At 44.6% G+C, this 57,671-nt stretch carries 56 protein-coding genes (2 of these 56 running past the window's edge); 27 read left to right on the top strand and 29 right to left on the bottom strand.

Annotated features, from left to right (window positions below):
- The 3 genes in view from R7F64_RS02985 to R7F64_RS02975 are tightly spaced (at most 11 nt apart) and all read right to left on the bottom strand, a layout consistent with a single transcriptional unit that may run on beyond the window.
- Positions 1–680, bottom strand: partial view of a COX15/CtaA family protein gene (locus R7F64_RS02985; protein WP_033906821.1) — the 5' portion only. Its footprint begins 340 nt before the window's first position; the window shows 680 of its 1,020 coding nt (coding positions 1–680); the start codon lies at positions 678–680; its stop codon lies off the left edge, out of view.
- Between the two features lie 11 nt (positions 681–691).
- Entirely contained in the window at positions 692–1,228 is a 537-nt protein-coding gene (locus tag R7F64_RS02980; protein ID WP_017635864.1) for a hypothetical protein, read from the bottom strand.
- Entirely contained in the window at positions 1,218–2,009 is a 792-nt protein-coding gene (locus R7F64_RS02975; RefSeq protein ID WP_198556856.1) for an SURF1 family protein, read from the bottom strand. The genes R7F64_RS02980 and R7F64_RS02975 overlap by 11 nt, the downstream gene beginning before the upstream one ends.
- Here R7F64_RS02975 and R7F64_RS02970 point away from each other — a divergent pair.
- Complete coding sequence (locus tag R7F64_RS02970; protein WP_005375504.1) at positions 2,008–2,244, top strand: DUF2909 domain-containing protein; 237 nt, start codon at positions 2,008–2,010, stop codon at positions 2,242–2,244. The two genes, R7F64_RS02975 and R7F64_RS02970, sit on opposite strands and share 2 nt — an antisense overlap.
- Positions 2,245–2,268: 24 nt before the next feature.
- On the opposite strand, the gene R7F64_RS02965 is transcribed toward R7F64_RS02970, so the two are convergent.
- Genes R7F64_RS02965 through coxB form a run of 4 tightly spaced genes read right to left on the bottom strand, consistent with a single transcriptional unit; the run spans position 2,269 to position 6,556 of the window.
- Positions 2,269–3,153, bottom strand: a complete 885-nt coding sequence (locus tag R7F64_RS02965) for a cytochrome c oxidase subunit 3 (protein WP_318071441.1) — start codon at positions 3,151–3,153, stop codon at positions 2,269–2,271.
- 51 nt (positions 3,154–3,204) lie between these two features.
- Positions 3,205–3,744 (bottom strand): cytochrome c oxidase assembly protein, encoded by a 540-nt coding sequence (locus R7F64_RS02960; RefSeq protein WP_005385211.1) that lies wholly within the window; start codon positions 3,742–3,744, stop codon positions 3,205–3,207.
- A 20-nt stretch (positions 3,745–3,764) separates the two neighbouring features.
- Positions 3,765–5,396, bottom strand: coding sequence for a cytochrome c oxidase subunit I (ctaD, locus tag R7F64_RS02955; RefSeq protein ID WP_005375510.1), 1,632 nt, complete (start codon positions 5,394–5,396; stop codon positions 3,765–3,767).
- Entirely contained in the window at positions 5,393–6,556 is a 1,164-nt protein-coding gene (gene coxB / locus R7F64_RS02950; RefSeq protein WP_017821602.1) for a cytochrome c oxidase subunit II, read from the bottom strand. The genes ctaD and coxB overlap by 4 nt, the downstream gene beginning before the upstream one ends.
- Before the next feature lie 330 nt (positions 6,557–6,886).
- Here coxB and R7F64_RS02945 point away from each other — a divergent pair, with 330 nt between their 5' ends.
- Positions 6,887–8,581, top strand: coding sequence for a phospho-sugar mutase (locus tag R7F64_RS02945; protein WP_025768465.1), 1,695 nt, complete (start codon positions 6,887–6,889; stop codon positions 8,579–8,581).
- 98 nt (positions 8,582–8,679) lie between these two features.
- Here R7F64_RS02945 and R7F64_RS02940 read toward each other — a convergent pair whose 3' ends face one another.
- Both R7F64_RS02940 and R7F64_RS02935 read right to left on the bottom strand, forming a co-directional pair.
- Positions 8,680–9,102, bottom strand: coding sequence for a GNAT family N-acetyltransferase (locus tag R7F64_RS02940; RefSeq protein ID WP_053303770.1), 423 nt, complete (start codon positions 9,100–9,102; stop codon positions 8,680–8,682).
- A 79-nt stretch (positions 9,103–9,181) separates the two neighbouring features.
- Positions 9,182–9,814: a LysE family translocator gene (locus tag R7F64_RS02935; protein WP_005375522.1), complete on the bottom strand. Its 633-nt coding sequence runs from the start codon at positions 9,812–9,814 to the stop codon at positions 9,182–9,184.
- 229 nt (positions 9,815–10,043) lie between these two features.
- On the opposite strand from R7F64_RS02935, the gene R7F64_RS02930 reads away from it, so the two are divergent.
- From R7F64_RS02930 to R7F64_RS02920, 3 genes are all read left to right on the top strand, one after another.
- Positions 10,044–10,871, top strand: coding sequence for an AraC family transcriptional regulator (locus tag R7F64_RS02930; protein WP_005385198.1), 828 nt, complete (start codon positions 10,044–10,046; stop codon positions 10,869–10,871).
- A gap of 79 nt (positions 10,872–10,950) precedes the next feature.
- Positions 10,951–11,661 (top strand): AzlC family ABC transporter permease, encoded by a 711-nt coding sequence (locus R7F64_RS02925; RefSeq protein ID WP_025768466.1) that lies wholly within the window; start codon positions 10,951–10,953, stop codon positions 11,659–11,661.
- Positions 11,661–11,972: an AzlD domain-containing protein gene (locus tag R7F64_RS02920; protein ID WP_005385193.1), complete on the top strand. Its 312-nt coding sequence runs from the start codon at positions 11,661–11,663 to the stop codon at positions 11,970–11,972. Before R7F64_RS02925 ends, R7F64_RS02920 begins: the two co-directional genes overlap by 1 nt.
- Here R7F64_RS02920 and R7F64_RS02915 read toward each other — a convergent pair.
- Together R7F64_RS02915 and R7F64_RS02910 are read right to left on the bottom strand one after the other, a co-directional pair.
- Positions 11,969–12,583: a fumarylacetoacetate hydrolase family protein gene (locus R7F64_RS02915; RefSeq protein ID WP_017635857.1), complete on the bottom strand. Its 615-nt coding sequence runs from the start codon at positions 12,581–12,583 to the stop codon at positions 11,969–11,971. The two genes, R7F64_RS02920 and R7F64_RS02915, sit on opposite strands and share 4 nt — an antisense overlap.
- A 221-nt stretch (positions 12,584–12,804) precedes the next feature.
- Positions 12,805–13,863, bottom strand: a complete 1,059-nt coding sequence (locus R7F64_RS02910) for a porin (protein ID WP_025768467.1) — start codon at positions 13,861–13,863, stop codon at positions 12,805–12,807.
- 609 nt (positions 13,864–14,472) lie between these two features.
- Here R7F64_RS02910 and R7F64_RS02905 point away from each other — a divergent pair.
- The 3 genes from R7F64_RS02905 (at position 14,473) to R7F64_RS02895 (ending at position 17,424) form a co-directional block, all read left to right on the top strand.
- Complete coding sequence (locus R7F64_RS02905; protein ID WP_005375535.1) at positions 14,473–15,444, top strand: porin; 972 nt, start codon at positions 14,473–14,475, stop codon at positions 15,442–15,444.
- Between the two features lie 464 nt (positions 15,445–15,908).
- Entirely contained in the window at positions 15,909–16,766 is an 858-nt protein-coding gene (locus tag R7F64_RS02900; RefSeq protein WP_005375542.1) for a DMT family transporter, read from the top strand.
- Positions 16,767–16,809: 43 nt separating this feature from the next.
- On the top strand, positions 16,810–17,424 hold the full coding sequence (locus tag R7F64_RS02895; protein ID WP_005375543.1) for a glutaredoxin domain-containing protein: 615 nt from the start codon (positions 16,810–16,812) through the stop codon (positions 17,422–17,424).
- A 127-nt stretch (positions 17,425–17,551) separates the two neighbouring features.
- Here R7F64_RS02895 and R7F64_RS02890 read toward each other — a convergent pair whose 3' ends face one another.
- From R7F64_RS02890 to R7F64_RS02880, 3 genes are all read right to left on the bottom strand, one after another.
- Positions 17,552–17,686 (bottom strand): hypothetical protein, encoded by a 135-nt coding sequence (locus R7F64_RS02890; protein WP_017635854.1) that lies wholly within the window; start codon positions 17,684–17,686, stop codon positions 17,552–17,554.
- A 133-nt stretch (positions 17,687–17,819) separates the two neighbouring features.
- Positions 17,820–18,167, bottom strand: coding sequence for a hypothetical protein (locus R7F64_RS02885; protein ID WP_005375501.1), 348 nt, complete (start codon positions 18,165–18,167; stop codon positions 17,820–17,822).
- A gap of 176 nt (positions 18,168–18,343) precedes the next feature.
- On the bottom strand, positions 18,344–19,537 hold the full coding sequence (locus R7F64_RS02880; RefSeq protein ID WP_318071440.1) for a multidrug effflux MFS transporter: 1,194 nt from the start codon (positions 19,535–19,537) through the stop codon (positions 18,344–18,346).
- A 105-nt stretch (positions 19,538–19,642) separates the two neighbouring features.
- Here R7F64_RS02880 and R7F64_RS02875 point away from each other — a divergent pair, with 105 nt between their 5' ends.
- Together R7F64_RS02875 and R7F64_RS02870 are read left to right on the top strand one after the other, a co-directional pair.
- Positions 19,643–20,530: a LysR family transcriptional regulator gene (locus tag R7F64_RS02875; RefSeq protein WP_025768470.1), complete on the top strand. Its 888-nt coding sequence runs from the start codon at positions 19,643–19,645 to the stop codon at positions 20,528–20,530.
- 183 nt (positions 20,531–20,713) lie between these two features.
- Positions 20,714–22,534 (top strand): putative bifunctional diguanylate cyclase/phosphodiesterase, encoded by a 1,821-nt coding sequence (locus R7F64_RS02870; RefSeq protein ID WP_318071439.1) that lies wholly within the window; start codon positions 20,714–20,716, stop codon positions 22,532–22,534.
- 106 nt (positions 22,535–22,640) lie between these two features.
- Here R7F64_RS02870 and R7F64_RS02865 read toward each other — a convergent pair whose 3' ends face one another.
- Together R7F64_RS02865 and R7F64_RS02860 are read right to left on the bottom strand one after the other, a co-directional pair.
- The gene (locus R7F64_RS02865) at positions 22,641–23,924 is read right to left on the bottom strand and encodes a peptidoglycan DD-metalloendopeptidase family protein (RefSeq protein WP_025768471.1); all 1,284 of its coding nucleotides are present in this window, start codon (positions 23,922–23,924) and stop codon (positions 22,641–22,643) included.
- A gap of 124 nt (positions 23,925–24,048) precedes the next feature.
- On the bottom strand, positions 24,049–24,678 hold the full coding sequence (locus tag R7F64_RS02860) for a hypothetical protein (protein ID WP_005375490.1): 630 nt from the start codon (positions 24,676–24,678) through the stop codon (positions 24,049–24,051).
- 200 nt (positions 24,679–24,878) lie between these two features.
- On the opposite strand from R7F64_RS02860, the gene R7F64_RS02855 reads away from it, so the two are divergent.
- From R7F64_RS02855 to R7F64_RS02840, 4 genes are all read left to right on the top strand, one after another.
- Complete coding sequence (locus R7F64_RS02855; protein ID WP_025768472.1) at positions 24,879–25,280, top strand: GFA family protein; 402 nt, start codon at positions 24,879–24,881, stop codon at positions 25,278–25,280.
- 153 nt (positions 25,281–25,433) lie between these two features.
- Positions 25,434–26,105, top strand: coding sequence for a YoaK family protein (locus tag R7F64_RS02850; RefSeq protein ID WP_005375484.1), 672 nt, complete (start codon positions 25,434–25,436; stop codon positions 26,103–26,105).
- Positions 26,106–26,560: 455 nt separating this feature from the next.
- Positions 26,561–27,925 carry a YjiH family protein gene (locus tag R7F64_RS02845; RefSeq protein ID WP_318071438.1) on the top strand — a complete coding sequence of 455 codons (1,365 nt, stop codon included), beginning with the start codon at positions 26,561–26,563 and terminating at the stop codon, positions 27,923–27,925.
- 436 nt (positions 27,926–28,361) lie between these two features.
- Positions 28,362–30,233, top strand: coding sequence for a methyl-accepting chemotaxis protein (locus R7F64_RS02840; RefSeq protein WP_017821611.1), 1,872 nt, complete (start codon positions 28,362–28,364; stop codon positions 30,231–30,233).
- Positions 30,234–30,377: 144 nt separating this feature from the next.
- Here R7F64_RS02840 and R7F64_RS02835 read toward each other — a convergent pair whose 3' ends face one another.
- The 3 genes from R7F64_RS02835 to R7F64_RS02825 all read right to left on the bottom strand — a co-directional run bounded on the left by R7F64_RS02835 (position 30,378) and on the right by R7F64_RS02825 (position 33,144).
- Positions 30,378–30,719 (bottom strand): hypothetical protein, encoded by a 342-nt coding sequence (locus tag R7F64_RS02835; protein ID WP_080276968.1) that lies wholly within the window; start codon positions 30,717–30,719, stop codon positions 30,378–30,380.
- A 232-nt stretch (positions 30,720–30,951) separates the two neighbouring features.
- A complete protein-coding gene (locus R7F64_RS02830) occupies positions 30,952–32,109 on the bottom strand; it encodes an amino acid permease (RefSeq protein WP_005375474.1) in 1,158 nt (385 codons plus the stop codon).
- A 723-nt stretch (positions 32,110–32,832) separates the two neighbouring features.
- Entirely contained in the window at positions 32,833–33,144 is a 312-nt protein-coding gene (locus R7F64_RS02825; RefSeq protein WP_005375472.1) for a hypothetical protein, read from the bottom strand.
- A gap of 141 nt (positions 33,145–33,285) precedes the next feature.
- Between R7F64_RS02825 and R7F64_RS02820 the strand changes: the two genes are divergently transcribed.
- Complete coding sequence (locus R7F64_RS02820; protein ID WP_031780945.1) at positions 33,286–33,618, top strand: helix-turn-helix transcriptional regulator; 333 nt, start codon at positions 33,286–33,288, stop codon at positions 33,616–33,618.
- A gap of 111 nt (positions 33,619–33,729) precedes the next feature.
- Here R7F64_RS02820 and R7F64_RS02815 read toward each other — a convergent pair whose 3' ends face one another.
- The 3 genes from R7F64_RS02815 to R7F64_RS02805 form a co-directional block, all read right to left on the bottom strand.
- Positions 33,730–34,110, bottom strand: coding sequence for a hypothetical protein (locus tag R7F64_RS02815; RefSeq protein WP_151515419.1), 381 nt, complete (start codon positions 34,108–34,110; stop codon positions 33,730–33,732).
- Positions 34,111–34,277: 167 nt separating this feature from the next.
- On the bottom strand, positions 34,278–34,664 hold the full coding sequence (locus tag R7F64_RS02810) for a GlcG/HbpS family heme-binding protein (protein WP_130545856.1): 387 nt from the start codon (positions 34,662–34,664) through the stop codon (positions 34,278–34,280).
- 9 nt (positions 34,665–34,673) lie between these two features.
- Entirely contained in the window at positions 34,674–35,642 is a 969-nt protein-coding gene (locus R7F64_RS02805; protein WP_213873913.1) for an aldo/keto reductase, read from the bottom strand.
- Positions 35,643–35,796: 154 nt separating this feature from the next.
- On the opposite strand from R7F64_RS02805, the gene R7F64_RS02800 reads away from it, so the two are divergent.
- Complete coding sequence (locus R7F64_RS02800; protein WP_136976484.1) at positions 35,797–36,672, top strand: LysR family transcriptional regulator; 876 nt, start codon at positions 35,797–35,799, stop codon at positions 36,670–36,672.
- A 9-nt stretch (positions 36,673–36,681) separates the two neighbouring features.
- Here the strand turns inward: R7F64_RS02800 and R7F64_RS02795 are convergent, their stop codons facing one another.
- A complete protein-coding gene (locus tag R7F64_RS02795) occupies positions 36,682–38,439 on the bottom strand; it encodes an SgrR family transcriptional regulator (protein ID WP_318071437.1) in 1,758 nt (585 codons plus the stop codon).
- 564 nt (positions 38,440–39,003) lie between these two features.
- Here R7F64_RS02795 and R7F64_RS02790 point away from each other — a divergent pair.
- On the top strand, positions 39,004–39,543 hold the full coding sequence (locus tag R7F64_RS02790) for a redoxin domain-containing protein (RefSeq protein WP_005375460.1): 540 nt from the start codon (positions 39,004–39,006) through the stop codon (positions 39,541–39,543).
- Between the two features lie 511 nt (positions 39,544–40,054).
- A complete protein-coding gene (locus R7F64_RS02785; RefSeq protein WP_005385150.1) occupies positions 40,055–40,738 on the top strand; it encodes a hypothetical protein in 684 nt (227 codons plus the stop codon).
- A 194-nt stretch (positions 40,739–40,932) separates the two neighbouring features.
- On the opposite strand, the gene R7F64_RS02780 is transcribed toward R7F64_RS02785, so the two are convergent.
- Positions 40,933–41,298 carry a winged helix-turn-helix transcriptional regulator gene (locus R7F64_RS02780; RefSeq protein WP_005375456.1) on the bottom strand — a complete coding sequence of 122 codons (366 nt, stop codon included), beginning with the start codon at positions 41,296–41,298 and terminating at the stop codon, positions 40,933–40,935.
- A gap of 167 nt (positions 41,299–41,465) precedes the next feature.
- Positions 41,466–42,050 (bottom strand): NAD(P)H-dependent oxidoreductase, encoded by a 585-nt coding sequence (locus R7F64_RS02775; RefSeq protein WP_017635228.1) that lies wholly within the window; start codon positions 42,048–42,050, stop codon positions 41,466–41,468.
- Between the two features lie 270 nt (positions 42,051–42,320).
- Between R7F64_RS02775 and R7F64_RS02770 the strand changes: the two genes are divergently transcribed.
- Both R7F64_RS02770 and arsB read left to right on the top strand, forming a co-directional pair.
- A complete protein-coding gene (locus R7F64_RS02770; protein ID WP_005375451.1) occupies positions 42,321–42,662 on the top strand; it encodes an ArsR/SmtB family transcription factor in 342 nt (113 codons plus the stop codon).
- Positions 42,663–42,747: 85 nt separating this feature from the next.
- On the top strand, positions 42,748–43,803 hold the full coding sequence (gene arsB / locus R7F64_RS02765) for an ACR3 family arsenite efflux transporter (RefSeq protein WP_318071436.1): 1,056 nt from the start codon (positions 42,748–42,750) through the stop codon (positions 43,801–43,803).
- Between the two features lie 36 nt (positions 43,804–43,839).
- Here arsB and R7F64_RS02760 read toward each other — a convergent pair whose 3' ends face one another.
- Positions 43,840–44,619: an AraC family transcriptional regulator gene (locus R7F64_RS02760; RefSeq protein WP_005385142.1), complete on the bottom strand. Its 780-nt coding sequence runs from the start codon at positions 44,617–44,619 to the stop codon at positions 43,840–43,842.
- 19 nt (positions 44,620–44,638) lie between these two features.
- Positions 44,639–45,172, bottom strand: coding sequence for a YbhB/YbcL family Raf kinase inhibitor-like protein (locus tag R7F64_RS02755; protein WP_017635230.1), 534 nt, complete (start codon positions 45,170–45,172; stop codon positions 44,639–44,641).
- Positions 45,173–45,359: 187 nt separating this feature from the next.
- On the opposite strand from R7F64_RS02755, the gene R7F64_RS02750 reads away from it, so the two are divergent.
- The 4 genes from R7F64_RS02750 (at position 45,360) to R7F64_RS02735 (ending at position 49,336) form a co-directional block, all read left to right on the top strand.
- Complete coding sequence (locus tag R7F64_RS02750; protein WP_318071435.1) at positions 45,360–46,151, top strand: PhzF family phenazine biosynthesis protein; 792 nt, start codon at positions 45,360–45,362, stop codon at positions 46,149–46,151.
- 206 nt (positions 46,152–46,357) lie between these two features.
- The gene (locus R7F64_RS02745; protein ID WP_373920837.1) at positions 46,358–47,308 is read left to right on the top strand and encodes an HlyD family secretion protein; all 951 of its coding nucleotides are present in this window, start codon (positions 46,358–46,360) and stop codon (positions 47,306–47,308) included.
- A 4-nt stretch (positions 47,309–47,312) separates the two neighbouring features.
- Positions 47,313–48,239 (top strand): ABC transporter ATP-binding protein, encoded by a 927-nt coding sequence (locus R7F64_RS02740; protein WP_206952730.1) that lies wholly within the window; start codon positions 47,313–47,315, stop codon positions 48,237–48,239.
- A complete protein-coding gene (locus R7F64_RS02735; protein WP_053303790.1) occupies positions 48,239–49,336 on the top strand; it encodes an ABC transporter permease in 1,098 nt (365 codons plus the stop codon). The genes R7F64_RS02740 and R7F64_RS02735 overlap by 1 nt, the downstream gene beginning before the upstream one ends.
- Positions 49,337–49,445: 109 nt before the next feature.
- On the opposite strand, the gene R7F64_RS02730 is transcribed toward R7F64_RS02735, so the two are convergent.
- The gene (locus R7F64_RS02730) at positions 49,446–49,817 is read right to left on the bottom strand and encodes a hypothetical protein (protein ID WP_017635234.1); all 372 of its coding nucleotides are present in this window, start codon (positions 49,815–49,817) and stop codon (positions 49,446–49,448) included.
- Between the two features lie 398 nt (positions 49,818–50,215).
- On the bottom strand, positions 50,216–54,454 hold the full coding sequence (fdhF, locus tag R7F64_RS02725) for a formate dehydrogenase subunit alpha (protein WP_318071434.1): 4,239 nt from the start codon (positions 54,452–54,454) through the stop codon (positions 50,216–50,218).
- Between the two features lie 315 nt (positions 54,455–54,769).
- Between fdhF and R7F64_RS02720 the strand changes: the two genes are divergently transcribed.
- The 3 genes from R7F64_RS02720 to R7F64_RS02710 form a co-directional block, all read left to right on the top strand.
- Entirely contained in the window at positions 54,770–55,192 is a 423-nt protein-coding gene (locus R7F64_RS02720) for a hypothetical protein (RefSeq protein ID WP_258457174.1), read from the top strand.
- Positions 55,193–55,327: 135 nt separating this feature from the next.
- Positions 55,328–56,719 carry a TolC family protein gene (locus R7F64_RS02715; protein WP_318071433.1) on the top strand — a complete coding sequence of 464 codons (1,392 nt, stop codon included), beginning with the start codon at positions 55,328–55,330 and terminating at the stop codon, positions 56,717–56,719.
- 146 nt (positions 56,720–56,865) lie between these two features.
- On the top strand, positions 56,866–57,671 hold the start of the coding sequence (locus tag R7F64_RS02710; protein WP_318071432.1) for an efflux RND transporter periplasmic adaptor subunit. Its footprint extends 913 nt past the window's final position; only the first 806 of its 1,719 coding nucleotides appear in the window; the start codon lies at positions 56,866–56,868; its stop codon lies beyond the right edge, outside the window.

Genomic DNA, 57,671 nt, shown 5'->3' with positions numbered 1-57,671 from the left:
TAATTCTCGAATCCAGTTTGCCAGAAAGAAAACGCTTCTTTCCATGAGAGATGGCTCATCCAGTCTCCCTCACAAATCGGCAGTGTGGTACACATCAGCGCAGCATAATTTGACGAAGTCCATCCTCCAAGGAGCACTTGCACCAAAACAACCAGGAAAACCAACAATGAAAAGCCTCTCAGAGAGCTAGAAGATGGAGAGAAATAGAGATTGTTTTGCGCTTTTAATTGGCAGTAAAAAATCGCCTGTAACGCCAATAAAACAAAACCACCGAGCAAGTGAAGCATCACGATGACGGGCATTAATTTAAGAGTAACTGTCCACATTCCCAAAAGTGCCTGCCCAATCACCAATACGCTGAGCAACATCGGAATGGTTGAATTTACACGCTCAGACCTTATTGATATCGCTGCCATCGCAAAAATGACTAAACCTAACGTTCCTGCAAAATAGCGATGAATCATCTCAAGCCATGCTTTCTCATGCTCTACTGCCCGCTCGGGGAAGTTCAGGTTAGCACGTATGACGTCTTCTTCTTGATGCGGCACAGAAAAGTGCCCATAACAACCAGGCCAATCCGGGCAACCTAACCCTGCATCTGAAAGGCGAGTATATGCCCCTAACATGATCACCACGAGAGTTAGCAGCAAACTGAATCTAACCAACTGAATTAATTTCATATGCACTTCCTCTAACCGACTCGTGACAGTTTTAAGAGCTTGCGTAAGTCCGCCAACATACCTTTATTCAATAGGACTAAGTCCTCATTTGGTTTCGGCGAGTAAGACATCACCAGTTGCCCAAGAGGATCAACGATCAACATTTGCCCAGGTTTCACTTTTGCGGTAACCAATTCATTCATTTGCATCGCTAACATCGATACTTCCATGGGATCTGAATGCTCAGTCTGCCAAACGACTGGCACTACTCGCTCTTGATACTTACCTAAAGCAACATGACTTTGCTGAAGCAGGTAAAGCTGCTGTTTACACTGTTCAGTGCATTCGTTAGGCAATACATAAGCGAGTTGCCAACCATGGTCTTTGAGAGGTGACTCTTGACCAAGCTGCTCTAACGTCGTGTATGGTTCGACTAACTCGCCTCTATTGGTCACTCCGCTTTGATACCACCCTTGTGTGAGAATGACTTTTGCAATGACAGCGGGAAGCGCGAACGTACAAACCAGCGCAATCAACATTAGTCGTCCTTTGGTTACTTTAGATGTCATGCTTCACCTCCATGTGACGCAACTTTTTTTGCCAACGAACAAAAACAATTAAAGTCAGTATTAAGAAAACACCTGCCATCGAAAACCATTGAATCGAATAGCCAAAATGTTTGGCACTATTGAGTGGTAATGGATTCCAAGGAAAGTCATAGGGCCAACGAGTTAAATTGTCTGGCTGCAAGACTGCGGGCATAAGTTCAATATTCAGTAGCTGATTCAATTGCGCGATGTTTAGGTTTTGCACGCGAATAACATCGCCAACTTCCGGCATTAACTCTGAGCTCAGTGGATTAGTAGATTTTCGGTACAGGCGTCCTGTGATGAAAGTCGAATTATCGAGTTTGGTGACCGTTGGTAACATTGAGCGTTCTGCTCTTCCCTCGACAAAACCAAGCTCCAATAACGCATAGGTACTAGGCTCATCGCTCGTCAATACAATCTGAAATGCTAAATATCCCACACTGCCTTGATGCGTTTGATTGTCTAACAAAATTACGGGAAACGCCTGAGGAACAACATTAACTTCCACTTTTTTCCCGAGGATACTTTCCTCTCGCCAGTCGTTGTCTTCAAGAACGACGCTTAGTGCTTGGTACGCACTATCCGCACGCGCGAGAATGGCTTGTTCCAATGCTTGTTTTTCTTGCCCTCTCTCAAACTGCCAAAAACCCAGTTTGACCAAAAGAGAAAACACAACCACAGTTAAACCAACTGCAACCCAAAACCGTTTCGATAGCCATAATTGTCTTGATAACAACAATGATGAAACCGGAGGTGCCATGTCCACCGTATTTCTATTCAAACTGACGCTTGTCCTTTTGCTGCTTTTCATTATCTTCAACCTCGCAAAAGCGCTTATCGAAATGGTTCGTGAAGACCCAGATAATCCTGAAAAAAGAGACAAACCCATGAGTCATTACTTAGGCCGTCGAGTCATGTTCTCCGCTTTGGTGGTCGTCCTTTTGCTTATTGCGCTCAGCTCGGGTTGGCTAGCACCAAACCCTCGCCCTTATTAGTCGAACCAAGAGTTCACACTGCGCCTAAAGTACGTAAACAAACACAAACAGACATAACCAAACCACATCCACGAAATGCCAATACCAGCTGCCCGCTTGAAAGGCAAAATGGTTCTTTGGCGAAAAGTGATCTTTAGCGATTCTGAACAGCAGCACGATCAAGAAGATAGTCCCAAGACAAACGTGTAAACCGTGGAACCCCGTCAACATGAAGAACGTGTTACCGTAAATACCGGACTGCAACGTGAGCCCTATGTCTTGATAAGCATGAACATACTCAACCGCTTGGTAATATAGGAAAAAGCCAGCAAGTACGATGGTTATCTCTAACCAAACAATCAGTGCCGTTCTTTTGTCTTGTTCAAGGCTTATATGCGCCATATGTAGCGTAGTAGACGACAATAGCAGCAAGATAGTATTGGTAAGGGGTATGCCCTGCCACGGCATAGCTTGTGTTGTTTCTCCCCCCGGTGTCAGTGTGAGTGGCCACATCGCTTCGAAGGTTGGCCACAGGACTTCGTTGGTCATGAAGTTATTATCTGCCCCACCTAACCAAGGCACAGAAATCATTCTGGCGTAAAACAAGGCACCAAAAAAGGCACCAAAAAACATCACTTCAGAAAAGATAAACCAGCTCATTCCTTGGCGAAAAGAACGAGTAATTTGCGAGCTGTATTTTCCACTCAGTGATTCAGTAATCACATTACTAAACCAACCAGCCAACATGTAAAGCAAGAACAAGAAGCCCACCGCTAGCACAATGCCACCAATGGTTCCCACTGCACCGTCACTTTGTGTCCCCTGGACGGTCATGCCCGCGCCAACAGCAACCAAAAACAGAGCAAATGCACCGATGATCGGCCAGCTACTTTGAGCGGGAACATAATATGTTCCTGGCTTGTTACTCATAATTTCTCTCCTTACTGACCAACCTTGGTCTGTATCTCTCTCCCTGAGTGGCTAAGAGCCTGTAGGAGGGGGAAGTTTATAGAGTGTGTAAGACAGCGTTAACGTGTGTATAGACTCCGGCAAGTCCGGTTCGATATAAAAAATCAACGGCATTTGAGCTTGCTGTTTACCATCCAGAGGCTGCTGGTTAAAACAAAAACACTCAATCTTATTGAAGTAAGCAGCTCCAGTCCCGGGAGAAACAGAAGGAACGGCTTGCCCCACCAACTTCTGCCCGCTTTCATTAAATGCAAGGTATTCGGTTTGCACGACTTCACCTGGGTGAACATCCATCGAAATCACTTTGGGTCTAAACTCCCAAGGCATATCTGGGCTTACATGCGCCATAAACTCCACGCGAACAGTTCGGCTCATGTCCGGTTGCATACCTGTCGGTTGAATGGCGGCTACTTCACTTGTCTTTCCATTGATTCCCAGTGCGTCGCACATCACGTCATAAAGTGGGACTAGTGCATAGCCGAAGCCAAACATTAACAGGGTCGCCAAAAGCAACTTCACTGTGAGCTTCTTGTTTGATGGATTCGGTTTCATGTCACTCACCCCACTCTTTGCTAGTCAATCTTAGGCGGTGTAGTAAACGTATGATGTGGCGCAGGGCTTGGCACTGTCCACTCTAAGCCTTCCGCACGTTCCCACGGTTTTGCAGAAGCCTTCTCCCCGCCACGAATACACTTGATCACCAACCATAAGAAGATCAGTTGTGACAACCCAAATGCAAACCCACCAATTGATACTATTTGATTAACATCAGCAAACTGAATGGCGTAATCCGGTATGCGCCTTGGCATGCCTGCTAAGCCTAGGAAGTGCATTGGGAAAAACAGGACATTGACGGAAATAATTGAGCACCAGAAATGCCATAAACTCAGCTTGTGGTCGTACATATTGCCCGTCCACTTAGGTAGCCAGTAGTATGCCGCTGCCATGATCGAGAATACCGCACCAGATACCAACACATAATGGAAATGGGCAACCACGAAGTAAGTGTCATGATATTGGAAATCCGCCGGCACAATCGCCAACATCAGTCCCGAGAAGCCGCCAATAGTAAAAAGCACAATAAAGGCAATGGCAAACAACATTGGCGTTTCAAATGTCAGCGCTCCACGCCACATGGTGGCAACCCAGTTAAAGACTTTAACTCCCGTTGGTACCGCAATCAGCATAGTGCAATACATAAAGAAGAGCTCAGCAAAAACTGGCATCCCCGTGGTAAACATGTGGTGCGCCCACACAAGGAAAGATAACAATGCAATGCTGCACGTCGCGTAAACCATCGAATGATAACCAAACAGCTTCTTACCACTGAAAGCAGGCAGAATGGCGGAGATGATTCCAAACGACGGTAAAATCATGATGTACACTTCTGGGTGACCAAAGAACCAAAAGATGTGTTGGAACATTACCGGGTCACCACCACCAGCTGCGTCAAAGAAGCTAGTCCCGAAATATTTGTCAGTAAGAACCATGGTCACCGCACCCGCTAATACCGGCATAACCGCGATTAGCAAGAAAGCGGTAATTAACCAAGTCCAAACAAACATTGGTAACTTGAACCAAGTCATTCCCGGAGCTCGCATATTTACGATCGTCACGATAACGTTGATCGCGCCCATAATGGAGCTGATACCCATGATATGCACAGAGAATACAAACAGCGCAGTGCTATCTGGGCCATAAGTCGTGGACAGCGGAGCATAAAACGTCCAACCAAAATCAGGACCGCCGCCAGGTAAAAACAACGAGCTCAACAAGATGAGAAATGCAAAAGGTAAGATCCAAAAGCTCAAGTTGTTCATGCGCGGCAGCGCCATATCTGGAGCGCCGATCATCATCGGGATCATCCAGTTAGCAAGCCCCGTAAATGCTGGCATCACCGCACCAAATACCATCACTAAACCGTGTACCGTGGTCATTTGATTAAAAAACTGCGGATCGACTAGCTGTAGCCCTGGCTGGAACAGTTCGGCACGAATGATCATAGCCATCGCACCACCTGTTAGAAACATCGCAAAGCTAAACCAAAGGTAGAGGGTGCCTATGTCTTTATGGCTTGTAGAATACAACCAACGAGTGATGCCCTGGGGTGCATGATGCTCGTGACCATCATCAATCGCAATGGTACTGTTCGCACTGGCTTCTGCTGGCGCAGACTTCACTGCCTTATCTATTGGCTTACTCATATTTCCTCCTTAGCACTGCCTTGTGCTTTAAAGGCATTCACATCGGATGCTTGCACTGTATCGCCAGTATCGTTGCCCCATGCATTTCGTTGATATGTGATAACCGCGCCAATTTCTTTGTCACTTAACTGATTAGAAAAAGCCTGCATTGCGGTGCCCGGGCGACCGTTGACAATAATATCTATGTGCTCTGTAACATCTCCGGTTGCAATAGGACTGCCTTTAATCGCGGGAAATGCACCCGGAATCCCCTCACCATTTGCCTGATGACACACAGCGCAACGCGCCGTGTATATCGATTCGCCTTGCGACATCAATTCATCCATAGATAAGTCTTGAGAGAGCGCTTCTTGTGCCGCCGCTTTTTGAAGTGCGAGTTCTTGCTTCTTACTCGCTAGCCATTCATCGAACTTCTCTTCTTCCATCGCATGCACCACCACCGGCATAAATCCGTGTGCACGACCACATAGCTCCGCACATTGGCCGCGATATACGCCTGGCTCATCAATTCTTGTCCATGCTTCATTAATAAAACCTGGAATGGTGTCTTTCTTGACGGCAAAGTCCGGTACCCACCAAGAGTGAATGACATCATCAGAAGTCATCAAAAAACGCACTTTGCGATTCACAGGCAACACCAAAGGGTTGTCTACTTCCAGTAAGTAATGTGCGCCTTTAGCTTCGATTCCATCAATTTGTTTTTGGCTGGTGGCAAGCAAACTAAAAAACTCAACATCTTCGCCAAAATAGCTGTAATGCCATTTCCATTGCGAGCCTGTGATCTTGACCGTGATATCCGATTGGCTTGTGTCTTCCATTGCTACTAGAGTTTTTGTTGCGGGAATCGCCATAGCGACAAGAATGATGATGGGTATGACCGTCCAAATAATTTCCACTTTTGTACTTTCATGGAAATGTGCGGCAACTGCTCCTTTTGACTTGCGATGACGGAAGATGGAATAGAACATCACACCAAAAACAATCAAAGCAATTACACAGCAGATATAGAAAATCAGCATATGTAATTCATACACTTGCCCACTTATCTCTGTGACCCCTTTTGTCATGTTGTAGTCATTTTCCTTTGACCAACCAAAAGAGGAAAATGTGATTAAAATCACATTCAGTGATAAGGCTAGAGTAGTCGTTAATCTTTTCAAAAGATCTCTCCTCTGCTCAGCCGCTACGCCTACGCGAGCTTCCTTGCGTCCCGATGCAAATATCGAACAACTTTACGAAAAATCACAAAAACTACGATTTCGACACGGTTTGTTATATTTATGTTAAAAGGCTAGTTATAGTTCCAAGGTTCTTCAAGAAATTAAATATGATTAAATTTTGTTCGGATAAGAAAAATTAATTCGGTTTATCGATTGCCCTCTTTGAAATGTAATTGAGAACCATTTACATTGATTTAAAAGAAAACATTGAGATACTTACCAAACGAAGTGTCCAAGAAAGTAGGCTCCCCCTACTAAGGAATGACTGATATGACAGCACTAATTACGCAATGGCTAGAACGAGACCCTGATCCTAAGACTCGTGAAGAGCTACAACACCTCGTCGATACGAACAATGAACAAGAACTTACTGATCGCTTTGGCTCACGCCTTGCCTTTGGTACTGCAGGCTTACGTGGCAAAGTGGGCGCAGGTCCAAACCGAATGAACCGCTTGGTGATTCAAGAGACCGCCACTGGTTTAGGGAACTATTTGCTTGAGCAAGTCAAAGATGCCGCGAGTCGTGGTGTCGTTATTGGCTACGACGGTCGTCCCGATTCAAAACAATTCGCGCATGATACCGCATCCGTACTGACGGCCCTTGGTATCAAGGTTTACCTAACGTATGACGTTGCAGCAACCCCAATTGTCGCGTTTGGTGTCCGTACATTGAATGCGGCGGCCGCTGTTGTTGTTACTGCCAGTCACAATCCACCAGAATACAATGGCTTTAAAGTATATTGGGAGAATGGCGCACAGATTATTCCTCCGCACGACTCTGGAATCGCAGCGAAAATTGATGACGCAACAACGAAGCCATTACCTTTAATGTCTCTCGATGATGCAAAACAGCACGGTTTGTTAGTTTGGTTGGAAGACGACTACTACCAAACTTACCGTAAGACAATGAACGAAAACGCGCTGCTTACTCCTGACAACAATACCGATATATCTATTGCTTACACCGCAATGCATGGCGTTGGCGCGAATATGGCGGAAACGCTACTTGCCGACGCAGGCTTCCAAAAAGTGGCAAGTGTTAAGGAACAGCGCGAACCTGATGGAAGCTTCCCAACCGTCAACTTCCCAAACCCTGAAGAAGCCGGTGCAATGGATATGGTGATGGCATTAGGTAAGTCCGTAGATGCCGATATCGCTTGCGCGAACGATCCAGATGCAGACCGTTTTGCCGTGGCAGTTAAACGCCCAGATGGCGAGTATCAAATGCTAACAGGTGATCAGGTGGGCTCACTGTTTGGCGATTACTTGTTGGAACAGCAACCTAACGCTTTGGTTGGCAACACCATCGTATCCTCAAGAATGCTGAGCAGCATCGCTAAGGCGCATGGCGCACAATACTATCAAACATTAACTGGCTTTAAATGGCTTACTAACGTTGCCATGGAACAAGAGACAGAAACCAACCCATTCTTGTTTGCTTATGAGGAAGCGCTCGGTTATACCGTGGGTAACAAGGTGTGGGATAAAGATGGTTTATCTGCAATCGTCGCGTTTTCACAGCTAACAGGCAAGCTTAAAGCGCAAGGCAAAACACTGTGGGATAAACTGGAAGAGCTGTACCGCGAGCACGGTTTCTACTTCAACGCACAACGCAGCATCGCTCTCGACCCGAACTCTCCACCAATCGGCGACAAACTCCGAGCAAATCCACCAACAGAGATTGCTGGTAAAAAAGTTGCAGTAACCGAAGATCTTAAAACATCGGTTCGCATGTTTGACGACGGCTCTGAAGAATCCATTGACTTACCAGCAAGTGACGTATTGATTTATCACCTAGAAGATCAATCTCGCGTGATTGTTCGTCCTTCTGGTACTGAGCCAAAACTAAAATGTTACTACGAAGTCATCAACCTCTTCCCTGCGGATATGAGCTATGAACAAGCACAGCAAGCAGCAGAAGCGAAGATGAACGAACTTATCGACGCGCACCAGCAAAGTTTGTAAGTCAAAGAGAAACATAGATATTTGATACAACAAGAGGCGCAAATTCGCGCCTCTTTTTTGATTTTAACTAGAACAAGTCAAGCTAACCCGTGCTTTCCCTAGCCTGCAATTTCCTTTTGTAGAAAGTACTTGTGGATGCCCTCTACAGGATAGCCTGAGTACTGCCCCACTTTCTCAAAACCTAATTTGAGATAGAACTCAAGAGCTTGAAAGCTGTAGGTATCCAAATAAACATGGGTAACCCCGTGAGGCTTTACTCTTTGTTCTAGCATCGACATTAATTGGCTACCGAGACCAGAGGTTCGACTTTCAGCGTCTACCCACAAAAACTCAACAAATACCGTATTTTTAAACATTTCGCCAGTCAAGCCACCCATGATCTTGCCATTCTCATCTTTTGCGAAACAGCCTACAGCATGCACTTCCCCTTCAGGTAAATGCAGTCGGTTATAAGATCGAATACCTTCACGAACAAAATCAAGGTCTGTTTGATCTGGATTTAAACAAAATTCAAGCTTCATATACCCTCTCCCTAGGAAACACCAATATCCTAAAACAAAAAGCCAGCAATTGCTGGCTTTCTGATGGAATATGATAACTTTACAAGGCGAAACTACTCAGCATCCACAACGCCAGAATAACAAACACTAACCCCATTAGTTTATGTTGATACGTGCGGAATTTTTCGTTCTCGAGCAGCCCTTTGCCCAATGTGCCTGCTAACCCAACAAGTAATAAATTGAATGACAAGCCAAGAACGTTCAACAATAACCCTAGCGCTAGCATCTGCTCACCGGAAGATGCCGTGATATTGCTTGAGACAAACTGAGGCAAAAACATCACAAAAAAGACCAAGGCTTTAGGGTTAAGCAAATTACTCATCAAAGCACGCTGATAATAAGTTGATGCCATTTTGTTTTGACCATCAAGCTCTGGAGCCGAAGATGCCTCAGCTCGTAAGCAGTCCCAACCCATTTTTAACAAGTAAGCGCCACCTAATAGATGAAGGACTTTAAGGGCTATTGGGCTCATGGCAATCAGGGTAGATACGCCCATCGCAGCAAGCAAAGTAAGAATAACACCAGACGTCGCATTGCCTAAGCTAGCAAAAAGACCGACCTTCTTACCGTAACTCATACTTGAGCTCGCTATCAGCAACATATCAGGCCCTGGTAAGAGCAATAAGGCGACAACTGCGGTGAGATAAACAGGAAGTACAGATAAATCAATCATGATGGAACCGCTTTTCTACAACAAGGCGGCGAATGTTATACCAACAAAATGACATCATCCAGCCCAAAATAGCCAAGATAAATCAAAAAATAAAAATCATAGTTTGCTCAGCCGAAAAATAGCAATCAATTCGCCTGTTTATCAAAATCGAATAGCAATTTTGTACAAAAATAAGCACGATGGATCCGTTACACTTCTAAAATGATTTTCTTGAGCAGACCGGATAAAGATGAAAGAAAAGAATAAGGAAATCGCTACCTTCAAGATAGCTCAAGAGCTCGGAGGTTTAGAGCTTCTCGATGCAAAGTATGAGAAGCAGAATTTTTCACGCCATAGCCACGAAGGTTACACTATTGGTGTCATCGAAAAAGGTGCACAACAATTTTTTAGGACGGGCGGGAATCATATCGCGCCACAGGATAGCATCATCCTTGTTAATGCAGATGAAGTACACAACGGGCATTCAGCCTCGGAAGGCGGCTGGGAATACAAAGCAATGTACCCCGTACCTCAGCAGTTTCAAACTTTAGGACAAGAGCTTGGCTCACCAAACGTAGCTCTGCCCTATTTCCCTCAACCTGTGGTTTACGATCCTGAACTGGCTAGTCAGTTACGATTGGTATTTGAAACACTAGAAAAATCAGACAACCGTTTATTGAGAGAAACTTTAGTTTACGGCACGTTGATCAAGCTAGCCAGTAAACACAGCACTCATCGGGCACCACTGAAAGAATCAACCAGAGCTCAGCGACAAGTGCAGCTCGTCAGAGAATTTTTGGAAGACTTTCCACAAACGGACGTCTCACTAGAAGAACTCGCGAAGCTGTCTGGATTAAGCCCTTTTCATCTGCTGAGAGAATTTCAAAAGCAATTTGGCTTTCCGCCTCATGCCTATCAAATTCAGCAACGTTTACGTATGGCGAAGAAGCTACTAAAAATGGGACAAAAAATTTCAGACGTGGCACAAGAATGCGGCTTCCATGATCAGAGCCATCTGCATCGACACTTTAAAAAAGCCATGGGCGTCACTCCCGGCCAATACGTCCGTCACAGCTAAAGCAGCAATATTGTACAAGGCGTTATGCGACTACCGAGCTATCTTGGTAATCTGATTTAGGAATAAATAAGAAGAAACTATGGACCACACTTTGCCGTTAAAAAAAGAATCAAAAGCCACGCTATTTTGGCAAGGTACACTTGCGATGATGCCTCTGAGTATCGCAGTGCTCCCTTGGGGCTTACTCGCAGGCTCATTCGCAATTGATACTGGGCTTCACCCTTTGGAAGGACAAGCACTATCCGCCATTTTGTTCGCAGGTTCTGCACAGCTCGTCGCGATGGGAATGATTAAAACGGGAGCAGGTCTAGTGACCATGTTACTGACAACGTTTTTTATCACCTCTCGACACTTCCTCTACAGTGTATCGATGCGCAGTAAAATTTCACCGCTCCCTCTAAAATGGCGATTATCACTCGGCTTCTTACTTACTGACGAGCTGTTTGCGATTGTAGGCCACCATTCCGATAAACAATTTAATCGCTGGTATGCACTTGGGGCTGGTCTGAGTTTTTACCTGTTTTGGAATGTCGCGACATTGACGGGCATTATTGCGGGAAGTCTAATCCCTGAACTGAACGAAATGGGTTTGGAATTTGCTGTGGCCGCAACTTTTATCGCAATTGTAGTTCCGACTATTAAAAATGCAGCGGTGCTCGCGAGTGTTCTTGTGGCTTTGGTGAGCTCGGTTGCCCTAACCTATTATCAAATTGAGGGAAGTTTGATGATTTCAAGCATTTTAGCCATGCTTACTGGTTACTTTGTGGAACAAGTAAAGGAGAAACGCTAATGATCATGTTGGCTATTTTACTGATGACGGTACTTGTTTTCACCAGCCGCTACTTGTTTTTAGAACCCAAGCTACCATTGCGATTAGGGACGCGCACTCAAAAAGTACTCAATTACGCTAGCCCAGCAGTACTGACTGCGATCTGGGCACCTATCGTTTTCATTCCCGATGGGGAGCTCAGCGTCAATGTGCAAAACCCATTTTTACTGGCTGCCGTACTGGCTGCTTTAATCGCGTATTTTACTAAAAATGTTCTTTTAACGACGGTTATCAGTATGGTGGTATTTCTCGTTCTACGAATTTGGCTTTAATCCGCCAACCACTCAATCTCCAACAAGGTGACATCGCCACACTTTAATCGACCAAGGAAGATGTCACCTTCATGTACCTCACCAACGCCCTTTGGTGTACCAGTCATCACTACATCGCCATCTTGAAGTGTTGTGTAACTGGTTAATTCATCCAGGATAGTTAGCGGCGGGTAGAGCATTTGGTTAACGTGACCTTTTTGTACACGAACACAGTTAATTAAGAGCTCAAGGTTAAGATCGTTGATATCAATGTTATCCAAAGAGACAAACCGACTAAACACAGCAGAGCCATCAAATGCCTTAGCACGCTCCCACGGCAACCCCTGATTTTTAAGCGAGGATTGCAAACCACGCTTGGTCAGATCCAATCCCAAACCAACCGCTGAATAACGTCCATCCTTGATCAAAAAGCAGATTTCAGCCTCATAATGAAGGGGCTCTTGATGGAATGAACGCAGAGTTGTTGATACGGAAGTTGCGGGTTTATTAAATACCACCATTTGCTCAGGCATTGCATTATTAAGCTCATGAATATGTTCAACGTAATTTCGTCCAACACAAAGCACTTTACCCACTTCTACTTTCTTTTCTTCAACTTGAATAACACTCATCATTCTTCCCTGCAAAACAAAAATCCCATCATAATCTAACCTATTGACTTAACGACACTAAATAGCAACCTCTAGTGTAAAAAATAAGACATTCACCCCGTTTTGAGTTTTGTATCATCTAATTGAAACAGCAAAGTATTTGTAAAACAAATAGACAAAAAAGCCAGCACGAGGCTGGCTTTAGATCAATGAGCTTGAATAATAGTTCTCGCTAAACCCTATTATAGGTAGTAACGAGCACCTAACGCCCATTTGTCATCAGTTTCACGACCATTGTCGTCATTTAGGTCAAACTGGTAACCCGCGTAACCAACAAATTTAGGCGTGAAGTTGTATTCTGCTTGTAGTGCCATTTCTTCACGAGCAGTTTCTGTTTTAGAGCTCTTAAACTCTTTACCTTCCACCATCTCATAGTTAACACTCAAGTTTAGGCTGTTTGCTAGAGCGTATGCGATGATCGCTTCGTACGCATCACTTTCTTCTAAACGGTCGCCTTTTGCACTGAAGTTCATGTTTTCGTTTGAACCATAAACCGCAGCAAGGAATAGGCCTTGGCCGTACGCACCGTAAGATGCTGATACAACGTGTGATTCCGCCGTGTGCTTACCTGCATATGCAGGGTGCTGGAAATCGCCGCCATTGTAAGAGTAACCGATTTTAGCGCCCATGACTGAGTAAGAAAGCGCAGCTTGCACACGGTCATCGTATTTAGCACCGCCAGTTATAACTCCAGCATCGTTGCGCGTGTAATCATCGTTTGCACCCTGCCAACCAAGACCAAAGTTGATCACACCCGCTTCACCCAGCTCGATGGCTTTACGGTAAGAAAGCATTTTATCCGCACGGCCAGTGCCAAGGTTTCCATGATCGTCATAGATGAAGTCGTTGGCAAACGCGATTGGCATATCTGCAATACCTGCGACATCGTAGTAAGGTGACCATTGCGTACCACCTACTGCACGACCATAAACCTCATGCGTTATACCTAAGTAACCTAGACGAGTTTTAAACGACTCTTCACCACCGTCTAAGTAGTTTAGCGCCCATTCACCACGTGCGTCTGCGGTGAAGCCATTACCCAAATCCTGTGTCGCAGAGATATTGATACGAGGAGAGTTAGTACCCACATCCGTGTCACCTTGCTCTGATCCATTTAAATTAACAGAAACGTGGCCGCCCATCGAAAATGTTGTGCCATCGTTATTATATAGTTCCACTGCAACTGCTTGAGTACCGAAGGTTGCTGCCGCGATTGCCGCTGCTAATAATTTTTTATTCATTTCTAAATCCATTACTTATTAGTTGGTTAGTCAGTTTTAGACCCGGCTTTGGTTCACTTTCGTAAAAACGAAATGATGAACAAAGAGAGGAATACAAAGGCTATCCGAGGCATCGTTTCCACCAGATTAGTTTTACCTTTGTGTAACAACTGCCGATACTTTATTTGATTAGTTCCTGACAACCGAGTGAAAAGATCTCAGACAAAACCTAAAAAGCAATCGTTTACTTAGCCTTCAAAAAATCGAGAAATAAAAACCTTACAATAAGAAATGCTTTAGAGAGAGTTAGCTCACAAATAGCTGATGATTCGCTATTTTTAGGCCAAACTTCCCTGCCGAATTGAAATGTTTACTTACATTTAGGGTCAAGAAACAATTCAGGAACTTTTTGAAAAAAACACAGTCTTCAGCGGAGAGGAAAAAACCTCAAAAAAGATAAACCTTTCTTTTTATAAGTGGTATGAGAAGGGGCACTTATTCTCGCCAGCAATAAAAGTGCAATCAAATCATAACTTAACAGAAATCTATCTTTCATTTTCAGCCTTTACCTTAGCGTCATCAACACATCGGGCAAGAAAGCCCATCGATTACAACTAGGGTAATAAGAAAATGAAAAAGGCAGCACTAACTACTGCAATTCTTACAGCATTGGTATCAGCACCATCATTCGCAGCAACTGTATACAAAAACGACGGTACTGAATTAAAAGTTGGCGGCCGCGTTGAGTTTCGTGGTGACTTCATCGGTTCAGACGGTGCTGAAGTTGAAGGTTCTATGGAAGATAAAAGCCGTGCTCGTCTTAACCTAAAAGGTAAAACAGACATCGGCAACGGCCTTTCTGCTTTCGGTGTTTACGAAGCCGAACAAAAAACGGGCAAGAGTGAATTCAAAAACCGCTACATGTATGCAGGCGTCGACTCTGATATCGGTGCTTTCTCTGTAGGTCGTCAAGACATGGCTGCAGTCATCATCTCTGACATGACGGATATCACTGAATTCTCTGGTGTTCAGCAAGTTATTGATTCGTCTTCTGATAAGCAAGACAGCGTTTTCGCATACCGTGGTGCGTTTGATGCACTACAACTTCAAGCAACCTACCAAGCAAACTCTAGCGATAACGAAGATAAATACGGCATCTCTGGAATGTACTCACTACCAATGGGCCTCGACTTTGGTCTTGCATACTCTGGTGGCGATGTAGATAAAGATAACTCTGAAGATCAAATTCTAGGTGGTATCGCTTACTCGATGGACAACCTTTACCTAGCAGGTACTTATTCTCAAGGTTCCCTGACTGACTCTGAAGACTTTACGGCTTACGAGCTAGTCGCAAGCTACAAAGTAGCAAGCAAAGTGACACTTGCAGCTCTATACACAGCTCAAGAGAATGATCCAGACAACGGTTCAAAGTACGACACCGTTGAAGGTATCGAGCTTGTTGGTTACTACAAACTAAACAGCAACTTCCGTACTTACCTGTCTTACTACATCAACCAACTTGATGAAGCAAAAGATGCAACAACAGGTCTAGTAACAGAAGGCGAAGATACACTGCGCCTAGGCGTACGTTACGATTTCTAATTCACTCTTGTCCTAAGAGCGAGTCCACTTGGCCAGCACCTTTGCTGGCCATTTTTTATTTAACCCAACACAACTCGATAAGTTTTCACACTATCCAAGCATCGCTCAGCAATGAAAGACGAGCGTAACGACGCCTACTTCTGCCCTCTTTTAATGCGATTGATCACTAAGTTAGTGCATTTCATCTAATCGACAACATAGAAAAACCAAAAAACCATTTAAAATCAAATATATAAAAGTTGGCACGTGTTCTGCAATATTATTTATGCAAATGCATGGCAGCGTTTGTGCTTCTCGTTCTTTGTACCTGTTATAACAGGCACGTCCTTTGAATTGGTAATGTCGCCTCCCTCTGGGAGGCATTTTTTTATTGGCGCGAAAAACAATAGGACGTATGATCCCGCCACCTCTATCAAACTGGAATTTTTCAATTGAATCATCATCCTGTTCAAGGTGCGTCCTGGATGCTAACAGCTGGCTTGGCATTCGCCATAGTGAACAGCTTCGCCCAAATTGCTAGCATCAACTTTGGTGTCTCCTCCACCACATTTGCGTTATTCCAATATGCAATCGCCTTATTTGTTATTCTGCCCTACCTACGTACACTTGGGATTAGACGTTCTTTAAGAACCCAACACTTTGGCTGGCATGCATTCCGCATTTTTCTCTCTGTTATCGGGATTCAACTTTGGTTATGGGCTCTCGCTTACCCAGTTCCAATTTGGCAAGGTATTGCACTTCTCATGACCTCCCCGTTATTTGCCACAGTTGGTTCTGGCTTGTTACTCAAAGAGAAAGTAGGTACTGCACGCTGGCTCGCTACATTGACGGGGTTTGTTGGTGCCATGATCATTCTTGAGCCTTGGGCAGACTCATTTACATGGGCGACCCTGCTCCCTGTTGGCGCCGCATTTTTCTGGGCAGCGTATTCATTAATGGTTAAAAAAATGTCGGTAAACGATCCGCCTTCAACCATGGTCGTCTATTTATTACTGCTGATAACGCCATTTAATATCTTGTTAGCGATACCGACGTTTACTATGCCAGATACGTGGACGATATGGGGTGTGCTTTTAGCCGCAGGTGCACTTACAGCACTCGCTCAATGGGCTATCGTTAAAGCATATGCAGTAGCAGACGCCTCATTTGTGCAACCATTTGATCACGCCAAACTGCCTTTGAATGTTGTTGCTGGTTGGTTGGTGTTTGGTTGGGTGCCTCCTGGTCGTTTATGGTTAGGTGCTGCGATTATTATTGCATCTATTGCGTTTATTACGCATTGGGAAGCGAAAAAGACAAAGTTAGTTGAAAGAAAAATCTAATTTAAAAGTTCTATATTTTCAGGAAAGGAAATGAGGAACCCATATGAGTCAACCAATCAAAATTACACTGTATCGCTGGGCTGGTAGTTGGGGCCCATTCAAAGTCAATATTCCTTGTGGTGAATGTACATTAACCAAAGATATTTTAAAGGATACTTTTGAAAACGAACTAGCTGATGTGCCCGTTGAACTTGAAGTAAAAGATTGGTTATCGCACTGGTGGGAACCATTAAAAGCTGGTGCTTGGCATGCACCCATTCTTCTTGTCGAAGGGAAAGTTATCAGCCAAGGAGAAGCATTGAATCGGGGTGTGCTTGTACAGTCTGTTATTGCTGAGTGGGTAAAACGCGATGAGCTAAAAGGCAACATTGTTTATGGTAAAGCAACTTGCCCTTACTGTGTCAAAACCAAACAATTACTTGACGAGGCTGGCGTTCAGTATGAGTACCATGATGTAGTTAAAGACAGCGCCGCCTTATACCGCATGATTCCTGAAGTAAAAGCCATCATTGGCGAAAAAACACCGGTAACAGTGCCGCAAATCTGGTTAGATGGAAAATATATTGGAGGCGCTGACGATTTAGAAAAGTGGTTATCAGCAAAGGGGCTAGATAAAGTGCCTAACAATGTTGTGGAGATACCAAGCCAATCCGCGTAATTCTAGATTTAAATGTCATCAGTCTTTGAGTAGCGTTTTGCCAATGTTGTGCAATATGTTGGCTACTTACTAACAACAAAACAGAGAAAAGCAAAAAGCCCTGATTTTTCAATCAGGGCTTTTTAAATTATTTCGCCAGTTTTTTAATAACACGAGCAAAAACAGAAGCTTTTTTCTTCTTCGCTTTACCGTAAAGCGCTTTGTGCATCGCGTCTTTTGCAATCATCTGGCCAATATAAGCACCACCAAGTTCGTTACCCATGACCTTCTCCTGAATGTATTGACTTAACTATGTAGTAATTTTACACCACAATTAGATAAAAACAAGACTCCAGTCACATTTATTTTGTAATTAACTTTCAGTTTGGTTTTCGTGGATTTCTTGAAATGAGCGTCTATCGCTTAGGTTGTTGGTATGTTTTACCCGCTGCGACGTACGTATCTTTCTGTTTGATTTCAAAGAATGTTTCAAAGAACCACGCTGCAAACTTGATCAAGTGATCGCCTTCATTCATGACGTGCTCTACGTATTCTTGCTCTTCTCCGGACTCATCTTCTTGAGTGGTAATATGGTAAATACGTTTCTCACCATCAACTTCTGCAAGGCCAAACTGACCCGTTAGGGATTGCGCCGCTTGTGCAACTTCTTCTTCCTCACACGCCTTCAAGATTTCAAGTGCCTTTGGCATGCTTTCTTGCTGAGTAATTTCTTTTACCAGTGTTTCAAATTCGTTTTGTTGCATTCTTTCACCTAACGATTAGAGATCGGATAGCCATTGGGCAGAAATGTATTCCAAGCTTGAGAGAAGTATCAAGGTTCGCCCTCTTCCTTTCAAACCAAGTCATTCAGTATACACAACAGGCCAGACTTAATTTAGCTGCGCATTTTAGAAAGCCGACCTTCTGGTTGCAAGTATATTCAGATGGAAGTTTCTGCTTGAACCGTCCCTTCTGGCACTTTACGAAATTGGCTTAGTACAAGAACAAAGCAAGAAAGTAACGCAATAAACAAATAAAACACCCCAAGCTGCTGCTGATTCGTAACCCATGAGTCTACTAAGTACCCACCAAACAAACCTGCTAAACACATTTGAATAGAACCAGATAGCGCAGAAACCGAGCCTGCCTGTTGCTTATGTGGTGAAAGTAGCAAACTGATCGATACCGGGAATGACATTCCTTGAGCAAAACTTAAACACGTGAATGCCGTCAGCAATGAAAATACACTGAAGGGGGTAACCAACAACATGAAGCCAGCAACAGCAACAATCGCGAAACTCATCAGCAAGATTTGCTGAGCTTTGTAACGAGCATTGATCAAATTCAGCACTAAGCTACCCGTCAGCAAACCAACTGATGGTATGATCATCAAAGAGCCGTAATCTGCCGCCGTAAATCCTAACTCTTGTTGCATTAAAAATGGATACAAGGAGAGCGTAACCAGAGCCGATAAATAACTAAGCCAGTTGTAGCTCGCACTACCAATCACTTGTGTATTCGTTAACAGACGCAAATAGTTCGCGCTTACTTCGCCTACTTTAAATTTTCTCTTCGGATAAGGCAGCGTTTCTGGCAGCACCAATAAACCAAGTGTAAAAATTGCCATTAAGTAAATCAGCACAAACACGAAGACAGCATGCCAACTCAGGTGAAAAGCAATCCAGCCACCAAACAGCGGAGCAATAATTGGCATCACTGAAGCAGTGACTGAAATATAAGATAGCGCTTTGGTTAATTGCATACCGTCATAACTATCACGCAGTACTGACCGACCAAGTACCGAAGCGCTGCCCGCTCCTAGGCCTTGCAGTAACCGTCCCGCTTCAAGGGCAACAATGTTGTCCGAAAACGCGATGCAAATAACCGTACCAACTAGATATACACTTTGCCCCAGAATAAACACCGGCCGACGACCAATCGCATCAGACAATGGGCCGTAAAAAAGCTGAGAGATACCGAAGCCAACGAGAAATAGCGTGACGAGATTCTGAATCGAATGTTGCGGCAAATTCAAGTCATGACCAATCAATGGCAAAGAAGGAAGATAAATACTAACGCCAACTTGGCCTGTGGCAATGATCATCATCGCTAATAACAATGGTGTTTTACGCAAACGTTCCTCCTACTTTGTGACAGATTGATGGCAAACAGTGTATATTTGATACTCAAAGATGATAATCAGCTAAGTTAGAAAGGAATTAATTCCCAAGGAGATACAATGGACTGGATTCAAAGCGTGAAGAGTTATATTCGTGTGGTCGAAGAAGGTAGCTTTAATGCAGCAGCGCGGAAACTCAATACCACCAGCTCAGCTATCAGTAAGCGAGTTCAATGGCTAGAAGATAAAATTGGCGTTCAACTACTCAAACGTACGACCCGCTCAATTAGCCAAACTGAAGCTGGTGCGCTGTTTTATCAACGAGCAAAAAGTCAGCTTGATTCATGGCAATCGGTATTAGATGAAACTCGCTCAGTCAACCAATCACCAGCGGGGCTATTAAAAATTGGGGCAACGCTGGCCGTTGGTTCCAAGTTTCTAGTTCATTATCTTGATGATTTTCTTGATAAATATCCAGACATCACGCTTCAATTAACGACAACGCTACCAGGCCAATTGCCAGAGCTAAGCTTAGACCTGTTTATTAGCCGGGAATTAGAGCAACTGAACTCTCTGAGTTTCAAAGCCACTGCGCTTTTCGAACATAAAGCCCAGTTTTACGCTGCGCCTAGTTACCTAAAAAAATACGGCACCCCACAATGCGTTGAGGATCTGACAGAGCATAATGTCCTGATTTGGGGTGAAAAGCCCTCACGAGAAATCAAAACCAATCGAGGTAAACGTATCAGCTTGTCCGGTAACTTTGCCACGACTAACCCAGAAGCGCTGTTTCATGGTGCCAAAAGAGGCATGGGTATTCTGATGACGAACAACGTCATGATCAAAGATGATCTCAAATCCGGCGCGTTAGTCCCTATCCTGCCCGATATCACAGCGGATAAAGCCACTGTATATGCCTACTATCCAAAGCTGGATTATCAGCATACCCGGACTAAGCTATTCCTCGATTATCTCAAATCACGATTAGAAGAGGAGAAGCGCGCCTAGCTTAGCGTTTTTATCGCTATACCTTTAAAAGGTTCAAGCATAAAAACATGAAAATAATGATTTGTTCGTTCACAAAATTTGAAAAATCTGCCTTAGTAACCGATAGTTTATTTGATGCATATCAAATAATAATTCGTCGTGTCTTACACGATATGTTAATAACAACGCTAGGTGAAATGCTCAATGGGTCAGGTACAAATCAGTTTCCACAAAATTGATGAGATATTGAAGCTAAACGGCACGGCTCAGCTAAACCGAGTCACGCTAGATATTCATCAACACTTGCAGAGCCATTGCACTTGCGTTGTAGAAGTTGCGCATCTTCAGCATTCGGCTCATACCATTTCCTTCGCCAGCAATGGAAAAATTACAGACAACCTAAGCTACCACCTTTCAGGCACCCCCTGTGAAAAAGTGGCGAAAGACATTGGCGAACATATTTTCTATCAAGACCAGGTATACAAGCGTTTTCCTGAAGATCAGATGTTTCAAGAAGATGGCATTCAAGCTTACATTGGCCTGCCATTGAAGACACAAAATGGCGAAGTTCTGGGAATTTTACTGTCTACCTTTACCCGAAGCATCCACGCGAAAGAAGCGCAAGATATCCTCGACTTCCACCGATTTTATGCCAATGTCATTATTCATAGCTTACGTGAAAAGTGGGTCAGTGAACGTTCAGATAAGCTTCTTAATCAGCTTAGCTATGAGGTATCGCATGATAACCTAACTGGACTGCTCAACCGTAGCTGTTTAGCTGATACCTTGGAGACATTAACGCAGCAGGCGACTCGCCCATTCAGTTTGGCGTATCTTGATATCGATAATTTCAAATCGATCAATGATATCAACGGAAACTATATCGGCGACCAAATCATTAAGTTCACAGCTAACGCCATTCAACAGAGCTTGTCGTCGCCAAACAATGCGTTCCGTGTCGCAGGAGATGAATTCGCCTTCATCACGTACGACGAAGATCCTGTCGCCGTGTGTCAGGAAGTACTCGACAAAATTGAAAGTGGCTACAGCGACAAATCTAACCGGATTTCTTTCACCGTTAGTATTGGTATTGCGCGTGCCTCAGTACATATGTTGAACAGCGATGAGCTGATTTTGAATGCCAGTCTCGCTCTCAAAGATTGTAAAAAACACCGCGATACACGGATTCAGCATTACGACACACACCTTAGTGCTTTATACCACCGTAGGACGCAGCTTATTGAGGCAATGCGAATCCAGCTAAGTACTGATATACAAGACAGCGATGAGTTGTATGTAGTGGTTCAACCGATCGTCGATATCACGAGCGACCGCTGGAATTACTTTGAAATTTTGACTCGTTGGAATAGCAATATCTATGGAAATATCTCTCCAGCGGAGTTCATTGAAGCTGCCGAACAATCAGGCCTGATTATCGAGTTAGGTGAACGGATTATTGAACTCGCGTGTATCGCAAAGCAAGAACTCGAAGCGAACCTAGGCTATAAAGTCAAACTCTCCATCAATTGCTCAGCGTATGAGCTGGTTGATTCCAACCGTTATATTAATCACTTAACCAACATGGTTGAAAAGTATCAGCACGAAGCAAAAGACTTTGTTATAGAGCTCACCGAGACCGTCTTACTCTCACAAAGTGGCCGTGAACAGATGGTACTTAACTCGTTGCGATACTTGGGTTTTAAAGTCTCACTGGATGATTTTGGTACGGGATACTCAAGCTTGAACTATATACACAATTATCCGATTGATAGCATCAAAATCGATGCTACCTTTGTGCAGAACATGCTCTCAAATACAACCTCTGAACAAGTGGTGTTTTTGATAGCGCAATTGGCAGAGCTGCTTGATGTGGATTTGATTGCCGAAGGCGTAGAAGACGATAGAGCACTGCAAAAGTTAATTGAAATGGGCTGCCACTACATCCAAGGTTATTTTTACTCTCGTCCACACAGTGTTGAAGAAATCGTACACCTGATAAATGAACGTGAAGTACGGAGTGCCTAACGTACTGAACAGACTGCTGTCATAGAATTCAAATCTAGTTAATGCACAAAGTAAAAGAGACCAAGCTATGCTTAGTCTCTTTTTGTTTTTTGAGCGAAGTACTTTATTACAGCACTGCTTTCTCTTTATCGCGTAATAGTCTATCCATTTCATCTCTGTTCGCGACAAAAGTAGCCATCTCTTTCTTAGGAACAGAACTCGCCATTGGGATATTTGCTCGCATAGCGTTAACTGGACGGCCGTATTCAATCAACTCATAGTGAAGGTGTGGCCCAGTCACTCGACCTGTTTTACCAGAAAGACCGATACGCTGGCCTCGAGAAACCTTTTGCCCTTTCTTCACCAAAATCTTACTTAGGTGTAAGTAACGGGTTTTGTATTTGCTGCCGTGCTCAACAACCACGTAGTTACCCGCATAAGGGTGTTTACGAGTCATGATCACTGTACCATCACCAGTAGAAACGACTGGTGTACCGGTTGGTACAGCAAAGTCAGTGCCGTTGTGCGGCGCAACACGCCCCGTTACTGGATGTAAACGATTAGGGTTGAAGCCAGAACTGATACGCCAACGGCTACTTACAGGGTAACGCTGGAATGCGCGCTGTAAGCTTTCACCTTTGGCATTGTAGAATTGACCATCAGTATGAAGGTAAGCGGTGATCTCGCGGCCGCGATTATAAATCTTAATCGCCTCAATTTCGTTCTTACCTGTTGGTACACCATTGATGCTTTGTGAGCGGCGAACAACTTCAAATCGATCACCTGCACGAAGATCACGTCCAAAGTTAAGTTGTTCTTTGAGTAAGCTTACGACTTGACTCACTTCCGCCGACGTTAAACCTAAACGACTCGCAGAAGAAGAAAAACTGCCTTGAATAACGCCAACTAAAGGTTCTTGGCTCCACACGCCAGGAATGGAAATATCAGTAAAGTCATAGCTACCATCACTATTCAGCTTGTAGACCACTTTATCTGCAATAGAAAATTGCAGTTCCATTTTCGCTAACTCGCCTGTCGCATCATCACGCCAGAAACGGAGCGTATTGCCCGGCTTAAGTGTATCAAGTGCCAAGTAGTTCAAATCCGTTTCCATTACTTTCATTAACGAGCTGTAACCGAAACCGAGCTGACTAAAAATAGTGCTTAGGTTGTCACCTGCTTGGATTTGATATTCGAAGTTCGGGGGAGTGACAACTTCGGCAGTTGTCGCATCAAGAATTTTTTCAACGACCTGAGATTCAGGTAGGTTCAATGCGATGGTTTTGGTTAAAGATGACTCTTTGAGAGAGTGAGAAACACCAATCGCAACTAAAACTGGCAAGGAGTATAACAGCAGCGCTCTACGACTTGTCAGATTCGGCAACCGTCTTGTAATTTCATTTGTAGACACGGGAATTACTATCTCCTTTCAAACAAGGCTCATAGCTTATGCATTCCCGAATAAGAAATCACTAGGAAATTTCGAGATCTAGCGCAGAAAATACTGAATTTTTACAGAACTCAAAAAAAATTCATCACTGTTGCATATGTAAGTTATTCCCTACACGCTGTAATGTGGATGAATTGAATTGATTTGGCGTGTCTGCCATTGCTTGATCGTCACCGTGCGCTAAATATGAAAGAGTGATAGTTGTATCACTTTTCCATTCGAGCTGAGTAAATTTCACGCGGTCACCAACAAAAATACTGTCTAAAAGTACAACTCGGCTCGGCTCGGGGTCAAACTTGAACAAGCCAACATAGTTAAACGAACCGCTACCTTGTGTCGTTACAATCATCGGTGCAACAACCCATGAAACACCTTCAATCTCACGCTGACTAATCGACGCAGTTGGAACAAGTACCTGACCTTTTGTCGCACCTGCATCATAGTCACCGATCAAATAGCCGTTTTCTTTATCCCACTCATCAAGAAAAGTGACCGCACCCTGCTCGGGTACTTGGATCGTCCAAGGGTTACGTGCAGTGATGCCAAGCGTCTCTTGCACAATAACGTTCGTTTCTACTTCTGTTTGAGGAAACTTAGCCATGATCTCGTCATCAGACAAACTAAAACGATAAACACCTGCGATCACAACCACAACCAATAAAACGATTGGAATAAGTAGAATAAGTGGTATCGGCAGGATTTTTTTGTGAGTCATGAAGAGTTCCTTGTTTCAAGGTATAAACGAAAAGCGAGTATACCATTGTATACCCAAATGATTTCACCTCTTCAAGTGTTTCAAAATTAAACTAAACTGATTGTATCCAAATAGTTTCAAGTCCAGAGCTCATAACGAGCTAGTGACACAAGCTCTGTGCTCTAGGTCTATTGGTGTATTGGGACAAATAGGTAATCACGATGACAAAAACCATTCATACATGCGAGTGCGCCTGCGGTTTAGTTGAGATCCGTTGTAAGGGAGAGCCCACCCACACGTCTGTCTGCCATTGCTTCGAATGCCAAAAACGAACTGGCAGTGTTTTTGGGGTACAAGCTCGCTTTGAAAAAGAACACGTCACTTTAAACGGTGAAGTCACTAGCTATACCCGAATTGGCGATGATGGCAGTGAGGTTCAGTATGACTTTTGTCCATCCTGCGGCACGACAATGAGGTTGTTCGTTGCTGCATACCCAGAAATCATGATCATTCCCGTCGGTCTATTTACCGATAAAGAGTTCCACCAACCTACCGTTTCAGTCTATGAACAAATGAAACACGGGTGGGTGAGTTTCGAATGCACAACGGAACACATCTGCTAGCGGGCAATCCACGTTCACATATTTACTTTGGCTCGGACAAACACCCTATAAGTGAGATTTTTTTGAGAATGATCAATCGAGTTTTACTGTAAAGGGTTTCGTAACTCGGTGTGAGCGTTATAATCGGCTCCTAATATTTGGTGGGGGTTTATTGTGATTTCCAGACTTCCTCGTTGGGTGGAATATGGCGCGTTTCTACTAGCTCTTCTCGCGGGCTGCGTCAACGCCGTTGGTCTTCTCGGCTTTCAACACCAAGCGATAACTCATCTTTCGGGAACCGTAACTCAGCTAGGGAACAGCTTGCTAACAGGTGTGGATAGCTCCATTCACCTGCTCTTCATCGTATTTAGCTTTTTGATTGGCGCTGCCTTTAGCGGCTTTTTTATTGAAAGCAGTGCGTTAAAACTAGGGCGAAGATATGGTGTTGCACTGTGCATAGAAGGGAGCTTGCTCTTACTCAGCTTGGGCTTTTTGGTGCAAGGGGATTTGTACGGCCAATATCTAGCATCAGCAGCATGTGGATTACAAAACGCAATGATCACCACGTTTAGCGGCGCAGTAGTCAGAACCACACATATGACCGGAATCATCACCGATCTAGGGATTATGATTGGAGAGAGCTTGAGAGGTCGTCAATTTGACCGACGTAAAGCAAAATTATTCCTATTCATTTTCTTTGGCTTTTTGTTTGGCGGCGTCGCGGGAGCGGCTCTATTTACGGTATATGGTTTATATACGCTGGTTTTCCCAGCAATATTGGCTTTTTCTACAGCTCTGATTTACTGGAGTTACCTATACATACTTAGCCGTCAACAAAAAGCATAAAATTTCGATCCGATTGAAGCGACATGCTTCAATCGGATTTGGCTCAATAGGTTCACACTGCAACGGTACAAGAAACGCTGAACGGTATTTTGACACCACTAAAAACCTTAGAATAGATAAGGCTAACTGAATTTCTGGCTAAGAAGTTAGTCAGATCAAAATCACATTTGTTTACCATTTTATTATTCCAGTCACAATGCGCCCCATAATTCACTGCGCAATTCGCCTCTCGTGCTACAATTTTCTAACACAAGCAACATATTCGCATACACTTAGACGTTATTTGACCAATTACCCGACAAATCGGCTGAATAACTAGATGTATTTAATGAATAGTATTGCAATGGATGCAGTTTGCGGGTACCCTCCGCAAAACTGTGATTAAATACGGATGTTTAGTGAATATTTATGTCATGGAAATGGCAAGTATTGACTAGTAGTAACACGAGACAACTATGCATAACACCACTAATGCTACTGAAGCTCCTAAGGGCAACTTTTGGATGTTTTTCATCCCTTCCCTAATTGGTCTTCTACTCTTTATGGCTCCGATCTCTTACGATGGCGGCCTAACCATTCCCGTTGCAGTGATGGCAAAAGTCATCCCAGCGGTGTTAGGCGATACCTTGATTGCTATCGTCACCAGTATCATCGCTTTCATGGCCGTTGCTTCTGTTCTTTGCAAAATTTTTAAGCCAGCTGCAATTTTACGTAATGGTTTTTTAAACGGTCTCTTCAACCCATCTCCACTTTGGCTCGTTGTTCGTTTAATCGGCGGCGCTGCCGTGTTAATGACGTTTTTCCAAGTGGGTCCAAAAGCAATTTGGGAAGAGAACACTGGCGGGCTTGTTCTTACTGGTCTCCTACCTACTCTGTTTGCCGTTTTCATTTTCGCGGGTTTACTGCTTCCGCTTCTTTTGAACTTCGGTCTTCTGGAGCTATTTGGTGCGTTACTCAGTAAAATAATGCGTCCGGTATTCAACCTACCTGGCCGCAGTGCAATTGACTGTATGGCATCTTGGTTAGGCGACGGAAGTGTTGGTATCTTGCTAACCAGCAAGCAATACGAAAATAAGTTCTACACTCAGCGTGAAGCGGCTGTTGTCGGGACCACTTTCTCAGCAGTATCGATCACGTTTAGCTTAGTTGTTATCGCTCAGGTAAAACTAGAGCACTTATTTTTGCCTTTCTACGGCGCTATCTGTCTAGCTGGTATCGTAGCTGCGATTATCATTCCTCGCCTGCCTCCGCTTAGTCTGAAGAAAGATCGCTACATTGACGGCTGCAACCCAGATACAGACGCAGATGCAGTGCCAGAAGGCCACACCACATTCTCTTGGGGTATGGATCTAGCTCTTAAGCGTGCTGGTCAAGTCACATCGGTTCAGTCTGTATTTAAAGAAGGCGTACACAACGCAGTCGACATGGTATTTGGCGTATTACCTGTAGTGATGGGTCTTGGTACCGTTGCATTGGTGATTGCAGAATACACGCCTGTATTTGCAATTCTGGGTCAACCGTTTATCCCATACCTAGAGCTACTGCAAGTCCCTGAAGCTGTTGCAGCATCACAGACAATCGTTGTTGGCTTTGCGGATATGTTTATTCCAGCAATTTTAGCGGCCTCAATCGATAACGAAATGACACGTTTTGTTATTGCGGCAATGTCAGTAACTCAGCTTATCTACATGTCGGAAGTAGGTGCCCTACTGTTAGGCAGCAAAATTCCAGTAAACATTGTAGAGCTCTTCGTAATCTTCATTTTACGTACGTTAATCACGTTACCTGTGATTGCTGGCGTTGCTCATCTTATTTTCTAAAATCGAGACGTCAATTAACAAAGGCTCCGCATCGTCGGGGCCTTTTTTATACCTAAAACTCCGTCCACATTAGGCTTTTAGTAAAAAGCTCATAATTTACAAAGACAAAACTTAAACAAAACACCTGTCAGCACCAACAAAATTTTCATCACCTCACCTGTAAAACCAGTTGATACCACTGTTTGTTAAGCAATTCTTTTCATTATGACGATTTCATTAATCGAGCTCGCAAACATGATCACAATCACAAGTTTTAACGTAAACTATCGTTTTGTTTAAATTTAGTTAAAAAAGACGACAAATGAGTTCATGTTTTTGACAAAGATGTCGATAAAAATATAACCAAACACAATAGGTTTCTCTTTATGCCCAATTCGCTCGGTTTAAAAGAGGCGAAAGCAAAGTGGAACCAACCGGGAGAATCAGAGGAAAGCTCATGAAATTCAGACATAAGGTTGTCACAGCCTCTTCATTTTTGCTGCTAATTACCGTGTCGTTATTGTCGACACAACAAGTTATGACCATCCGCTCCCAAACTCAGGAGCAAATCGACTCAAGTGTAAACGAGATATTGACCAGTGTTGGTAACACTGTGCAATCAGAAATGAATGCAAAGAAGGATCTCGCTCGCTCCATTACTGAAGTGATTGAGCTTGACCCCAGTTCACATAGCTATGTTCAAAACATACTTGAAAGACCCACGCCAAAAAGCAGCTTCCTTGCCATCGGTTTTGGTTATGAAAGTAATGGCTTTGTGATTGAAAATGACGACGGCTGGGATGCGGGCCCAGACTACGACCCACGTCAGCGTCCTTGGTTTATTGCAGCTAAGAGCAAAGGCGATTTGGTCGTAACCGATCCGTACGTCGATGCGTCTTCGAAAAACGTTATCATCTCTGTTGGTACGCCAGTAAAAGAAAATGGCCAGTTTTTAGCCGGTATGTTTTATGACCTCGAATTAACTACCCTTTCTGATCTCGTCAACCAAGTGAATCTGTTTGATGCTGGTTACTTATTTTTGGTCACCGCTGATGGCACAACCATTGCTCACCCTCAAAGTAAATACAACGGTGAGAAAGTCGGTAGCTACCTCCCACAAATCGAACTTACGCAATCAGCACAACATGTTGAGATTGATGGCAACCGCTACATGGTTAACCTGACTCACATTCCTGGCGAGAACTGGTACGTAGGTTCGGTGATCGATGAAGCTGTTGCCTATTCTGCCGTAGGAGAGCTTCGTAACAACGCTATTATTTATTCAATCATTGCCGTGATTGCATCTATTATCGCCCTAACTCTGTTGATTCGCACTCTCATGCGTCCTTTGGACACGCTAAACAATGCGATTAAAGATGTAGCATCAGGGAAAGGCGACCTTACACAACGCCTCGAAACAGATACTGACCAAGAGTTTTCTGAGCTTGCCACAAACTTCAATACGTTCATGGAGAACTTACAACAGCAAATCATTGAGTCGAAACGTATTTCTGATCAAATTTTAAACGGAACTCAAATCACCGCTGAGGGCGCAAAAGACTCGGCAGGCGCAATTCACACTCAGCTGCAAGAGCTAGAACAACTTGCTACCGCGATGCATGAGATGTCTGTCACCGCGACAGAGGTTGCTAATAATGCGCAAGGTGCGGCAAGTGCAGCCAAAGAAGCCGACCAAGCAACGGTTGAGGGGTCTTCTATCGTTGGTGAATCGACACAAACGATAAACATGCTTTCCGATAGCATTGACCTTGCAGTCGAAGAAGTACAAGTGTTGGAATCTGCTACCGCCAATATCGAAACGATTCTAAAAGTCATCAACGATATTGCGGACCAAACGAACTTACTCGCGTTGAATGCCGCAATCGAGGCTGCACGTGCGGGAGAATCTGGCCGAGGCTTCGCCGTTGTTGCAGATGAAGTACGTACACTGGCACAACGTACTCAAGAGTCGACAACAGAGATTCGTACTATGATTGAGCAACTACAATCTGGCGCTTCATCTGTGGCAAATGCCATGCATCAAAGCAAAGGTAGTGCTATAGAGGCCGTTGAAAAAGCGGGTTTAGCAAATAGTGCGTTACAACGCATTCGTGACGCGATTCAGCGTATTTCCGATATGAACTTGCAAATTGCCTCAGCAGCGGAAGAGCAAAGCCTTGTCGCTGAAGAGATCAACAACAACACGGTGAATATTAAAGACCTATCGACTCAAGTCGCCGAATCAGCAAATCGAACCAACGACGCGATGCAGGCGCAACAAGAAGATGTACATAAACAAGATCAAATCTTAAATAGATTTACTGTCTAACACTCATTTAAGCAAAAACAGCGAGCACCGGCTCGCTGTTTTTGTTTTTAACCCTCTACCCTAGTATTGGTCGATGTTACATGTGCCATGTTGGTGCTATTAAGCTCAACATTACAAGAACGCCGACTATGTGTCCTTTCAAGTTTAATTGAACTCGACATGGATATAGCGGTCATTAGAACGACGATAATAGCGGTCGTCCACTTTTAGATAAGTGAAATCTCCAATCTTTATGTAGGTACTATTCCGAGGAATTCGGTCATGGTAATAGTAACTGCGCCTTGGTCGTCGGGTCTCCACATAAATAACGTCACGATGTTTGTGTTTATGCTTGTGCTTGCGCTTGTGTTTATGATGGTGGTGATGCGCATGATGGTGATCGTACCGATGTCCATGCTTATGCTTCGGGTCAGCCACCGCTTCTGTACTCAACACACCTAAAGACAACATAACGCCAACCATGGCAAAAGATAATTGCTTTGACACAACAGAGCCTCTTATTCATATCAACATCGATATAATAGAAGGGTGAATCACTGTACATGTCAGCCTTTCGCTAAGGAGTTTTACTAAAAAGTCAGCGCTAACCGTGATTATCAGAGAAACGTCAAACATCACAAATGCTGATGACTTCGAGTGGCCTGGGTTCGGCTATGAATACAAAAAAGCCGCCCGTTTGACTACGAGCGGCTCAGTTTTTAAATAAACTAGCGTGATTCTATACTGCTTGGGCAAACAGCAAGAAACAGCCGAATAGGAAGATCATGCTCATTCCCATTGCGCCGCCACCAGCTTCATAAATATTGTCATCTTCTACCGGCACTCGGCGCACTTTCATGGTCATTGATAATGGGACAAAGACCGCGAGAAACACGAGAATAATCCCCGCGTAGCTGAGAATAGCTAGGAAGTGTTCTGGCGCAAATACAGCACCTAATAGTGGTAGCACAAAAGTAGTAACAAAAATCACTGGCTTACTTGCTTTCAGTAGGTCTGCATTTTGATCGTATAGCGCCATTGCAACACCTAAAAACGACGTTAGTAGTGCCAAACCAGTAAACATGGATAGGATGAACTCTAAGCCCTCGTATTGCTGACCTAGTACCGAGATCAACTCTGTTACGTTGGAGTATTGAACAAGCTCATGAGGTGGTAGGTTGCCGACAACCGCTAACAACCATAATAGGTAACAAACAAGCGGAATAGTTGAGCCCACGATAATCATATTACGCAGCTGTGTTTTACTCGCTTCTTTGTTGTAAGTTACAAGCGATGGGATCACGACCATAAAACCGAAACTGGTGAAAAGCACCGAACTGGTTTTGATAAGTGCCATTTTATCGTCGCTCACAACCTCATCAAGTCCTTCAAACGAGACGCTTGGTGCAAGCGCAAAAAGTGTCAGGATCAGCGCTACGATCATGCCTAGGAACAAACCGCGATTCAGCTTATCTACTACCCCTGTACCTGCCGAAACAATGATACCAACTAAAAGAGTAAAACCGACTTGGCTTGAGATCGTAGATGTTGGAAGCCCAATTGAGGCTGTTACTTTTTGTACCAGATCACCCGCACCAATGATGTAAGCCATTAATAGACAAACTAACAGGGCGTAAAGCAAGCTGTTGGTTACCAACTGGCCTCCTTTACCAAGCGTTTCGCGAGCAATTGCATTCATGCTCACACCACCACCTACTTTGCAACTGGCTTCAAGAAGGAGCAGCGCAGCATAAGTCGTTCCAGCCCAGATGAACAACATAAGAAGAGTGCCCCAAAGGAGGCCAAATTGAGCAAGCACCATTGGTATAGCAAGCATACCAGCGCCAAGAGCAGTACCTGCAACGATCAGGGAGCTGCCGACAAGTTTTAGGTTCACGGTTAATACCTCTAAATTCAATCCGTTAATTTCTCGCCAGTTGTGCTTTATCTAAAGCACACAACAAAACGCTCCGACTTAGTCAAAATTTGGTTACAAGAGCACTATGTTACAAGAGCCCTGTATGGCTAAGAAAACACGCAACAAAAGGTGGTTAATCATTTGCACATGAACACTTGAGAGTCGTTTTTGGCGATGTCATCGTTGATGAAATGTGCGCAACTTTGGGTTCGAAGCAAAATTGTTCATCTTAATTCATCAACCCCATTCGTTATGAATGGATTTGGTTCGAAAAGATTGTAAGGCATAAGCAGGACGATTGAAAAGCAAAAGGTCAATCTTATAGCGATATATTTTAACAACTCTTATCTTTTACCTAAGATGTGTTGTTTTTTTCGTCACTAATTAGTCTTTTATCGCTTAAAGAGAAGGAAGAACGTGCTCAATGGCTCAATTTGGCTGGGTGTACAGATTAATTTACAGTTTAAGTGAAGGTGTTAGATTCCAAGGACGTAGCCTAGATCGGACAATATCGCTATTATTCGCTGCGTACCGACACTGTTCGGTTCACATACCTCTAAACACTGATTTACGGTTCGAAAATATAGGTAAATGAGTGTCCGAATGCTGGGTGTGGTTCCCCAGCATTTGCATCCTTTCTTTTAGATGTCATCAATTGATCGAAATTGCATAAATCTTGTATCGCCCGGCTTTACGACTGTGTTAATACGCTTTATCTAGCGCGCCAATGATATAAGTTAACACTGGAATACCCATATCGGCGACCTGCTTCTCAGTCTCACTCATATTTTCATGCGCCATCCGCAGCTCTACTTCACTTATCGATTCTTTGTGAAGGTAAAGCTCTTTGTAGTTCATCAATCGCTGTTGTGACTGTTGAATCAGTGTCACAACATTCTCTTTAGTCTCACGATGTTGCTGATCAATTTCACTAAATAAATGATCTAAAATGCGTTGCATTTTGCGAATAGAAGCTTTCGTTTCTATTGATTTGTATGATTGATACTTTTCCATTGAGTTAATAACTGACTAAAATATTTACGTTTTTATAAGACAGTTATTTTTATACTGATTACAAAGCAGGTAAATATGTGGTGGTTAAACTGGTCCACTTCTTGCTCCGTTTAGGTCAAAACTGTCCTTTCAGGAGAGCACATGCAGGTAGACCCTATAATTCAAGCACTGATCGCAAGACGAAAATCGAATGGCCTCTCCCGTGAGCAAATGGCAAACATCGCTGGAATGAGCGTAAAAACATATCAAAGGATCGAGCGCGGAGAGTCCGATCTTAAACTCTCACAATATCGTGCCATATTGCGTTCGCTTCATTTGACTGACCTAGATATTGCTTTAGATGTACGTGATGTTCAGCATGTCACAGCAAATGACCTAACGGCCGTGGCGCGATTGCTCTCACCGGAAGCTCAGTCCCTGCTCGTTCGCCTGTTATCGTTAGTCCTTGAACAAAAGAACAAGAAAGGTGATTAACGACATTACTCATACCCAAACGATGAATGCCCTGTTGAGCGTTGAAACATGAACCGTTTAGACAAAAATAAAACTCGTCAAATGACGAGTTTTATTTTTTATATCAGTCCGTTACTCTAGGCTTTTTAATTCCGATGTATCAACGCCTTTTATTGCATCTTTCGCCACTTTATCAGGATCAAATACATCACGTTCTTCATATGAACTATCAATCATGCCTTGTCCTATCGCGGTCGCCTGCTTTTGTAACTTATTACCCTCTACCTCACCAGCATCCCAGCCTTGTCGATAATCTGAGTCGGTTTGATACCTTGTTTCGTCCTTAATATAGTGTTCAAAATCATTCCCTGCCTCTTGCATACCACTATGCCGACCGTCATGAAAGCCTTGGATATAAGCTTCATCATAACCGCTCTCTTTTAACGCGCTGTCACTCGTACCACAGCCTGAGAGGAGAACAAAAAATAGCGCAACGAATACCTTATGAAACATATTTAGGCCTCAAAGCTTTCAAATAAATTAATCATAGTTCGCGATTTCAACTTCTGCTTACTTCAGGCTATTAGATAGCATCGTGACTCGACGAAGCCTGTGAACTTGAGTCCCTACAGTGAGTACAAAGCTGGACAAAGCATCACACCTACTGATAAACGTTATACTCAACGCGCGTTTAATACTTCCATCGCAAGTGCTTCATCATCTTGCTCAGCCAAACCGCTAATGCCAATTGCACCGACGATTTTCCCCTCTTGTTCTATAGGCACACCACCCATAAAGCCTGTGATCTTCGGGTCAGTCCAATAACTCAACTGCTTACCCGTCTCACGAGCCCAAGCACCCAGATTGCCGCTAGGCTGACGGTCTCTAGAAGAGGTGTAAGCTTTGTTCTGTGCCAACAAACCTGCTTGCACACTCACATCATCCATTCGGGCAAAGCCGAGCAATTCACCATGCGTATCAACCACGGCAACCGCAATGTTTTGCTTGCGAGCAGTCGCAATTTCCAATGCCGTTTGAATCAGAGTTTGAACTTGTACGTATTTCATTTTTCTCTCCTACGGGATCTCATGACCAAGGGTTTTCTCGAACAAGCCATACCAATGGCTACGTGATAGCGTGACGTTCTCTACTTGAGCACAAGCGCGAATACGTTGTGGGTTTGCAGTACCAATAACAGGTTGAATTTGGTTTGGGTGACGCGTTAGGAAGGCTAAAACAATCGCCTCTGACGGCACGCCATATTCAGCTGCTAGCGCCATCACCATCTCCGCCGTCTGCCTGGTGTTGTGATCATCAGAATGTAAGCCACGCTCTGAGAATCTTCCTTGCGCCATACTGCCCCACGCTTGCAGTTGGATATTATGCTTACGGGCATGTTCCAATGTTCCCGCAACGTAGTCAGATGCCGACGAAGGAAGCCCCATGCCTTGCTTGATAAAGTCAGACTTAGCCAGACTCATTTCCAACTGGTTCGCCACAACAATTTCGCCCGTTGCTTGTTGAAGAAGATCAATTTGAGCACTGTTCATGTTAGAAACACCGAAGTGGTTAACTTTGCCAGCTTGTTTCAGTGCTTGGAGCGCTGTGCCCAATTCTTCAAATTCAACCAGAGGATCAGGACGATGCAGCATCAAAACATCAAGGTTTTCCACGCCAAGGCGCTCAAGAATGCCCTCAACAGAAGCCGTCACCCATTTGGCAGAGAAGTCATACTGCTTAACACCTTGCTCATCTCCTAGACGGATGCCGCACTTGGATTGCAGATAAATTCGCTCTCGTAAGGTTGAGTCATTGGCTAAGATGCGCCCAAACACTTCTTCAGCCTTACCGAATTTGTAGATATCCGCATGATCAAAGAGATTGATGCCAACCTCTAATGCTGCCTCTACAGCGGCATAAGCTTGGTTTTCATCTTGAGCGGTTAATGGGTTGCGATTCCACTCCCCTCCAAGTCCCATGCAGCCGAAGACCAAGCGGCTAACGTTAGGTAAGGTTTTGGCGAGCGGTAGTGTTGGATTGTTCATCGTTATTCTCATTTTTCCGATTTCTGCATCTTCAATTTCTTAAGTTAACTCGAACCATCTTACCGTTCGTAAAAATTAGTTTAATACCGTAAAATCGAATTCATTATCCTCGCTACCGAACAATTAAAGCGAACAATAAAGACGAGCAATCAAGATGGCAGATTATAAGAGAATCGAAAAACTGATGCTGTTTGCTGAAGTGGCTCAAACACTCAACTTTTCTAGAGCAGCAGAGCAACTTGGTATCTCTAAAAGTTACCTGTCGGAACAAATCAAGCGATTGGAATCGGAACTCGCAACGCCTTTGATTGTTCGAACCACACGCAGCGTGAGATTGACGGCAGAAGGTGAATCGATCTTTGCACAAGCGGAAGATCTCAAACGCCGCGTAATGGAAATGGAAAAGAGTTTAAGTCAGCGATCTGAACAAATAGACGGTCTGATTCGTCTTACCGCTCCCAAGATGTTTGCTGAAGCGGTGCTGCATGATTTGTGCGTAGCGTTTCGCGCTTTACATCCAAACGTAGAGTTCGAGATCCTTTCTAGCTATCAAGCGTTTAATCTGACAGAAACCAGCGTTGATTTTGCGTTTCGAGCGACAAGAACGCCGCCAGAGAATATGATTGCTCATCACCTTTTGGACTACCACCACTGGCTGGTTGCCTCTCCTCAGTATCTGCAAGAAGAAGGTACGCCGGAGACATTAGATGATTTACAAGAGCATCAATGCTTAACCACATTGCATCAAAAAGAGTGGCCGTTAAAAACGGGAACAGTTCAAACCCAAGGTTGGCTTTCAAGCAATGAAAACCGCTTACTCAAAGAATCAGCCCTGTCTGGCAATGGCATTGCTCGGTTAGCAAGTTACTTTGTCGAACAAGACGTTGAGCACGGCCGTCTAGTGCAGGTTCTATCGGAAGAAACTGACCACCAGCACAACGCGGTTTACTTGGTGTACCCACAACTTATCTATCAATCGGCGAAAACCAGAGCCTTCATTGAATTTGTGAAGCAGCACTTTGCTCAATAACTAAAGCAGTTAATCCGCCGACCACACCGAGCGAATATCTGGCCAACCCCAGTTAGTAAGAGCGACGTCTTCTAAAACACCTTGGAAACGCAAAGTTTGTGTATGGTGGAACATGGGTGCAATCCAGTATTCGCTGATCAACGTCGATGCAATTGGCTCCAATGCATTAAGGTAGTCCTCAAGTGGAACGAAAGATCTGACTCTCTGTAGTTGTTCATCTAACCATTGTGCGTTCTTCTCTCCCAAAGTGTGGAATAGCACAGCGTTGCTGAAGAAGTTCATGAACGCAGAGGCATGACGATTATCATCTAGGTTTATGTTCGTTACGACCATTGTCTCATTTAGCTCACCGTTCTTAGCCTTCTCGTTCAGCTCACGGTAGGAATACATAACAATTTCTACTTTACTGCCAACACTCGCCAAACGATTAGAAAGAGCCCGCGCACAGCGACGCAACGCGGTATAGTTATATCCTGCTATGGTAATGTGTTTAGGTAACTTAAGCGGCTCACTAAACGGACGGAGCACTGGCTTCCAACCTGGTAGCAGGTTATAAGCGGGTATACTCCCAAATACAATATTCTCGCGGCGCATCACTTCGGCCAAGTGCTCAGGTTGAATTAGCTCACTAATATAACGGCGCTGCGCTAAAGAGAGTTTGTGCTTAGCGTGCTGATTAAATAAGGCGAATAAGCAACCATCTTCTATTCGACTACGCTTGCTCGCCGATGAGTTTTCTCGGTTTTGCGTCGACATATAGTGTCCACACAAATCCTCCTCGGGCGAAGTATCCCTTTGCAACGTATTTGCTGCCAATGACGGGTTCTCCATTTGCTCGTCATTAACAATCCAGATAGTCACCAAATCCGTTAGAACTCTACATGCATAGTAACCATTAAATGCTTGCAGTTTTAAACGACTTTCATTGTGCTCGACAACAGAGAATGGGCCACTTCCGACCACCAGCTTGTTATTCGCTACGTTAACTTGGCTTACTGGTTGAATGCCGTATTTCACACCAGAAATAAGTCCAGCAAAGCCCAAGTCAGCTCGATTAAGCTTAAAAACAACCTTCAATGGCGTTGGCGCAGTAATGTTAGCAACATGTGCCAACTCTTTTTCGTAATACTGTAGTGAACTCAATTTTGCAAACAAGCTAACCACTGTTTCTGCATCAATGGAATTACCATTATGAAAAGTCAGACCTGGACGAAGGTAGAAAGTCCATTCGTAGGTGTCTTCGTCATAACGCCAGTGATGTGCGAGTTCTGGTTGCACTTTCCCATTGTGATCACTCGAAACTAAGCAACAATAGATTTGCCTTAATAAGAAACGTTCGCTGCTACGCTGAAGTTGATGTGGAACGACGCGCTCAAACATTCGCTTATAGGTTAATTGAATATTGAGCTGTCCTTCTTGAACAGAAGCACCAGACGTTGTTTTTAACAAACGGCCAAATGCCATTTCGTCTTCATCTAATATCGCCAGTGCTTTTTCATACTTGCCTAACTTGATACGTTCAAGAGCCAAGCTCTCTTTTAAAACGTCTAACTCCATATTCAGAATAAGAGTCGATCGTTGATTCCGCCCAGCTTTCGGGTGCCAGCTCAACCACGCCTTCTGCTGCATCTGCGTTAGCAGGCTACGAGCATGCCGAGAAGAAGTGAACATGATGTCGGCAATGTCCTGTAACGTGGTTTTTGTTTCATCACCAACGCTAAACGAGAGTAATCGTTGGTAATAGCGAAACAAATTGAGATCAGACACTGAATCAACCTTAGATCTGTGAAGTTTGTGGATAGGAATAGTTTACTTAAGTTGGCGGTAATAAAATAAGAAAACTTCCTAATTATCTGTTCCCCTTTTCCACAATTAACCTCCAAATTCGGCTTTAAAGCCCCATATATTTACGTTATTAGGAAAAAAGCCAACAAAAGCACTCTCTTTTTTATATCCCCTTTTATACACATAATTTACTCGTCAGCTAAAGGAGGAAAAAATGAAGAAGCCAATGATGGCGTACTTTTTTCAGCAACGCCTAGCTCAATCGAGTAATAAAATAGAAGTGATGACTCTGGTTTATCTTAACGATATGTTCCAGTGGTCATAGCCTAACCTCAAGCAGAACTTAGCTCCTGATACTACACCCCCACTTCGTTGTATCTTAAGTTCTGCTTTTTCATCTTTTGCACTCTACTACCTTATTGCAGGTTACTAAAAGTTAACTAGTTGAAACACCGCAAAACAGAGTCTACATTGAAGTCTCATCCCCCAATCGCTTTGTTGAGAAAGGGGCATTCATGGATATACACCACCAATTCGGGAGTCAATATGGCAACTTCAGTGAAACTTAAAGCGGGCGACAGCTTCCCTCATCTTCAAGCCACTTTGCTAGATGGTTCAAGCGTAACGTTGGGTCAGCCGCAAGGTGATGCGACTTGGCGAGCAGTATTCGTTTATCGTGGTAAACACTGCCCTCTTTGTACTAAGTACCTCAACGAGCTTGAGAGTTACAAACAGGCTTTCGCTGATGCTGGCGTCGATATTCTTGCCGTTTCTGGCGACTCAAAAGCACAGCTAGAGGGGCATCTAGAGAAACTCGAAATCAGCTTCTCTATCGCTTACGGCCTGACCGAAGAACAAATGAAAACGCTAGGCTTGTATGTATCTATTCCTCGATCTGAACAGGAAACCGATCATAATTTCGCAGAACCAGGTCTGTTTGTGGTGAATGAACACGGCGACTTACACGTGGTGGATATTTCAAACAACCCGTTTGTTCGCCCTGAGCTTGGCGCGCTATCACGCGGATTGGCATGGATTCGCGATCCAAACAATAACTACCCTATCCGTGGCACATTGGATTACTAATATCTTCTACACCCAAGTAAACTTTCTATCCTTAAATAAGCTAGGATTCTTGCCTCAGTGAGAATAACTTGGAATGCATATCAGATCCGTGAGATCTGATATGTATCAACAAGTTGGAAATAGAGTCCTTGTTCATTATACAACGCCTTGATGAAAAACAAGATCAGTGAAGCTCAGGCTCCCCTCAAACGACGTTAAGTATTTACTTCTAAGTCACTTTCACGATAAACACATGAAATTAAGACTAAAAACTTAGACTTAACGGATATATAAATCATAACGGTACCTACACAAGTAGTTGGCTAGCGATTATTATCCTATTGCAACTCACAATTGTGCAATTCTAATAATTCATACCATAAATGAAAACATAGATACCGTAAGAGACAAAATAAAAGCAAACGATTAAATTATCAATAAAACACCGTTCAATTAAAAATAAAAATTTTCACTTTATATAAATATAATTAATCGTTATTTGCAATCACACATCTTAATTGAGAAATACAGTATGAATAAAATCTCTTTGCTTTATATGGCCGTTTGTATCGGATTAGTTGGATGCGGTTCAGGAGGAAGCGACAACGATCCAGCAAAAGATATACATCCCACCATTTCAAATCCGGAACAAATCAACGCAATGACGGTGGAAAAAGGTCATTTCTATTGTTCTGTAAACCAACAAAAACTGGAACACGGAGGGACATCTGCAAGCATGTCCTACCTGATTGAAAAGAAAAGAAATTCTACGGTTGTTGACGATTATGAATGTACCGAATACGGTTTAAAGAAAGGTGAGTCAATTATCGTCACTAAAAGTGCAATTGAAAACTTTTCATACTCAAAACATTATAAAAGCACGAAGAAGAATGACATTAATGGGTTTAAAATCATCTACCCTACAGGACTTACGACTCCGATTAATAAAGATTATGAAAAAATTACGATCACGTATAATACGGAGAGACCTGACGTTAACATTAAGATAATTCAATATTTTGACGAAAAGTCTAAATTATATACCATCAAAAAATATGAAAGCCACGTTAACGACAACTCACCAATAGGTTTAGTTGAGAAAGAGGAATTCGATAAATATTCCGATTTTGAAAAGAAACTGGAATTAAATAGTGCTTTTTTAAATTCAACTGAAGTGAGTGATTTATTCTACAACTTATTAAGTATGATAAAATAATAACTAAAAATCAAAAACTTAAAAAGTACGATTATGCTCAAGTAGCCTCGATATGCCTGACTCGAAAAAGTACGTTGTTTTACGAAACAAATTACGATTTGAATGAAGCACATCTAAGTTACTTGAGCATAAAAGGCGATGTGTTGTTATCAGCTTTCAAAAGAGAGTAACGTTTGCGATTAACTACTTTGGTCTTAACGAAGCTCAATTTGATGCTTTTCAGACCAAATTCGCAAATCATCAAGAATCTTAAGTGCGGTACGGCCGAACTCTGTTAGTTCATAGCTTACGGCAATTGGGCGGTCGCTGATCACTTTGCGCACCACCATACCTTCCGCTTCTAGCTCTTTCAGGCGTTGGTCGATCATCTTTTTACTTGCACCGCCTAGCATGCGTGCTAAGTCATTGAAACGAACTGGGCCGTCTTTCAAATGATAAATCAGAGAACCTTTCCATTTACCACCAATTAAACGCATCCCTTTCTCGATAGCACATGGCTCCGCACATACGTTCGCCACTGACTTACGACCTTTGCTATCTACACTGATTCTGCTTTCCACAATACACCTCAAGATACGCACCTAATCTAGGTAACGAAAAGTAAGCTAGATACATTTAGTGCTTTAGAGTAATAAAAACGTCACCTCGCCGCAAACAAATAAAAATGGACCGCGTACAGCAGTCCATCTCAATTCATCATTCAGTTCGCACTATCTTTCTAAAAGGATTAGAAGTTTTCGTTAATGTGCGCTTCGAAACGAACAAAATCGTTTTCGATATCTGCGTTCTTCATCACGTCGTAACAAGCAAATGTAGGCAGTGCTGACATACCAAAGAAGCGGAAGTTAGCGTGCATGTGGAACATCAAATCGTCCACGCCTTTACCTTGGAATAGGTATTCGCTCTCATCATCAAACGATTCTTCTGGCGCGTTGAATGTCAGTGACAGCATGTATTTGCTGTTGGTTTGAGTGCCGCCTGTACCATAGTTTTTCTTTGGTTCTTCTGCGCTACGGCCATCGAATGCACATAGTGCGCCGCCCATACCCGCAGTAAACACGTCGTCCATGTATTTTTTGAATGACCAAGGCACAGACATCCAGTTGATTGGGCTTTGGATGATCACGCGATCAGCCCACTCAAAGTGTGCGAGTTGCTCATCTACGTTGATCTCATCTTGCATTGTCACAACGCGAACCTCATGGCCTTTTGCTTGCAGAAGCGTCTGTGCTTTGTCGACAAGAGAAGCATTTAGACGACCTTCTGAATATGGTGATGGTTCGTGTGCATTGATGATCAGTACGTTGCTCATGGGATTACCTTTAAATAAGTTCACAAGATGACGCAGTAACCATTGTGCGTCGGATGTGGTTTATTATGGTAACCTAGAAATATAGTGCAACTAGTTAACTTTTAGTAACCTACTTAATTTTTTATTATATCACTGTTTTTAAAACATATATTTTTTCAATTTTTTATTCATCGTTATTTTACGATTAATTTTTTCATCGAGTTGTTGCATCTTCCACAGAGCAGGCGTACACTTTATCGCAATTCGACGATTAACTATTAAGGCCAGCGAATGAGTGATAAGTGCAAGGACACGTGCGAAGTTGTTTTTCAGACAACGCAACAACAGCTCGAGAAAGAACAAACTCTCGCAGCGCAAGCAAAAGCTTTGTCGCATCCAGCACGTTTGCGCATTCTGCATATCCTGCACACGCTCGATACCATGGGCGGTTGTTTGAACAGTGATTTGGTTTCTGAACTGGGTCTTGCGCAATCTACTGTTTCCGAGCACTTGCGTATTCTAAAGCAAGCAGGCTTTATCAGCGCCGAGCCAAACCCACCTAAGGTGTGTTACCGCATTCAACGCGACGCGTTTGATCAGTTCAATCTAGGATTTTCCAAGTTATTTGATTAATGCCCTTTGCACGCTGTTCAGGCGTGCAGAGATAAACTATACCTTTAAATATCGCCTTTCGACGATAAACGAATAAGAGAACACTATGACTACTCAAGTTTTAAATAGTGCCAGCGACAAAATGAGCTTCTTGGACCGTTACTTAACGGTGTGGATTTTTGTTGCAATGGCAATCGGTGTAGGTATTGGCGCAGCATTCCCTCAAGTTGCTGAGTGGAACGAGTCAATGTCAGTTGGTAGCACAAACGTACCGCTAGCGATTGGTTTGATTTTGATGATGTACCCGCCACTCGCAAAGGTGAACTACAACTTGCTAGGCACAGTGACGAAAGATAAAAAAGCGATCACGCTGTCTTTGGTCATGAACTGGATTGTCGGCCCTATTTTGATGTTCATCCTTGCATTGACTTTCCTAGGTGATCATCCGGGTTACATGGTTGGTATCATTCTGATTGGTCTTGCTCGTTGTATTGCCATGGTATTGGTATGGAACGATATCGGTGGCGGTAACAAAGAATACGGCGCAGCCCTAGTTGCACTAAACAGCGCTTTCCAAATCGTGACTTACAGTGTGATGGCATGGTTGTTTATCACTGTGTTGCCACCAGTCTTTGGTTACGAAGGTTTCGTGGTTGATATCTCGATGATGGACATCGCGGAAAGCGTTCTGATTTACCTTGGTATCCCATTCCTAGCGGGCTTCCTAAGCCGTAAATGGCTGGTCGCTGCGAAAGGTGAACAATGGTACAACGACGTGTTCATCCCACGCATTTCACCAATTACGCTTATCGCCCTACTTGCGACCATCGTACTGATGTTCAGCTTGAAAGGTGAAATGATTCTTGAACTGCCAATGGATGTATTCCGTGTAGCAATTCCACTGGCCATTTACTTCGTGTTGATGTTCTTTGTCAGCTTCTTCGTTGGTAAGAGAATGGGTATCGACTACGATAAAAACGCATCGATTGCCTTCACGGCAACGGGCAACAACTTTGAATTGGCAATTGCGGTTTCTATCGCGGTGTTTGGCCTAAACTCAGACCAAGCTTTTGCTGGTGTCATTGGCCCGCTGATCGAAGTGCCTGTATTGATTGCTTTGGTGAACGTAGCATTGCGAATGAAAACCAAATATTATGGCTAACCTAAAAAGCACAAAAAATACAAAAGCGGTAAAACATTAACTCACTACCGTTTTAATATACTCGCTGGGCGTTAGGCCGAACTTACTTTTAAAGCGTTGGCTAAAACGCCCCTCTGACTGATAACCACACAACTGTGCGAGCATAGCAACGTTATACGAGCCATTTTGCATCAAGTAAAGTGCGTGATTTAAGCGCACTTCTGCCAATACTTCACGATACTGGGTACCTTCTTGTTTCAATTTGCGTATCAATGTTGCTCGGCTCATAGCAAAATGCCCCGCGACCATGTCTAATGGATGCTCCTCCCCTGGAGAGCGCGATAAGTAACGACTAAGTTTCTGACTAAAAGAGATATGTGAACTCGAGAACAATCGATGTAATAACCCTCTCTCAGCTAGCTGCTGATATAGGCCCATAATCCAATAGCGTTGTGTCGCTTCACTTAAGCTTTCCCGCTCAAACGAAAACAAAGCATTTAACGTCGCTTGCAATGCTTTATCTGTCTCAACAACGGGTACATAGTTTCCTAATGCGTTACTCATGCTTAGCTCCAACATTTCATCGCTAGGCACACAGTGAAAACTGAACATTCGAGAAAGAAATCGCCCTTGTAGAGGAAGATTTTCAAAATTTAGGGATGCATTTGCTTCACAAAGCATGATATTTGGATGATGGATGTCGAGTACTTCATCTTTCCAGAAAAGATGTTTACTCCCCTTAACAATCTGAATAAGGCTTGGGGAGTGAATCCTGACATTACGAAGCTTCTGCTGCTGCTCCGCACGAAACAGCGTAACCTGATATTGGTGACCCATTCTCTCCCCTTATATTCAATTATCGCGTGTAAGTCGTGGTTAATGTCGCTTTACCCAAAGCAACACTATTCAAAGTAAACCCTACAATGGCTGGTGGCGTGTTTTCATCCAAATTCAGTTCTTCAGTTGGCAATGCCCACACCGTAAACTGGTAACGATGCATCCCATCATTCTTTGGAGGACACGCGCCGCCGAACCCCGTTGTGCCGTAGTCAATACGAGATTCTTTGCCGCCTAACTTGTTCATATCAATGCCTCGAGGCAGCTCGCTAACGGTGGATGGAATATTAAACGCTATCCAATGCCAAAAACCACTGCCTGTTGGCGCGTCGGGGTCATACACGGTGATCGCAAAACTTTTTGTGCCCTTTGGAGCTTCTTTCCACATCAATTGTGGTGATTGATTCCCGCCATCACATCCCCAACCAGAGTATTCAAATGTCTTCGCCATCGGGTGGCCTTCTTGAATATCTCTACTCACGAGTTCAAATGCATGGGCAGAACCGACCGCAAAAACACTCAATACCAAAACTGACTTGTAGATCGCTTTCATGTTTTTCTTCCTTTCAATGAATTCAACACTAGTCTAAATACCCAGCAGTCCGAATCCTTGTCAGTAAGTATCAAAAAACACAAAATAGTCTATAATTTTGACACTTTAAGATTCTAACACAAATTTCTTACTCTCTTAATTGCACTTGGTTTATGCTAATTAATCGCTCACGGAATAAGGAAGGAAAATGGAATTGGATATCTACGTGGTGGACGCCTTCACCGATACGCAATTCAAAGGCAACTCAGCAGCGGTGGTACCGTTAGAGGAATGGCTAGCCCCAGAATTGATGCAAAATATCGCGACAGAAAACAACTTGTCGGAAACGGCTTTTCTAAAATCCATTGGCGCAAACCGATATGAGATTCGTTGGTTCTCTCCGATTACTGAAATCGATTTCTGTGGACACGCAACACTGGCCTCTTCGTTAGTGCTGTTTGATGAGTTTGGCATTAATGGCACGATTGAATTTCATACTCTGGAAGTAGGAACCCTCACCGTAGAGAAGAATGCGCAAGGTAAGATTGAAATGACGTTCCCTGCTCGTCCTCCAAAAGCCGTTTCTGATATTCCCTCGGCATTGATTGAAGGCTTAAGTTGCGATGTGGAACGCGTACTGCTTAGCCCTCAAGCGTATTTCGTGGTGGTCGACAGCCAGCAGAAGGTACTTGAGGTTCAATACCGTTCAGAACACCTAAAAACACTCGCTCCTTACGATGTAGTCGTTACTGCGAAAGGCGATCAACAAGACTTTGTATCGCGTTACTTTTGGCCTGCAAATGGTGGCGATGAAGACCCCGTAACCGGCTCGATTCACGCTGGATTAGCACCATTCTGGGCAGAAGAATTAGGCAAAACATCACTGGTTGCTTACCAAGCTTCTCAGCGCGGAGGTATTCTTCATTGTGAAGTTATTGGCGAACAAGTAAGAGTGTCTGGCGACGGCGTGCTCTACATGAAAGGCAAGATTTTTGTTTAATGATATTCATGTAATCAACTTAAAAGAGCCAAGTAAAGCACGGCTTCCGCAGGATCAAGCCAACTTCAATAATTAATCAATTGATGAATATTGAAGGAATTAACTTCCTAGCCGGACAAAACTGACTCACGTTACACTGAATGCAGTCCCATACTCTTCTATAGCTTGATACGAGTTCGAGCTCACCTTCTTAGAGGAAGCGTCGCATGATGAAGCGAATCATTCTTGGCACCCTAGCCCTGACTCTTTTAACTGCCTGTTCCAAAGATGACGGACAGCAAGCCCTTGGCACACTAGAACGTGACCGCGTAACCTTCACTGCCACCTCTAGCGAGATAATTCGTGCCCTACCCATTAAGGAAGGCAGCCAAGTCACCGAAGGAGAAGTGCTGGTTCAGCTCGATACAAAGAACCAAGAAGCCGTTTTAGCTCACGCCGTTGCCGAACAAGCCAAGGCTGACGCCTATCTTTTGAAATTGACCAATGGTGAGCGACCAGAAGACATTGCCGCAGCGCAAGCTCGCGTTGCCAGAGCGGAAGCTCAATTGATTGAAGCGCAAAAGAACTACCAACGTAAAGCGGAGTTAGTTCGTAAAAAACTCATCAGCCAATCAGAAAAAGACACCGCTTTAGCAGCCAGAGATTCTGCCCGTGCAGAGCTAGACTCCTCACAAGAAGAGTTCAGCAAACTGACCGCTGGCTCTCGTCCTGAAGATATTGAACAAGCGAAAGCCGCACTCATGGCTGCAAAAGCCGATGTAGCACTACAAGAACAGAAACTGGCAGAACTCACCATCACGGCCACGCGAGATGGCTTGCTAGATAACCTACCGTTTAACCTTGGTGAACGCGTTCCGGTGAATGGCATTGTTGCCGTAATTCAAGCGAGCCGCGTCCCATACGCCCGTGTTTATGTTCCTGCCAATTATCGAGTCAACTTTGTGCCAGGTAAAACGGTTAACGTGCATGTAGATGGCGTTGAGCAACCATATAGCGGCACCGTTCGTTGGGTAGCGACTGAGCCTTCATTCACGCCTTATTTCGCGCTTACCGAGGAAGAACGATCGCGTTTGATGTACCTAGCAGAAGTCGACCTTCAAGACTCAGCACAATCCTTGCCTTCAGGTATACCAGCGCAAGTGGATTTGGTGGAGTAAGCCAATGACCGAATTCGCGATTCAAGCTGAAAATGTAGTGAAGAAGTTTGGTGACTTCACCGCCATCAACAACATCACGCTCAATGTGCCCAAAGGCAGTATTTATGGTTTTCTTGGCCCGAACGGCTGCGGTAAATCGACAACCATTCGTGTGTTAACTGGCTTACTTAGCCCAAGCGAGGGCAATGTCGATGTACTCGGGCTAGAGATCCCAAAACAATCTGAGCTTCTGCGCCTCAAGATTGGCTACATGACGCAAAAGTTTTCCCTCTATGATGACCTGACGGTTCAAGAGAATCTTGAGTTTATTGGACAAATCTTTGGTATGGAAACCAAGGTCCTAAAAGCTCGTATCGAAGAACAACTATCCACCTACGGTCTCGACCAGTTGCGTAAACAGCGCGTCGGCGGAATGAGTGGCGGCCAGAAACAACGCTTGTCTCTCGCCGCCGCCACCATGCACAAACCAGAACTGTTGTTTCTCGATGAGCCCACGTCTGCGGTTGACCCAGAGAACCGGCGCGATTTCTGGGAGCAATTGTTTGATCTCTCTGACCAAGGCACGACGATTTTGGTCACTACGCATTACATGGATGAAGCAGAGCGCTGCCATCGTCTGGCTATTATGGAAGCAGGCGAAATCCGCGCCGATGGTGAGCCAGAAGAACTCATGGCGCAAATGGGCGTTAACATCGTCGAAGTCAAAGCGGATAACTTACGCGAGCTAAAAGAGAAAGTCATTCGACGTGAAGAGGTGCGCTCGGCCGCACAGCTAGGCATTCGCTTACGCATTTTAGTCCACCAGCACATCGAACAACCGATCGAATGGTTAACCCAAATCTTTCCTGAGCTTGATGGCTGCGAGATGAACATTGCTCGTCCTAGCTTGGAAGATGTGTTTGTCAGCGTGACGGGAGAAGGTCGCCAATGATGAAATCTATTGCCCGTATGAAAGCGGTAATGATCAAAGAGATCCGTCAGCTTTCACGTGACCGCATTACCTTTGGCATGGTCGTGATGATCCCGCTAATTCAGCTTCTGCTGTTCGGCTTCGCTATTAATACCGATATTCGCAATATTCCCGTTGGTGTCGTTGATCAAAGTGGCAGTACCGCCGGGCGCGTGATTACCGAGTCCGTTAAAGTAACGCAAGTGGTCGATGTGGTTGAAACCTTTGCTACCGCTTCAGAAGCCGAACAAGCCATTCAAGACGGTTTGGTGCGAGCGGCTTTAATTCTACCTAGCGACTTAACCCAACGTATGGTGCAAGGTCGAGAACTTGGCCAGTGGATTGTGGATGGTTCAGACACCATGATCAGTTCTGCGATTCTCTCGCTACAAACCATGCCGTTAACGGATTTTGATTTTGAGATACGTCCTGCTCCAACCAAAACCTTTGAAGTTGCGCTGTATTACAACCCGAGTCGGCGCTCAGCGGTGAACATTGTCCCTGGTTTGTTGGGCGTGATTCTAACCATGACGATGATCTTGTTCACCAGTGCAGCCATTGTTCGAGAACGGGAGCGTGGCAATTTAGAGTTACTGATTACTACGCCAATCCACTCCATAGAACTCATGGTAGCGAAGATCATCCCTTACATCTTTGTTGGTCTGATACAGGTGTTTATCATTTTAGGCTTGGGGCACTGGATATTTGGTGTGCCGATAAACGGCGCCATTAGTCAGATACTGTTTGGTACGCTGCTGTTTATCGCCGCGAGTTTAACCTTAGGTTTGGTGATATCCACCATTGCGACGACGCAGCTTCAAGCAATGCAGATGACGGTGTTTATTCTTTTGCCATCGATTCTTCTGTCCGGATTTATGTTCCCTTATGAAGGAATGCCCATCGCGGCACAATGGATATCCGAAGCGCTGCCTGCCACCCACTTTATGCGAATTATTCGTGGTGTGGTGCTGCGTGGTGCAGACCTAATAGAGCTATGGCGAGATACAGTTTGGTTACTTGGATTCACCGTTATCGGCCTTATTGTCGCTTCATTTCGCTTCAAAAAATCACTCGACTAATCCCACGATATTGCGTTCATTCCTTAAAAACAAAAATAGCCCCAACGAAGGGCTATTTTTTGTTTCTGTATTCATACACTGTGCTATCGAGCTCAACTCTCAGACAATATTAATAGTACTCACCGTAGGAACAATCTCGTAAATCGGAAATATTGTAGTTTTTCAAAGAGTTTATTTTAAAGTTGAACACTACCTGTTTACAGACAACGCCTTCGCGATCCGTGTACGTGATAATACCTTCACTGTACGCACGCTGACCATCAGAGGATGTCACGTCAGCAACAAGTTCCAAATGGCCCTTATGCGCGTCTACGCGATTCATCATCTCAAACACATCGACCCACTCTTCGCGATTTGCCATTTGTATTAGCATGGACTTCGCCTGTGTTTCCAACTGCTGGGGGTATAAATAATAACGGTTGTAACCAAAGTATGCGCACATAAGTAATAAAACGAGTGCAAATGAGGTTGTTCTTGTCATACAAGCTTCCTCTTGTTGTTATAAAAATCTTGCTTCGTTAATTCAGTATAGGAAGCGAGCAAAGTTTAGGTTATAGAACTTGCCCAAATAACAGAGGACAGTCAGAGACAGTCAATTCTATGACAAGCTCAACAACAAACTTTATTGCACTCTCATCATGGGCTTGAACAAAAATACGCCATAGAGACAGTAAGAAGTAAGAAGTAAGAAGTAAGAAGTAAGAAGTAAGAAGTAAGAAGGGAAAACTAACCGGAGCGCGGTGATAACAGAAAAGTAAAAGGAGTTTGAAGAAAAAGACAATCCGAGTGAATGTAGTGAGAGCGGAAATCAAGATTAGATTATCCGCCCATCAACTAGGCTCAAATTGTCAGTGACCACAACAACGCGACTCACCGAATTTAAACGTGTTGGTAACTATCTTCGAGAGACTCTGTCTGCGTTGTTTTCTCGCTCACTTCCACTTTAACCGCAGCGACCTTGAACTCAGGGATCTTCGCATGCGGGTCAGTTGCCATTGTCGTTAGGCGGTTGACTGGCGATTCAACAAAGTGGAAAGGAATGAACACCACACCTCTTTGAATCCGCTTAGTCACAAAGGCATCAATCTCAATGCTGCCACGACGTGTAGACACCGTCAGACGCTGACCATTACTGATGCCAAGTGCTTCTGCGTCTTCCACGCTCACCATTGCGCGAGGGCCAGCAAGATTATCCAACCCTTTGGTTTTGCGCGTCATGGTTCCAGTATGGAACTGCTCAAGTACGCGACCCGTCGTTAACACAAGTGGGTACTCTTCATCTGGCAGCTCAGCCGCATAACGGAACGGTACACCCACCATTTGCCCTTTACCACGAGTAAACTGGGTTTGGTGCATGATGCGAGTACCTGCTGGGTTGTTCTTGTTGCTAGGCCATTGCACACCGTTTGGCGTAATCGCATCCCAACGAAGACCTGCGTATTGAGGCGTCACTCGTGCAATCTCGTTAGTGATATCAGACACGCAGTGGTAGTCCCAATCACTGCCCATTGCATTGGCGATTTCTTGAATAATCCACCAATCTTCTTTCGCTTCACCCGGTGCAGTTACAACCGGATTCACGCGCTGAACACGACGCTCCGTATTGGTGAAGTGACCCGCTTTCTCTGCAAACGAGCAAGAAGGCAGGACCACATCCGCGTACTGTGCAGTCTCCGTTAGGAAGATGTCTTGAACCACCAAGAAGTCGAGTGCTTCTAAACCTTCAATCACATGCGCTTGGTTCGGGTCACTCAACACTGGGTTCTCACCCATGATGTACATACCACGAACGTCACGATGGCAAGCCGCATCAATGATTTCTGTCAGGGTTAGACCTTGCTCAGAAGGCAGATTTGGTGCGTTCCATTCAATAGCAAACTTCTGTCGCACAATTGGGTTGTATACCTTTTGATAGCCCGGGAAGCTGTTTGGCAAAGCGCCCATATCACACGCGCCTTGCACGTTAGATTGACCACGTAGCGGGTTAATACCACCACCTTCAATACCGATGTTGCCACACAGTAATTGCAGGTTAGCGATAGAACGCACGTTGTCATGACCTGTCGTGTGCTGAGTAATACCCATCGAGTAGTACACAGCGGTACGATCTGCCGTGCCAATCATGCGCGCCATTGCTTGAATGTCTTCAGCTTTAACACCCGTAACCAACTCCACTTTATCGAGGTTGTAAGCTGGCGACATCACTTCTTGCAATAAGGTATCAAAGCCGTCGACACGTTCTTCGATGTACTCTTGATCGTACCAACCGTTCTTGATGATCTGCTGCATGACACCATTTAGGAGCATCACATCTGTACCCGGACGGTGCGCCATATACAGCTCTGCATGCTCTGCCACATCGACACGTTTCGGGTCAGCCACAATCAAGCGAGCGCCGTGGTGACGAATTGCTTGTTTGATATGTGAAGCGATAATCGGGTGTGCTGATGTAGTATCCGAACCGATAATAAAGATCACATCCGAGTGCTTAATGCTTGGAATGTCGTTGGTCATTGCACCACTACCCAGTGATGCCTCAAGACCGGTTACACTCGATGCGTGGCACAAACGCGCACAGTGGTCGACGTTGTTAGTGCCCAGTTCACGACGGACAAATTTTTGGAACGCGTAGTTGTCTTCGTTAGTGGTTTTCGCTGAAGAGAAGCCCGCCAATGCGTTGCTGCCAAAATCTTGCTTGATGCCAGAGAACTTACTCGCAATCAGTTGAATCGCCTCTTCCCAGCTTGCAGGCTGCAACCAACCATCTTTACGGATCAATGGCGTGGTAAGACGCTCTTCACTGCCAATGAAGTCAAAACCAAAGCGTCCTTTCACACACAGCATGCCTTGGTTCACTGGCGAGTCACCGCCCTTCACGTAACGAATCGTATTGGTTGCTTCGTCCACGAACATGGTCAACTTACAGCCCACACCACAGTATGTACAAATGGTGTCGACCGCTTTCAGATCTTCAGTACGGCCTTGCGAACGGTCACGACTATCGACCATTGCACCCGTTGGACACACTTGAACACACGCGCCACATTGCACGCAGTTCGAATCGCCCATAAGGGTTAAGCCATTCTTATTACTTCCAAAGTGTGGGCGATCGTCAGGACGTAATGCCGGGCGACCTTGTTTGTCGCACACAAAGTTCAGTACACCGTGCACGGCTTTGTCGCGACACGCTTGGATGCACTGACCACAACTAATACAGCGGTTGGCATCAAACTCAATAAACTCCGAACTGCGGTCAACTTCGTACTTATGACGCAAGTCTTTCGCACGAAGATCTAACCAATCTTGATGCGATTTAATCTGTAAGGAGAAGTCAAAGCTTTGCTCAGCTTCATATTCGGTGGAGTAATCACGCAGCGCACAATCGGTATTTGCCTGACAGCCACATTCAAGGCAGCGCGCCGCTTCCTTCATCGCTTCTTCGTTATCAAAGCCCAACTCCACTTCAGCGAAGCTTTGCTCGCGTTGTGCTGGAGTCAGCTCAGGCATGATAGAGCGAGCGACTTTCTGGATGTTCTCGAAGTGAAGCGGATCGACTTGAGAGAGCTTCTTCTCTTTACGCGAGTTAAACGCCGCCTTTGGCATATCTGCCATTTCGCCATTCAAAAACAGATCAATGGCTTTTGCCGCAACGCGGCCATCTCCCACGGCTTCAACTGCCGTTGCAGGACCACGGCGGAAATCACCAATACTGAAGATGTTACCCGTGCCGGTGTGCATGGTCTTTTCATCGGCATCAGAGGTGTTCCAGCGCGTTAGCGGAATAGATAAGTCTTCACCTTCTAGGAAGCTCAGGTCTGGCTTTTGCGATACTGCCGCAATTACGGTGTCGAACTCTTCGGTAAAGAACTCGCCGGTTGGTTTAGGGCTTCGACGACCAGATGCATCCGGCTCACCCAACGCCATGCGTTCTAGACGAATCGCATTCACGCGTCCGGTTTCATCGGCAAGGTTTTCTGCCGGGTTGGTTAAGAAGTGGAATTTCACCCCTTCGTGTTCCGCTTCGACAATCTCGTAGTCTTCTGCCGGCATTTCGTCACGGGTACGACGGTAAATCAACGTGGTGTCTGCACCAGCACGACGCGCAGTACGAGCACAGTCAATTGCCGTGTTACCACCACCGATCACCGCGACTTTCTGACCCGTGACGTAGTTTTGCTCGGTAACGTAATCTTTGAGGTAATCAACGCCTAAGTAGCAACCTTCAAGGTCACTGCCTGTGTAGTGCATTTCAACCGCTTGAGACGCACCGACAGCCAAACACACCGCGTCGTATTCTTCACTCAATTGAGAAAGCGTTAAATCCACACCCAGCTTTTGATTGGTGTGAACTTGCATGCCATTACGGCACATCAGTTCGATTTCTTTATCGAGAATGTCTTTTGGTAAACGGTATTCAGGAATACCGTAACGCAACCAACCGCCCGCTTTTGGCATGGATTCAAAGACCGTAACGTCGTAGCCTTCATTCGATAAGTAGTAGCCAGCTGTCAGACCACCAGGGCCACTTCCGACGACGGCAATGTTCAAACCTTTGCTTGGTTTCTTTTCTGGTACGTAGGCTTCATGCGCAGACAAATCCGCATCCGCGGCATGACGTTTTAGCTGGCGAATTGCGATAGGTTCATCGACTAACGAACGGCGACATTCACTTTCACAAAATGCTGGGCACACGCGGCCAATCGATAACGGCATAGGGAGCGTACGCTTAATCACTTCAATCGCTTTTTGATGATCGTTCTGTGCGATGTGATAAAGGTACGATTGGATATCAACGCCCGCTGGACACGCGGTTTTACATGGCGCTTCACAATCGGCGTAATGGTCCGTCATGATGCGGTTGAGTGCTTTTCTGCGGTGCTCGCTTAATTGTTCTGATTGCGTGACCACATTGAGACCACGGTAAACTTCGAGTTCACACGCGCGTTTAGTGCCGCCGCTTTCGACTTCAACCACACACAAGTCACACGGTACTTTTTCATTACTTTTGTTCATTCCGCACAGCGATGGGATCTCGACCCCACACACTTTTGCTGCTTCTAAAAGGGTTAGACCCTCTTCTACAATTCTATATTTTCCATCGATGACAATTTCTATCATGCAACCCCCGCAGCAAAGCAAATCCAAATCTGCACAAGTAAAACCATGCATTCTATAAGGATAATCATTTGTAAGACAAGTTAGTGTGATGTAAAACTTATAAACCACATTTTTCACGTGTCATAAAAAGCCAGGGCTTCTTTCGCTAACTTTCCACACTCGGTGTTTAACAAACGTTTTACTCCCTCGAAAGTGCGAAAACTGTAGGGTTGGACTATTTTGATAATAAGAGTAATAAATGATTGACCTTACCCTTAGGTTAACCTTTAGAATCGAAGGGTTTTCATCATTTTCATCAAACACATGGGAAAGGGTATGCACTTAAAATCGCTGCATACAATCTGGTTAGCTCTCTTCACGACACTAGTGCTATTGGTATCTAGTGTGGCGAACAGTGAGCCGTTGATGAATATTCAAATGATGTCTACTGGCATGGCTCACCATCCTTCTATGATGAGTGACAGCGAACACTGCGGTATGCCTGGCACGATGGACGTCTCCATGACTGACGCTTCTATGTCCGAAGATGGCGATGCAAGAGAAACCAGCATGAACTGTGGTGGAGGCTCCGGCATGGTTCATACCTGCTGTACTGCCGCGTGTACGATAGTTTTCGTCCCCCTACCGAATCCTATCAATAGCCCAATGCCCGTCGTCTATCGCGCAACTATTACTCCTGAAGTTGCTTCCCCAGTCGTACACGTCAGCCGCGACCTGTACCGACCTCCTATAGCCTAAATCCGTCCTAGCATTCGACCCTGCGCGTGTATCGCAGGTTGTTTTAATGCGCCTGAACGATGAGGTAACAAGGCTTTACTGTTCCCGCAATAAAATCCGCACCTCCATCGATCCGGCGAACACTGGATTTAGATTATGGATATCAAACCATACCGCTTAGCTGCACCTATTTTTATGGTGGCTCTGGTCGCTGCGCCAACCTTGGTTAACGCCGCAGGTAAAGAGACGCACGCAGCGCAAAATTCCGCATCAACTGAGCGAGCTTCGACGACCAAGCTTGCCCAACTGATCAACGTCGCTTTGAGTAACGATGGCAATCGTAAGCAATACTCAGCGCAATCTGCTGCCATGCGTGAAACGGGCGTCGCGAGTGCGACCTTGATGGACCCAAAACTAAAAGTAGGTTTTGGTGGCTTGCCTGTCGACAGCTTCAAATTCGATGAAGACCCAATGACCAACATCTCCGTTGGTTTAATGCAACAGTTTGAGCGTGGCTCTACGCTTGATTTACAACAGAAGAAAGCCAATCAACAAGCCGACGGCCTTGGGCTTCAAGTGCATGCTCGTGAGCTTGAGGTAGCCAACAGCATGACTCAACTTTGGTTAGAGCTTGGTTACCAGCAACGCGCTGAGCAAATCTTGCTTGAGAACCGCAAGTTGATGAAGGAGATGGAAAGCTTTATTCAAACCAACTATTCGATTGGTAAGAGTGAAGCGCAAGACCTACTCAACGCTCAATTACAAGTCAGCAAGTTGGATGAGAAACTGCAAGCCAACGCACAAATGCAACGTCGTCTTATCTCTCAACTCTCCGAATGGTTGGGGTCAGATTGGTTGGCAAACGAGCAGGCTCTGCACGCAAGCAATCAACTTAATTGGGACACACTGAACAGCAAACTTGCTGCGAGTCAGAATTCCACCAAGCATTATCAGCAACTCAGCCAACACCCGATGGTTAAGATGGCCGACGTCAGCATTTCTGCCAATAAAACGCAGGTGGAAATTGCTGAGCAAGCCTACAACCCGCAATTTGGCGTCGAAGTAATGTACGCCTACCGCCAAGCCGACAACATGATGGGTGAGCCTGCATCAGACTTGGTTAGCGCTTACCTCACCATGGACATTCCACTGTTCACAGGTGACCGCCAAGATCGCAATCTCGCGGCCGCTCAATACCAAGTTGGTGCGGCACAATCACAAAAGGACACCTTACTAACGCAGATGAATGCCAAGGTGAACACTTTGCTGGTTGATCGCGGCAACTTAACCCAACGCTTAGAACGTTATCAATCCACCTTATTGCCTCAAGCGAAAGCGCGCATTCAAGCCGTTGAGCGGGGTTATCAAAACAACACAGCGCAGTTTAACGATGTGATTTCTGCCACGACTGACGAGTTGGCTCTGCAATTAGAGCAACAACGTCTGCTGACCGATCTCAACATCGCAAACAGCAATTTAGCCACCCTACTCGGTGGTTTCGACTATCAAGTGGCTTCACCGGAAGCTAGCTCTATCTCGACATATTAATTTGTGATTCCCCAAGACCGTTGGGGCTACAGCTAGGCGGCAAACGAGAGAATCCCATGAGCATAGATCTTCTATGTGACTTGGGTGAACGAGAGCAGGCAACAACGCTGTAGCGTCAAATGTGAAGGGGAAAATAAGGTAAAACAATGAAAACATTAAAGATTGCAACCATCGCGCTGATTGTTGGTGGTGCTTTAGGGTTTGGTGCTAATCATTTTCTTACGGGCTCGGCTCACAACATGAGTGCGATGGGTGGCGAATCTGCTGCAAGCTCTAATGATCCGCTTTACTGGGTTGCCCCAATGGATCCGAACTACAAACGCGACAAGCCGGGTAAATCCCCAATGGGCATGGATTTGATTCCGGTTTACGCAGAAGACCTATCCGGTGAACAAGATGCACCAGGTACAGTGACTATTGACCCTTCAGTAGAAAATAACCTCGGGGTTAAAACCGCAAACGCGACACTACAACAGTTGTCACCACGCATCGAAACGGTTGGTTATATTGCCTTTGATGAAAGTCTGTTATGGCAAACCAACGTTCGTGTGGCGGGTTGGGTAGAAAAACTCTACATCAATGCCGTGGGTGAGAAAGTGAAGAAAGGCGATGTGCTGTTCACGCTCTACTCTCCAGAACTGGTTAAAGCACAAGAAGAATTGCTGAATGCGTACCGCACTGGCCGCAAAGGTCTTGTAAAAGGCGCGACCGAACGCTTGGTAACGCTTGGGGTTGACCGTGCTCAAATCAAATCCATTACTCGTAGTGGTAAAGCATCACAAACCATTGAAATCAAAGCTCCTGCTGATGGCGTTATCGCGAGCTTAAACGTGCGTGAAGGTGGCTATTTGTCCCCTGCTCAAGCGGTGATCAGTGCAGGTCCTTTGGACAATGTTTGGGTTGATGCAGAAGTCTTTGAGCGTCAAGCACACTGGATGAAAGCAGGCTCTCA

Origin of the sequence: Vibrio sp. Vb1980 (genome assembly GCF_033338615.1) — a bacterium.
GTDB classification, from domain to species: Bacteria; Pseudomonadota; Gammaproteobacteria; order Enterobacterales; family Vibrionaceae; genus Vibrio; species Vibrio alginolyticus.
The sequence above is the reverse complement of the archived record's forward strand: the minus strand, read 5'-3'. Positions and strand labels throughout refer to the sequence as shown.

Bases quoted from the DNA above. Each gene is read 5' to 3' on its own strand.
- R7F64_RS02790 (WP_005375460.1), top strand. From the start codon at position 39,004: ATGGCAACTTCAGTGAAACTTAAAGCGGGCGACAGCTTCCCTCATCTT.
- R7F64_RS02980 (WP_017635864.1), bottom strand. From the start codon at position 1,228: ATGACATCTAAAGTAACCAAAGGACGACTAATGTTGATTGCGCTGGTT.
- R7F64_RS02935 (WP_005375522.1), bottom strand. From the start codon at position 9,814: ATGATTGATTTATCTGTACTTCCTGTTTATCTCACCGCAGTTGTCGCC.
- R7F64_RS02940 (WP_053303770.1), bottom strand. From the start codon at position 9,102: ATGAAGCTTGAATTTTGTTTAAATCCAGATCAAACAGACCTTGATTTT.
- R7F64_RS02945 (WP_025768465.1), top strand. From the start codon at position 6,887: ATGACAGCACTAATTACGCAATGGCTAGAACGAGACCCTGATCCTAAG.
- R7F64_RS02840 (WP_017821611.1), top strand. From the start codon at position 28,362: ATGAAATTCAGACATAAGGTTGTCACAGCCTCTTCATTTTTGCTGCTA.
- R7F64_RS02925 (WP_025768466.1), top strand. From the start codon at position 10,951: ATGGACCACACTTTGCCGTTAAAAAAAGAATCAAAAGCCACGCTATTT.
- R7F64_RS02905 (WP_005375535.1), top strand. From the start codon at position 14,473: ATGAAAAAGGCAGCACTAACTACTGCAATTCTTACAGCATTGGTATCA.
- R7F64_RS02895 (WP_005375543.1), top strand. From the start codon at position 16,810: ATGAGTCAACCAATCAAAATTACACTGTATCGCTGGGCTGGTAGTTGG.
- R7F64_RS02730 (WP_017635234.1), bottom strand. From the start codon at position 49,817: ATGACAAGAACAACCTCATTTGCACTCGTTTTATTACTTATGTGCGCA.
- R7F64_RS02975 (WP_198556856.1), bottom strand. From the start codon at position 2,009: ATGGCACCTCCGGTTTCATCATTGTTGTTATCAAGACAATTATGGCTA.
- arsB (WP_318071436.1), top strand. From the start codon at position 42,748: ATGACTACTCAAGTTTTAAATAGTGCCAGCGACAAAATGAGCTTCTTG.
- R7F64_RS02750 (WP_318071435.1), top strand. From the start codon at position 45,360: ATGGAATTGGATATCTACGTGGTGGACGCCTTCACCGATACGCAATTC.
- R7F64_RS02885 (WP_005375501.1), bottom strand. From the start codon at position 18,167: ATGCAACAAAACGAATTTGAAACACTGGTAAAAGAAATTACTCAGCAA.
- fdhF (WP_318071434.1), bottom strand. From the start codon at position 54,454: ATGATAGAAATTGTCATCGATGGAAAATATAGAATTGTAGAAGAGGGT.
- R7F64_RS02815 (WP_151515419.1), bottom strand. From the start codon at position 34,110: ATGTTTCATAAGGTATTCGTTGCGCTATTTTTTGTTCTCCTCTCAGGC.
- R7F64_RS02820 (WP_031780945.1), top strand. From the start codon at position 33,286: ATGCAGGTAGACCCTATAATTCAAGCACTGATCGCAAGACGAAAATCG.
- R7F64_RS02740 (WP_206952730.1), top strand. From the start codon at position 47,313: ATGACCGAATTCGCGATTCAAGCTGAAAATGTAGTGAAGAAGTTTGGT.
- R7F64_RS02720 (WP_258457174.1), top strand. From the start codon at position 54,770: ATGCACTTAAAATCGCTGCATACAATCTGGTTAGCTCTCTTCACGACA.
- R7F64_RS02915 (WP_017635857.1), bottom strand. From the start codon at position 12,583: ATGAGTGTTATTCAAGTTGAAGAAAAGAAAGTAGAAGTGGGTAAAGTG.
- R7F64_RS02875 (WP_025768470.1), top strand. From the start codon at position 19,643: ATGGACTGGATTCAAAGCGTGAAGAGTTATATTCGTGTGGTCGAAGAA.
- R7F64_RS02930 (WP_005385198.1), top strand. From the start codon at position 10,044: ATGAAAGAAAAGAATAAGGAAATCGCTACCTTCAAGATAGCTCAAGAG.
- R7F64_RS02825 (WP_005375472.1), bottom strand. From the start codon at position 33,144: ATGGAAAAGTATCAATCATACAAATCAATAGAAACGAAAGCTTCTATT.
- R7F64_RS02890 (WP_017635854.1), bottom strand. From the start codon at position 17,686: ATGGGTAACGAACTTGGTGGTGCTTATATTGGCCAGATGATTGCAAAA.
- R7F64_RS02735 (WP_053303790.1), top strand. From the start codon at position 48,239: ATGAAATCTATTGCCCGTATGAAAGCGGTAATGATCAAAGAGATCCGT.
- R7F64_RS02855 (WP_025768472.1), top strand. From the start codon at position 24,879: ATGACAAAAACCATTCATACATGCGAGTGCGCCTGCGGTTTAGTTGAG.
- R7F64_RS02920 (WP_005385193.1), top strand. From the start codon at position 11,661: ATGATCATGTTGGCTATTTTACTGATGACGGTACTTGTTTTCACCAGC.
- R7F64_RS02770 (WP_005375451.1), top strand. From the start codon at position 42,321: ATGAGTGATAAGTGCAAGGACACGTGCGAAGTTGTTTTTCAGACAACG.
- R7F64_RS02970 (WP_005375504.1), top strand. From the start codon at position 2,008: ATGTCCACCGTATTTCTATTCAAACTGACGCTTGTCCTTTTGCTGCTT.
- R7F64_RS02745 (WP_373920837.1), top strand. From the start codon at position 46,358: ATGATGAAGCGAATCATTCTTGGCACCCTAGCCCTGACTCTTTTAACT.
- R7F64_RS02860 (WP_005375490.1), bottom strand. From the start codon at position 24,678: ATGACTCACAAAAAAATCCTGCCGATACCACTTATTCTACTTATTCCA.
- R7F64_RS02900 (WP_005375542.1), top strand. From the start codon at position 15,909: ATGCTAACAGCTGGCTTGGCATTCGCCATAGTGAACAGCTTCGCCCAA.
- R7F64_RS02965 (WP_318071441.1), bottom strand. From the start codon at position 3,153: ATGAGTAACAAGCCAGGAACATATTATGTTCCCGCTCAAAGTAGCTGG.
- R7F64_RS02845 (WP_318071438.1), top strand. From the start codon at position 26,561: ATGCATAACACCACTAATGCTACTGAAGCTCCTAAGGGCAACTTTTGG.
- R7F64_RS02760 (WP_005385142.1), bottom strand. From the start codon at position 44,619: ATGGGTCACCAATATCAGGTTACGCTGTTTCGTGCGGAGCAGCAGCAG.
- R7F64_RS02805 (WP_213873913.1), bottom strand. From the start codon at position 35,642: ATGAACAATCCAACACTACCGCTCGCCAAAACCTTACCTAACGTTAGC.
- R7F64_RS02715 (WP_318071433.1), top strand. From the start codon at position 55,328: ATGGATATCAAACCATACCGCTTAGCTGCACCTATTTTTATGGTGGCT.
- R7F64_RS02775 (WP_017635228.1), bottom strand. From the start codon at position 42,050: ATGAGCAACGTACTGATCATCAATGCACACGAACCATCACCATATTCA.
- R7F64_RS02810 (WP_130545856.1), bottom strand. From the start codon at position 34,664: ATGAAATACGTACAAGTTCAAACTCTGATTCAAACGGCATTGGAAATT.
- R7F64_RS02755 (WP_017635230.1), bottom strand. From the start codon at position 45,172: ATGAAAGCGATCTACAAGTCAGTTTTGGTATTGAGTGTTTTTGCGGTC.
- R7F64_RS02870 (WP_318071439.1), top strand. From the start codon at position 20,714: ATGGGTCAGGTACAAATCAGTTTCCACAAAATTGATGAGATATTGAAG.
- ctaD (WP_005375510.1), bottom strand. From the start codon at position 5,396: ATGAGTAAGCCAATAGATAAGGCAGTGAAGTCTGCGCCAGCAGAAGCC.
- R7F64_RS02960 (WP_005385211.1), bottom strand. From the start codon at position 3,744: ATGAAACCGAATCCATCAAACAAGAAGCTCACAGTGAAGTTGCTTTTG.
- R7F64_RS02800 (WP_136976484.1), top strand. From the start codon at position 35,797: ATGGCAGATTATAAGAGAATCGAAAAACTGATGCTGTTTGCTGAAGTG.
- R7F64_RS02910 (WP_025768467.1), bottom strand. From the start codon at position 13,863: ATGAATAAAAAATTATTAGCAGCGGCAATCGCGGCAGCAACCTTCGGT.
- R7F64_RS02785 (WP_005385150.1), top strand. From the start codon at position 40,055: ATGAATAAAATCTCTTTGCTTTATATGGCCGTTTGTATCGGATTAGTT.